The 57,671-nt window shown below is 69.7% G+C and carries 46 protein-coding genes (1 of these 46 running past the window's edge); 27 read left to right on the forward strand and 19 right to left on the reverse strand.

Annotated features, from left to right (window positions below; translation table 11 throughout):
- Positions 1-86 precede the first annotated feature (86 nt).
- Complete coding sequence (locus AUC47_RS05495; RefSeq protein WP_096714253.1) at positions 87-860, reverse strand: IclR family transcriptional regulator; 774 nt, start codon at positions 858-860, stop codon at positions 87-89.
- 70 nt (positions 861-930) lie between these two features.
- Between AUC47_RS05495 and hutH the strand changes: the two genes are divergently transcribed.
- The 3 genes from hutH to hutI are packed head-to-tail and all read left to right on the forward strand — an operon-like array spanning position 931 to position 5,322.
- Positions 931-2,472, forward strand: a complete 1,542-nt coding sequence (gene hutH, locus AUC47_RS05500) for a histidine ammonia-lyase (protein WP_096714214.1) — start codon at positions 931-933, stop codon at positions 2,470-2,472.
- Entirely contained in the window at positions 2,465-4,156 is a 1,692-nt protein-coding gene (gene hutU, locus AUC47_RS05505; RefSeq protein ID WP_096714215.1) for a urocanate hydratase, read from the forward strand. Before hutH ends, hutU begins: the two co-directional genes overlap by 8 nt.
- Entirely contained in the window at positions 4,153-5,322 is a 1,170-nt protein-coding gene (hutI, locus tag AUC47_RS05510) for an imidazolonepropionase (RefSeq protein WP_096714216.1), read from the forward strand. Before hutU ends, hutI begins: the two co-directional genes overlap by 4 nt.
- Positions 5,323-5,356: 34 nt before the next feature.
- On the opposite strand, the gene AUC47_RS05515 is transcribed toward hutI, so the two are convergent.
- The 4 genes from AUC47_RS05515 to AUC47_RS05530 are packed head-to-tail and all read right to left on the reverse strand — an operon-like array spanning position 5,357 to position 10,408.
- On the reverse strand, positions 5,357-7,225 hold the full coding sequence (locus AUC47_RS05515; protein WP_096714217.1) for a glycogen debranching N-terminal domain-containing protein: 1,869 nt from the start codon (positions 7,223-7,225) through the stop codon (positions 5,357-5,359).
- Positions 7,222-8,061 (reverse strand): carbohydrate ABC transporter permease, encoded by an 840-nt coding sequence (locus AUC47_RS05520; RefSeq protein WP_096714218.1) that lies wholly within the window; start codon positions 8,059-8,061, stop codon positions 7,222-7,224. The genes AUC47_RS05515 and AUC47_RS05520 overlap by 4 nt, the downstream gene beginning before the upstream one ends.
- Positions 8,058-9,155: a carbohydrate ABC transporter permease gene (locus tag AUC47_RS05525; protein WP_096714219.1), complete on the reverse strand. Its 1,098-nt coding sequence runs from the start codon at positions 9,153-9,155 to the stop codon at positions 8,058-8,060. Before AUC47_RS05525 ends, AUC47_RS05520 begins: the two co-directional genes overlap by 4 nt.
- A gap of 2 nt (positions 9,156-9,157) precedes the next feature.
- The gene (locus AUC47_RS05530) at positions 9,158-10,408 is read right to left on the reverse strand and encodes a sugar ABC transporter substrate-binding protein (RefSeq protein ID WP_096714220.1); all 1,251 of its coding nucleotides are present in this window, start codon (positions 10,406-10,408) and stop codon (positions 9,158-9,160) included.
- 116 nt (positions 10,409-10,524) lie between these two features.
- On the opposite strand from AUC47_RS05530, the gene AUC47_RS05535 reads away from it, so the two are divergent.
- Positions 10,525-11,529 (forward strand): LacI family DNA-binding transcriptional regulator, encoded by a 1,005-nt coding sequence (locus AUC47_RS05535; protein WP_096714221.1) that lies wholly within the window; start codon positions 10,525-10,527, stop codon positions 11,527-11,529.
- A gap of 59 nt (positions 11,530-11,588) precedes the next feature.
- Entirely contained in the window at positions 11,589-12,998 is a 1,410-nt protein-coding gene (locus AUC47_RS05540) for a flavin monoamine oxidase family protein (protein WP_256999456.1), read from the forward strand.
- Between the two features lie 17 nt (positions 12,999-13,015).
- On the opposite strand, the gene AUC47_RS05545 is transcribed toward AUC47_RS05540, so the two are convergent.
- Entirely contained in the window at positions 13,016-13,660 is a 645-nt protein-coding gene (locus AUC47_RS05545; RefSeq protein ID WP_256999457.1) for a Pr6Pr family membrane protein, read from the reverse strand.
- 164 nt (positions 13,661-13,824) lie between these two features.
- On the opposite strand from AUC47_RS05545, the gene AUC47_RS05550 reads away from it, so the two are divergent.
- From AUC47_RS05550 to AUC47_RS05560, 3 genes are all read left to right on the forward strand, one after another.
- A complete protein-coding gene (locus AUC47_RS05550; RefSeq protein WP_096714223.1) occupies positions 13,825-14,799 on the forward strand; it encodes a carbohydrate ABC transporter permease in 975 nt (324 codons plus the stop codon).
- The gene (locus tag AUC47_RS05555; RefSeq protein ID WP_096714224.1) at positions 14,799-15,752 is read left to right on the forward strand and encodes a carbohydrate ABC transporter permease; all 954 of its coding nucleotides are present in this window, start codon (positions 14,799-14,801) and stop codon (positions 15,750-15,752) included. The genes AUC47_RS05550 and AUC47_RS05555 overlap by 1 nt, the downstream gene beginning before the upstream one ends.
- Positions 15,753-15,815: 63 nt before the next feature.
- A complete protein-coding gene (locus AUC47_RS05560) occupies positions 15,816-17,180 on the forward strand; it encodes an extracellular solute-binding protein (protein WP_096714225.1) in 1,365 nt (454 codons plus the stop codon).
- Between the two features lie 164 nt (positions 17,181-17,344).
- On the opposite strand, the gene AUC47_RS05565 is transcribed toward AUC47_RS05560, so the two are convergent.
- Positions 17,345-18,268, reverse strand: a complete 924-nt coding sequence (locus tag AUC47_RS05565; protein ID WP_256999458.1) for a hypothetical protein — start codon at positions 18,266-18,268, stop codon at positions 17,345-17,347.
- Positions 18,269-18,352: 84 nt separating this feature from the next.
- On the opposite strand from AUC47_RS05565, the gene AUC47_RS05570 reads away from it, so the two are divergent.
- The 5 genes from AUC47_RS05570 (at position 18,353) to AUC47_RS05590 (ending at position 24,078) form a co-directional block, all read left to right on the forward strand.
- On the forward strand, positions 18,353-19,498 hold the full coding sequence (locus AUC47_RS05570; RefSeq protein WP_096714226.1) for a DUF4185 domain-containing protein: 1,146 nt from the start codon (positions 18,353-18,355) through the stop codon (positions 19,496-19,498).
- 147 nt (positions 19,499-19,645) lie between these two features.
- Complete coding sequence (locus AUC47_RS05575; RefSeq protein WP_096714227.1) at positions 19,646-21,010, forward strand: ABC transporter substrate-binding protein; 1,365 nt, start codon at positions 19,646-19,648, stop codon at positions 21,008-21,010.
- Between the two features lie 79 nt (positions 21,011-21,089).
- Positions 21,090-22,019 (forward strand): carbohydrate ABC transporter permease, encoded by a 930-nt coding sequence (locus AUC47_RS05580; RefSeq protein WP_256999459.1) that lies wholly within the window; start codon positions 21,090-21,092, stop codon positions 22,017-22,019.
- Positions 22,019-22,924, forward strand: coding sequence for a carbohydrate ABC transporter permease (locus tag AUC47_RS05585; protein ID WP_096714228.1), 906 nt, complete (start codon positions 22,019-22,021; stop codon positions 22,922-22,924). Before AUC47_RS05580 ends, AUC47_RS05585 begins: the two co-directional genes overlap by 1 nt.
- 41 nt (positions 22,925-22,965) lie before the next feature.
- Positions 22,966-24,078 (forward strand): DUF4185 domain-containing protein, encoded by a 1,113-nt coding sequence (locus tag AUC47_RS05590; protein WP_096714229.1) that lies wholly within the window; start codon positions 22,966-22,968, stop codon positions 24,076-24,078.
- Positions 24,079-24,146: 68 nt separating this feature from the next.
- Here AUC47_RS05590 and AUC47_RS05595 read toward each other — a convergent pair whose 3' ends face one another.
- On the reverse strand, positions 24,147-25,274 hold the full coding sequence (locus tag AUC47_RS05595) for a glycoside hydrolase family 172 protein (protein WP_096714230.1): 1,128 nt from the start codon (positions 25,272-25,274) through the stop codon (positions 24,147-24,149).
- 103 nt (positions 25,275-25,377) lie between these two features.
- Here AUC47_RS05595 and AUC47_RS05600 point away from each other — a divergent pair, with 103 nt between their 5' ends.
- Positions 25,378-26,364, forward strand: a complete 987-nt coding sequence (locus tag AUC47_RS05600; protein WP_096714231.1) for a LacI family DNA-binding transcriptional regulator — start codon at positions 25,378-25,380, stop codon at positions 26,362-26,364.
- Between the two features lie 42 nt (positions 26,365-26,406).
- Here the strand turns inward: AUC47_RS05600 and AUC47_RS05605 are convergent, their stop codons facing one another.
- Entirely contained in the window at positions 26,407-26,706 is a 300-nt protein-coding gene (locus tag AUC47_RS05605) for a hypothetical protein (RefSeq protein ID WP_096714232.1), read from the reverse strand.
- 253 nt (positions 26,707-26,959) lie between these two features.
- On the opposite strand from AUC47_RS05605, the gene AUC47_RS05610 reads away from it, so the two are divergent.
- The 4 genes from AUC47_RS05610 to AUC47_RS05625 all read left to right on the forward strand — a co-directional run bounded on the left by AUC47_RS05610 (position 26,960) and on the right by AUC47_RS05625 (position 33,759).
- A complete protein-coding gene (locus tag AUC47_RS05610; protein WP_096714233.1) occupies positions 26,960-28,450 on the forward strand; it encodes an FGGY-family carbohydrate kinase in 1,491 nt (496 codons plus the stop codon).
- Positions 28,447-31,053 carry a GH116 family glycosyl-hydrolase gene (locus AUC47_RS05615; RefSeq protein ID WP_096714234.1) on the forward strand — a complete coding sequence of 869 codons (2,607 nt, stop codon included), beginning with the start codon at positions 28,447-28,449 and terminating at the stop codon, positions 31,051-31,053. Before AUC47_RS05610 ends, AUC47_RS05615 begins: the two co-directional genes overlap by 4 nt.
- On the forward strand, positions 31,050-32,684 hold the full coding sequence (locus tag AUC47_RS05620) for a fucose isomerase (RefSeq protein ID WP_096714235.1): 1,635 nt from the start codon (positions 31,050-31,052) through the stop codon (positions 32,682-32,684). The genes AUC47_RS05615 and AUC47_RS05620 overlap by 4 nt, the downstream gene beginning before the upstream one ends.
- 148 nt (positions 32,685-32,832) lie before the next feature.
- Positions 32,833-33,759: an endo-beta-N-acetylglucosaminidase H gene (locus AUC47_RS05625; RefSeq protein WP_096714236.1), complete on the forward strand. Its 927-nt coding sequence runs from the start codon at positions 32,833-32,835 to the stop codon at positions 33,757-33,759.
- 16 nt (positions 33,760-33,775) lie between these two features.
- On the opposite strand, the gene AUC47_RS05630 is transcribed toward AUC47_RS05625, so the two are convergent.
- The 4 genes from AUC47_RS05630 to AUC47_RS05645 are packed head-to-tail and all read right to left on the reverse strand — an operon-like array spanning position 33,776 to position 40,162.
- A complete protein-coding gene (locus AUC47_RS05630; protein WP_256999460.1) occupies positions 33,776-37,006 on the reverse strand; it encodes a GH92 family glycosyl hydrolase in 3,231 nt (1,076 codons plus the stop codon).
- Positions 37,003-37,935, reverse strand: a complete 933-nt coding sequence (locus tag AUC47_RS05635; RefSeq protein ID WP_096714237.1) for a carbohydrate ABC transporter permease — start codon at positions 37,933-37,935, stop codon at positions 37,003-37,005. Before AUC47_RS05635 ends, AUC47_RS05630 begins: the two co-directional genes overlap by 4 nt.
- Positions 37,932-38,858, reverse strand: coding sequence for a carbohydrate ABC transporter permease (locus AUC47_RS05640; RefSeq protein WP_096714238.1), 927 nt, complete (start codon positions 38,856-38,858; stop codon positions 37,932-37,934). The genes AUC47_RS05635 and AUC47_RS05640 overlap by 4 nt, the downstream gene beginning before the upstream one ends.
- A 2-nt stretch (positions 38,859-38,860) precedes the next feature.
- Entirely contained in the window at positions 38,861-40,162 is a 1,302-nt protein-coding gene (locus tag AUC47_RS05645; RefSeq protein ID WP_179297531.1) for an ABC transporter substrate-binding protein, read from the reverse strand.
- Between the two features lie 213 nt (positions 40,163-40,375).
- On the opposite strand from AUC47_RS05645, the gene AUC47_RS05650 reads away from it, so the two are divergent.
- Entirely contained in the window at positions 40,376-41,686 is a 1,311-nt protein-coding gene (locus tag AUC47_RS05650) for a glycoside hydrolase 5 family protein (protein ID WP_096714240.1), read from the forward strand.
- A gap of 22 nt (positions 41,687-41,708) precedes the next feature.
- Here AUC47_RS05650 and AUC47_RS05655 read toward each other — a convergent pair whose 3' ends face one another.
- Positions 41,709-42,740, reverse strand: a complete 1,032-nt coding sequence (locus tag AUC47_RS05655) for a LacI family DNA-binding transcriptional regulator (RefSeq protein WP_096714241.1) — start codon at positions 42,738-42,740, stop codon at positions 41,709-41,711.
- A 165-nt stretch (positions 42,741-42,905) separates the two neighbouring features.
- Between AUC47_RS05655 and AUC47_RS05660 the strand changes: the two genes are divergently transcribed.
- From AUC47_RS05660 to AUC47_RS05670, 3 genes are all read left to right on the forward strand, one after another.
- Positions 42,906-45,905 (forward strand): alpha-mannosidase, encoded by a 3,000-nt coding sequence (locus tag AUC47_RS05660; protein WP_096714242.1) that lies wholly within the window; start codon positions 42,906-42,908, stop codon positions 45,903-45,905.
- Positions 45,906-45,993: 88 nt separating this feature from the next.
- Positions 45,994-46,404 (forward strand): MmcQ/YjbR family DNA-binding protein, encoded by a 411-nt coding sequence (locus tag AUC47_RS05665; RefSeq protein ID WP_096714243.1) that lies wholly within the window; start codon positions 45,994-45,996, stop codon positions 46,402-46,404.
- Between the two features lie 463 nt (positions 46,405-46,867).
- The gene (locus AUC47_RS05670; protein WP_143740705.1) at positions 46,868-48,172 is read left to right on the forward strand and encodes an HNH endonuclease signature motif containing protein; all 1,305 of its coding nucleotides are present in this window, start codon (positions 46,868-46,870) and stop codon (positions 48,170-48,172) included.
- A 17-nt stretch (positions 48,173-48,189) separates the two neighbouring features.
- Here AUC47_RS05670 and AUC47_RS05675 read toward each other — a convergent pair whose 3' ends face one another.
- On the reverse strand, positions 48,190-48,780 hold the full coding sequence (locus tag AUC47_RS05675) for a hypothetical protein (protein ID WP_096714257.1): 591 nt from the start codon (positions 48,778-48,780) through the stop codon (positions 48,190-48,192).
- A gap of 153 nt (positions 48,781-48,933) precedes the next feature.
- Between AUC47_RS05675 and AUC47_RS05680 the strand changes: the two genes are divergently transcribed.
- Both AUC47_RS05680 and AUC47_RS05685 read left to right on the forward strand, forming a co-directional pair.
- Entirely contained in the window at positions 48,934-50,190 is a 1,257-nt protein-coding gene (locus AUC47_RS05680; RefSeq protein WP_096714245.1) for a glycosyltransferase, read from the forward strand.
- A gap of 9 nt (positions 50,191-50,199) precedes the next feature.
- On the forward strand, positions 50,200-51,405 hold the full coding sequence (locus tag AUC47_RS05685; RefSeq protein ID WP_096714246.1) for a glycosyltransferase: 1,206 nt from the start codon (positions 50,200-50,202) through the stop codon (positions 51,403-51,405).
- Here AUC47_RS05685 and AUC47_RS05690 read toward each other — a convergent pair.
- From AUC47_RS05690 to AUC47_RS16690, 3 genes are all read right to left on the reverse strand, one after another.
- Positions 51,399-51,914 (reverse strand): hypothetical protein, encoded by a 516-nt coding sequence (locus tag AUC47_RS05690; RefSeq protein ID WP_096714247.1) that lies wholly within the window; start codon positions 51,912-51,914, stop codon positions 51,399-51,401. The genes AUC47_RS05685 and AUC47_RS05690 overlap by 7 nt on opposite strands.
- A gap of 13 nt (positions 51,915-51,927) precedes the next feature.
- The gene (locus AUC47_RS16525; RefSeq protein ID WP_143740706.1) at positions 51,928-52,572 is read right to left on the reverse strand and encodes a hypothetical protein; all 645 of its coding nucleotides are present in this window, start codon (positions 52,570-52,572) and stop codon (positions 51,928-51,930) included.
- 98 nt (positions 52,573-52,670) lie between these two features.
- Positions 52,671-52,832: a hypothetical protein gene (locus AUC47_RS16690; protein WP_179297532.1), complete on the reverse strand. Its 162-nt coding sequence runs from the start codon at positions 52,830-52,832 to the stop codon at positions 52,671-52,673.
- Between the two features lie 87 nt (positions 52,833-52,919).
- On the opposite strand from AUC47_RS16690, the gene AUC47_RS05705 reads away from it, so the two are divergent.
- The gene (locus AUC47_RS05705; RefSeq protein ID WP_096714250.1) at positions 52,920-53,891 is read left to right on the forward strand and encodes a helix-turn-helix domain-containing protein; all 972 of its coding nucleotides are present in this window, start codon (positions 52,920-52,922) and stop codon (positions 53,889-53,891) included.
- Between the two features lie 10 nt (positions 53,892-53,901).
- On the opposite strand, the gene AUC47_RS05710 is transcribed toward AUC47_RS05705, so the two are convergent.
- Positions 53,902-54,600, reverse strand: coding sequence for an NRDE family protein (locus AUC47_RS05710; protein WP_179297533.1), 699 nt, complete (start codon positions 54,598-54,600; stop codon positions 53,902-53,904).
- A gap of 68 nt (positions 54,601-54,668) precedes the next feature.
- Between AUC47_RS05710 and coaBC the strand changes: the two genes are divergently transcribed.
- Both coaBC and AUC47_RS05720 read left to right on the forward strand, forming a co-directional pair.
- Positions 54,669-55,883: a bifunctional phosphopantothenoylcysteine decarboxylase/phosphopantothenate--cysteine ligase CoaBC gene (coaBC, locus tag AUC47_RS05715; protein WP_096714258.1), complete on the forward strand. Its 1,215-nt coding sequence runs from the start codon at positions 54,669-54,671 to the stop codon at positions 55,881-55,883.
- A 71-nt stretch (positions 55,884-55,954) separates the two neighbouring features.
- A protein-coding gene (locus AUC47_RS05720) for an ATP-dependent Clp protease ATP-binding subunit (protein WP_096714252.1) crosses the window boundary here: on the forward strand, positions 55,955-57,671 show its 5' portion. 503 nt of this gene lie beyond the right edge of the window; the window shows 1,717 of its 2,220 coding nt (coding positions 1-1,717); the start codon lies at positions 55,955-55,957; its stop codon lies off the right edge, out of view.

Consider the following 57,671-nt stretch of genomic DNA (forward strand, 5'->3'; position numbering starts at 1 on the left):
ACCGCCGGACTCCTTTTAGACAGAGAAGCCACCCAGAGCTGGGTGGCTTCTCTGCGTTAACGCGCGTCGCGCACGGCGGCGGTACCTCATCGGTGCAGGCGCGACTCGAGCACGGATGCAGTCTCCCGCACGGCATCCGCCAGCACGCTCTCATCGCGCTCGGTGGCAGCCCACGTGACGGCGACGGCGGCGACCGGCCACGCGGCGTGGTCGCGGACGACCGCGCCGACGCTGCGGAGCCCATCGGCGATCTCGCTGTCCTCGGTCGCGTAGCCGCGCTCGCGCACGGTGCGCAGGACTTCGCGGAGCTCGCGTGGTGTGCGGGGGCCGAGTCCCGTGCGATCGGGGAATGCCGAGGCGCTCGGGTACAGCGCGCGCACCTGCTCTCGGGGGAGTGCCGCGAGCATCGCGCGGCCCGACGCGGTGAGGTGCGCGGGAAGCCGTACCCCGACGTCGGTGACGAGCGCGGGGCGCCGCGGTGCTCGCTCCTCCACGATGTAGAGCACGTCGCCCCCGCTCATGACAGCGAGGTGCGCGCTCTCGCCCAGGCGGTCGGACAGCGCGGCGACGAGTGGGCGGCCGAGACGGGCGAGGGGCTGCTGCCTCGCGTAGCCGCCCGCGAGCTCGAACGCCGAGGTGCCGAGACCCCACCGGCGCTCCTCGGCGAGGTGCAGGACGAAGCCGTGCTCGGCGAGCGTGTTGAGCAGGTGATAGACGGTGGAGCGAGGGAGTGCGAGGTCCCGCGCGATCGCCGAGGCGGCGACCGGTGCGGGGCGACCGGCGAGATAGCGCAGCATCCGGAGGGTGTTGTCGGCTGCCGGCACCTGTCCGCTCGCCGGGCGCGAGTCGCTTGCGGACATGTCTGTGATCACAGACACAGGATCCCATGGCGACCTGTGCCACACCATTGCGCGGGTGTGGAATCGAACCATGAGCTTCTCCTCCTCCGTCCTCGTGGGTGCCACCCCGCTGTCGATCGGCGACGTCGTCGCCGTCGCGCGTCACGATGCCGCAGTCGTCCTCGCGCCCGAAGCCCTCGACCGCGTGCGGCAGACCCGAATGGTCGTCGATGGACTCGCGGCCGACCCGAATCCGCACTACGGGGTCTCCACGGGCTTCGGCGCTCTCGCCACCACCTTCATCGCCGCTGACCGTCGTCGTCAGCTGCAGGCCAGCCTGATCCGCTCGCATGCCGCGGGAACGGGCGCAGAGGTCGAACGCGAGGTCGTGCGCGGCCTCCAGCTCCTCCGTCTGCAGACGCTGGCGTCCGGGCGCACGGGGGTGCGCCCCGTCGTGGTGGAGACGTACGCCGCACTGCTGAACGCAGGTATCGCCCCGGTCGTCCGCGAGTACGGCTCACTCGGCTGCTCCGGCGACCTCGCGCCACTCGCGCACATCGCGCTCGCGGCGATGGGCGAGGGGGAGGTGCGCGTCGGCGACGGCGACATCGTCCCCGCCGCCGACGCACTCGCCGCTGCAGGCATCGAGCCTCTCGAGCTCGTGGAGAAGGAGGGACTCGCCCTCATCAACGGCACCGACGGGATGCTGGCCATGCTCGCGCTCGCGCTGCACGACCTCGATGCGCTGATGCTGACGGCCGACATCGCCGCTGCGATGTCGGTCGAGTCGCAACTCGGGACGGATGCCGTCTTCGCCGCCGACCTCATGATGCTGCGGCCGCAGTTCGGGCAGGCCGAGTCCGCCCGCAACCTGCGCTCTTTCCTCGGCGGCTCGCCCCTCGTGCACAGTCACAAGGGGCCGGAGGACGGCCGGGTGCAGGACGCATACTCGCTGCGCTGCTCGCCGCAGGTGCACGGCGCCGCCCGCGACACCATGGCGCACGCGACGCTCATCGCCGACCGCGAGCTGATGAGCGTGATCGACAACCCCGTCATCACCCTCGACGGGCGGATCGAGTCGAACGGCAACTTCCACGGGGCGCCGGTCGCCGCCGTACTCGACTTCCTCGCCATCTCGGTGGCCGACGTCGCCTCGGTCTCCGAGCGACGGACCGACCGAGCGCTCGATCCCGCTCGCAGTCATGGACTCCCGCCGTTCCTGGCCCACGAGGTCGGGGTGGACTCCGGACTCATGATCCCCCAGTACGCCGCCGCCGGCATCGTCTCCGAACTGAAGCGGCTCGCGGTGCCGGCATCCGTCGACTCCATCCCGTCGTCGGCGATGCAGGAGGATCACGTGTCGATGGGATGGGCGGCCGCGCGCAAGCTGCGTCGCGCGATCGACGGGCTCGGCCGCGTGCTCGCCATCGAGATCCTCACCGGGGCGCGGGCCCTCGACCTGCGTGCGCCGCTTCAGGCCGGACCGGCGACCGGGGCGGTGCGCGACCTCGTACGCACCGTGGCCGCCGGGCCGGGACCCGACCACTACCTCTCACCCGACATGGAGGCCGTGACCGCCCTGGTGCAGTCCGGCGCCGTGGCCCGCATCGCGAAGGAGCATGCCCATGACTGACACGACCACGACCACCACCGCGACCTCAAGCACGAGGGCCGCCGCGCGCAGCGTTCGCGCTCCCCGAGGCAACCAGCGCACCGCCAAGAGCTGGGGCGCCGAGGCCGCGAAGCGGATGCTGATGAACAACCTCGATCCCGAGGTGGCCGAGCACCCCGAAGACCTCGTCGTCTACGGCGGGACGGGCCGTGCCGCTCGCAGTTGGGAGGCGTACGACGCGATCGTGCGGACCCTCGACGAGCTCGAGCCCGATGAGACACTGCTCGTGCAGTCGGGGAAGCCGGTCGGGGTGTTCCGCACGCACGAGTGGGCGCCACGGGTCCTGATCGCGAACTCGAACCTCGTCGGCGACTGGGCGACCTGGCCGGAGTTCCGGCGACTCGAACAGCTCGGACTCACCATGTACGGACAGATGACCGCCGGGTCGTGGATCTACATCGGCACGCAGGGCATCCTGCAGGGGACGTACGAGACGTTCGCCGCCGTCGCCCGTTCGCTCGGTCGCGATTCGCTGAAGGGCACACTGACCCTCACGGGCGGAGCCGGGGGCATGGGCGGAGCGCAGCCGCTCGCCGTGACCATGAACGAGGGGGTGGTGCTGATCGTCGACGTCGACGAGACCCGCCTCGCGCGACGCGTCGATCACGGTTACCTCGACGAGTACACCACCGACCTCGACGCCGCGGTGGCCCGCGTCACCGCGGCGAAGGACGCGGGAGAGGCCCTGTCCGTCGGCATCGTGGGCAATGCGGCCGAGGTGTTCCCCGAGCTGCTGCGCCGCGGCGTGGCGATCGACATCGTCACAGACCAGACGAGTGCGCACGACCCGCTCGCGTACCTTCCCGTCGGCATCCCGCTCGAGCGCTGGAAGGCGAAGGCCGCGCGCGATCCCGAGGAGTTCACGCGTCGCTCCCGCGAGTCCATGGCCGCGCACGTCGCGGCGATGGTCGGTTTCCGGGATGCCGGGGCCGCGGTCTTCGACTACGGAAACTCGATCCGTGCGGAGGCGCAGCTGGGCGGCTTCGAGCGGGCCTTCGACTTCCCGGGCTTCGTGCCCGCGTACATCCGCCCGCAGTTCGAGGAGGGGCGGGGCCCGTTCCGCTGGGCCGCCCTCTCCGGCGATCCGGAGGACATCCGCAGGACCGACCGCGCGATCGCCGACCTGTTCCCGGAGGACGCCGCGCTGCACCGCTGGCTGGAGAGGGCGGGCGAGAAGGTCCACTTCGAGGGGCTCCCGGCGAGGATCTGCTGGCTCGGCTACAAGGAGCGCCACCTCGCAGGCCTGAAGTTCAACGAGATGGTGGCTTCGGGTGAGCTCTCGGCCCCGATCGTGATCGGTCGCGACCACCTCGACGCCGGCTCCGTGGCCTCGCCGTACCGCGAGACCGAGGGGATGAAGGACGGCTCCGACGCGATCGCGGATTGGCCGCTGCTCAACGCTCTCCTCAACACGGCATCCGGCGCGTCGTGGGTCTCGCTGCACCACGGCGGCGGTGTCGGCATCGGCCGGTCGATCCACGCCGGTCAGGTCACGGTCGCCGACGGCTCCGCTCTCGCGGCGGAGAAGCTCGAGCGTGTGCTGACCAACGACCCCGGCACCGGCGTCATGCGCCACGTCGACGCCGGTTACGAGCATGCGCGGGACATCGCCCGCGAGCGCGGCCTGACGGTGCCGATCCTGTGAGTACGACGCTCATCACCGGCATCGGGGAGCTGACGACCAACGTCGGCTCGGACCCGACGGACCCCTGCGGCACCATGCACGACGCGGCCGTGCTGATCGACGGAGAACGGATCGCCTGGGTCGGCTCGGCGCACGACGCGCCGGCCGCCGATGAGATCGTGGATGCCGCGGGCCGGGCCGTGATCCCCGGTTTCGTCGACAGCCACAGCCACCTCGTCTTCGGCGGCGACCGCGCCGCCGAGTTCGAGGCGCGCATGGCCGGGCAGAAGTACGCCGCGGGCGGCATCCGCTCCACCGTCGCCGCCACGCGCGCCGCGACCGATGACGAGCTCCGCGCGCGGCTGCGCGGGTTCCTCGACGAGATGCTCGGGCAGGGCACCACCACGGTCGAGATCAAGAGCGGCTACGGTCTCTCGGTCGCCGACGAGGAGCGGCTCGTGCGCCTCGCCGCAGAGGTGACGCCCGAGGTCACGTTCCTCGGCGCGCACGTCATCCCGGTCGAGTACGCCGACGACCCCGATGGGTACGTCGACCTCGTGTGCGGCCCGATGCTCGACGCCTGTGCGCCGCAGGCCCGGTGGATCGACGTGTTCTGCGAGACCGGCGCGTTCACGGTGGGGCAGTCTCGCCGCATCCTCGAGGCGGGCATCGCGCGCGGGCTGCGAGCCCGCCTGCATGCGAGCCAGCTCGGTCCGGGCGACGGCGTGCGACTCGCGGTCGAGCTCGGGGCCGCCTCGGTCGACCACGGCACCTACCTGACGGATGCCGATGTCGTCGCGCTCGCCGGGTCGGACACCGTCCTCACGCTGCTGCCGGGGGTCGAGTTCTCGACGAGGCAGCCCTACCCCGACGCGCGGCGGCTCATCGATGCCGGCGTCACTGTCGCGCTCGCGTGCGACACGAACCCGGGGTCGAGCTTCACCTCGTCCATGCCGTTCTGCATCGTCGTCGCCGTCCGCGACATGGGGATGACCCCAGCCGAAGCGGTGTGGGCGGCGACGGCGGGCGGTGCGAGGGCGTTGCGGCGCGACGACGTCGGAATCATCGCCCCGGGAGCTCGGGCCGACCTCGTGCTGCTGAACGCGCCGACGCGGATCCACCTGGCCTACCGTCCGGGCGTGCCCCTGGTGGCGCGCGTCTGGAAGGACGGGGCCGCCGTCCGCTGACGCCGACCCCGGCCGGTCAGCGCAACGCCTCCCGTCAGCGCAGCGCCTCGGCGCAGACCACGGCCGCGGCGGCCGACCAGGCCTGCGGGCGGCATGCGGCCGGGTACGGCACGGGGCGACCGCCCGGCACGCGGGGCTCGCCGGAGTGCAGCTCCGGCACCCGGTAGTCGAAGCCCTCCGCCAGATCGAGCAATTGGGCGGCGACGTGCCGGGCCTCGTCCGCGAGACCGGCGCGCAGCATCCCGTGCACGGCGACCGCCGTGTCGTGCGTCCAGACGCTGCCGCCGTGATAGCTGAGCGGCCAGTAGCCCGCGGCATCCGTCGACATCGTGCGGATGCCGTAGCCGCTCGACATCGTCTCGCCGAGGAGCAAGTCCGCGCACGCGCGCTCCTCGTCGGCGTCGAGCAGTCCGGTCCCGATGAGGTGGCCGATGTTGCTGGTGAGGGTGTCGACCGCGGCGCCGTGGGCGTCGAGCGCGATGGCGGGGTACCGCCCCTCGGGCGTCGTGACCCAGTAGGCCGCGCGGAACCGCGTGCGCAGATCCTCCGCCCACGAGCGCAGGGCGTCGCCGCCCGGCTCGCCGAGCTCATCGAGCAGCGCCGCGCCGCGCACGGCGGCCTCGTAGGCGTAGCCCTGCACCTCGCTCAGCGCGATCGGCCCCTCGGCGAGCCGTCCGTCGCGCCATTGGATCGAGTCGCCGGAGTCTTTCCACCCCTGGTTCGCCAGGCCGTGCCCTGTGTCGTCCGCGTAGTCGATGAATCCGCTCCCGGAGGCGTCGCCGTGCACGACCATCCAGTCCAGGGCGGCGCGCAGGGCAGGGAGGAGCTCGCGCAGGTCGGGCTCCGGCATCCCCGCGTCGTGCGCGTCGGCCAGCAGACACACCCACAGCGGGGTGGCGTCGACCGTGCCGTAGTACAGCGGCGGCAGGAGCACGCCCTCGCCCGGCAGTGACAGCTCGGCGCTGCGCAGCTCGTGCGCGATCTTGCCGGGCGCCTCGGCGGTCTCGGGATCGACCGTCGTCCCCTGCAGCCGCGCGAGCACCCGCAGAGTCGAACCGGCGATCGCAGGGTCGGATGCCAGGGCGAGGCGCGCCGCCCAGATCGAGTCGCGCCCGAACAGCGTGAAGAACCAGGGGGCGCCCGCCGCGTAGAAGGCGTCATCCGGGTGGTCGGGAAGCGCGAGGCGCAGCGCGTTGAGATCGGCGGTCGCGCGGTCGAGCCAGCGGGCGGCGCGGGGATCAGCGCCCGTGCCGACGTGCCGGGTGCCGGCGGCCCGGCCCGGCGTGGTCACCACCAGGGTCGGGTCGTCGAGGTCGGCCGCCCACGACAGCTCGACGGCACCGCGCGCGGGGACCGTCGCACTCCAGGCGACGACCAGCTCGCTCCCGTCGGTCGACACGACGGCGCCCCGCGCCGAGAGAGCGAACCAAGCATCGCCGGCTCGGCAGCGCTCGCCGTCCCACGTCCAGTCCTGATCTCCGTCCTCGCCCGCCTTGACGAGCTGCATGGGCGCGAAGTCCGGTCGCACGCGCACCTCGACACCGACCTCGACGGCATCCTCGAGGTGCGAGGAGAACCGCAGCGTCTCCGCGAACCGACCGGCCGCCACCGTGCGATCCCGGTCGAGCCGCACCTTGGGATCGGCCCCCACGTCATCCAGTCCGCGCAGCAGGTCGGTGAAGCGCACGTGCTGCGGCGTCGGCGACGAGCATCCGATCGACTCGAGAGCTGTTCCGCGCACCGCGATGTCGATCCCGGCGATGTGCCGGACGTCGCCGTGGAACACCCCGTGGATCGGTGCTGTCCCGATGCGCCCTGCGCGATCGGACCAGACCTGGGTGGGGGCGTCGAGCACGATCACTGCGTCGTCGAGCAGGGGCTGGAGGTGGGGGCGGTCGGTCATTCCTTGACGGCTCCTTCGGTGGAATTCATGATTCGGCGCTGGAAGATGAAGAACATCACGGCGACGGGGATCGTCATGATGAGCGCCGCCGCCAGCTTGAGCGGGTACTGGGTGCCCTGGCTGAGCTGGCCGCTCGCGAGGGACGCGACGCCCTTCGTCAGGGTCGTCAGGCCGGGGTCGTTGGTCGACACGATGAAGTGGCTGAGCTCGTTCCACGAGCCCTGGAACGACAGGATCACGATGGTGATGAGGGCGGGCGTCGCCATCGGCAGCACGACGGACCAGAACATGCGGAACGTGCCGGCGCCGTCGATGCGCGCCTGCTCCTCGACCGACACCGGGATCGACTCGAAGAAGTTCTTCATGATGAAGACACCGGCCGCGTCCACGAGCAGCGGCAGGATCATGCCCGCGTACGAGTTGAAGATGCCCAGCTGATTGATCACGAGGAACTTCGGGATCAGCAGCACGACGGTCGGCACCGACATGACCGCCACGAGTGCGGCGAACACGACTCCGCGCCCGCGGAATCGCAGACGGGCGAGCGCGTACCCGGCGAGCGAGTTGAAGAACACGCGACCGGCGGTCACGAAGATGGTCACGATCGCGCTGTTGACGAACCAGGACGGGAAGTCGGAGTTCGCGAACAGGCGCTCGTAGGCAGCGAAGGTCCACGACTCCGGGAGGAGGTTCACGCCCGAGGCCGCGGCATCCTCATCGGTCTTGAAGCTCGTGAACACCTGGATGAGGAACGGGTAGATGTAGATCAGCGCGAGCACGATCAGCACCGCGTACAGCACGATCTGCCAGGTGAGCTGCTTTGACGAGAGTCTCATGACGCGCCTCCCTTCGTGGTGATCTCGTAGGCGCGGATCCGGCGGCGCGACACCGGCCGGTCGCGGAGCACCCAGCGCTGCAGCAGCGTGAACACGACGATGATGACGAACAGGATGAAGGCGATCGCCGCGCCCTGGCCCCACTCCTGGTCCGTGAAGGCGGTCTTGTACGAGAGGTACGCCGGGGTCAGCGTCGTCTTGCTCGGGGCGCCGCGGGTTCCGGTGTAGATCTGGTCGAACACCTGCCAGCATCCGATCAGGCCGAGAGTGAGCACCGTGAAGAGCGTCGGCCGCAGCTGGGGGAGCGTGACGCGCCAGAAGCGCTGCCAGCCGTTCGCGCCGTCCATCATCGCGGCCTCGTCGACATCGGCGCCGAGGTTCTGCAGGCCGGCGAGGAACAGCAGCATGAACGTGCCCGAGGTCGTGAAGATCGCCATGAGGATGTAGGCGCTCATCGCGATCGACGGCCCGGCGAGCCACTCCCACCAGGAGATGCCGAGCATCCCGCCACCGGTCAGCGCGGCGGGGCCGGCGTCGACGCCGACTCCGCTGAGGGCGAGATGCAGGATGCCGCGGGGGTCGTTGAACCAGTTCGGACCGTTGACGCCGAACCAGGCAAGCACGCTGTTCACCGCGCCGCTCGCCGAGAACAGGAAGAGCCAGAGCACGGTGATCGCCACGGAGCTGGTGACGGAGGGGAAGTAGTAGGCGGTGCGGAAGAACCCGCGACCGCGCAGGACGGCGCGGTTCACCAGCACCGCGAGGAAGAGCGCGATGGCGGTCTGCAGGGGGACGACGAGCAGCACGTACCAGGCGTTGTTGCGCAGGGCGGTGCCGAAGTCCTTCGTCGCGAGACCGCCGTCGGCGAGCACGGCGGAGTAGTTCTCGACGCCCACGAACGACACCGACGGTGAGAGGGGGCTGCCGCGCCCCGCCCAGTCCGACATGCTCACCCAGAGCGCCATGAGCACGGGTACGAGCAGGAAGACGCCGAGGATGACGATCACCGGCGCCGTGAACAGCCATCCGGCTGCGGCCTCGCCGCGGCGGAGCCCGGAGGCCCCTCCGCGGCGAGGCGTGGCCTGCACCGCCATGACTACTCGACGATCGCTTCGAGGTTCGACTGCACGGTGCCGAGGATCTGCGCGGGGTCACCCGTCTTCAGCGACTCGAGCTGGGCGTTGAAGTCGGCGATCACGTCGGCCGCGCCGTCCTGGTTCGGCGGGAACTGCGCGTCCTCCGCGCCGGCGAGGAACGGTGCGAGGTCGGGGTTGTCCGTCGTCCACTGGTCGGCGGCCGAGGCGATCGACGGCATCGGGCCGAAGGCCTTCGAGAACGCGAGCTGGCTGTCGGCGCTGGTCAGGTACTCGACCAGGTCGAGCGCGGCCTGCTGGTTGGGGCTGTCTGCCGCCATGCCCCAGCAGTTCGTGAACTGCAGGGTGCCCTGGCCGCCGGGGCCCTCCGGGAGCTCAGCCACGGTGTAGCCGATCGAGCTGAAGTCGTTCGCCATCGCGCCGGTGATCCAGTTGCCCTCGATCACCATCGCCGCGAGGCCCTTGCCCAGCGCCTCGCCGCCCCAGCCCGCACCGATGTCCTTCGCGAAGGCGAAGGTGCCGTCGGCGAGGTGGGTCTTGACGTAGTCCAGCGCGTCGACGTTCGCCTGGTCGTCGGCGATCGCGGTGCCGTCGTCGACGAGCCCGCCGCCGGCCTGCGCCATGAACGTGCCCACCCGCTGGTACTCGGCGCCGAACGCGAGCCCCACGTGCTCGGGGGTGGTGAGCTTCTGAGCGACCGACGCGAGGTCGTCCCAGGTCTTCGGAAGGTCGGCGTCGGTGAGTCCGGCGTCCGCCCACATCTGCGTGTTGATCACGAGCGCGAGCGTGGAGAAGTCCTTCGGTGCGCAGTAGAACGTGCCGTCGAGGGTGAAGTTCTCGACCAGCGACGGGTAGAAGTCGTCCTTGTTGGCGAGCTCGTCGCCGTAGGCCTGGAGCGACCCGTTCGACGCGTATCCCGCCATCTGCTCGGGTGCGAGGTAGAACAGGTCGGCGGGTTCACCGGCCGCGAAGCCCTGCGACAGCTCCTGGGCGAGGTCGCTCGCCACCTGGAGCTCGACGTCCGTGCCCGATTCCTCCGACCAGGCGTCGAGCGCCGACTGCACGGCCTCGGTCTCGGCGTCACCCGACGATCCGATCAGCACCGTGAGCGCGTCGTCGGACGAGCTGAGCCCCTCGGAGTCTCCCGCCGGCTCGTCGCCGGAGAAGCCGGAGCCGCATCCCGTGAGCACGAGCGTGCTGGTGAGCAGCACCGCCCCGGTGCCGAGGAGGGCGCGTGTGGTGTGCCGTGTCATGTCTCTCTCTCCTTTGATGAGGGCCTCTCGCGCAGAAATTTGAACGATCAAACTACGCATGCCATACGCTAGGTCGCGCGGACTGGACGTGTCAAGCTGCGGGATCGAGGTGTGGGATGGCGAAGGCTCCGACGGTCGAGGATGTCGCCGCGCACGCCGGCGTCTCCCGGCAGACCGTGTCGAACGTGTTGAACACTCCCGACATCGTGAAGCCCGCGACCCGGGAGCGCGTGCTCGCCTCGATCGACGAGCTCGGATATCGCCGGCACGCGGCGGCACGCAGGCTGCGCCTGCGGCGGAGCTCGACCATCGGCATCCGCCTCGATCCCTACCTCGGCGGGGTTTCGGGCGTCGTGCTCGACCGCTTCGTGCACGCGATCACCGACCGGTCCAGCGAGCGCGGGATGCGCATGCTGGTCTACGCGGCCCGCACCCCCGAGGAGGAGCTCGCGCGGCTCGCAGAGCTCTGGGAGGGGTCGGAGATCGACGCCGCGATCCTCACCGGCACCGTGCGCGACGACCAGCGGGTGGGAAGGCTGGATGCCGTCGGCCTGCCCTTCATCTCCTTCGGCCGCCCCTGGGGCGACGACGATATCGCCGACCCCACGCATCTGTGGGTCGACGTCGATGGCGCGGCGGGCACTCGCGCCGCGACAGAGCACGCGCTGCAACGGGGAGGATTCGTGAGCTTCCTCGGCTGGCCGTCGGGTTCCGGGACGGGCGACGACCGGGAACGCGGATGGCGGGAGGCGATCGACGCGTCCGGGGCGCAGGGCGCACGCATCGTCTCGGAGGATTCCGTGCAGGGTGCGCGGCACGCCATCGCCGCCGCCCTGACCGATGACACTCGCGCCGACGCCATCGTCTGTGCGAGCGATTCGCTCGCCGTCGGCGCTCTGCTCGCGCTCGCCGACGCCGGGGTGAGGATGCCCGTGATCGGATTCGACAACACGCCAACCGCCGAGGCGCTCGGATTCTCCAGCGTCGAGCAGCGACCCGAGGATGTCGCGGAGGCCGTGCTGCAGCTCTTGATGGGGCCGACCGGCGACGTGGTCTCTCCTCGACGGGTCGAGTCGGGCGAGGCGCACGCGCTCATCACACCGGAACTCGTGATCCGCTGACCTCCTCGGGTCGGCAGGCGGCGACGCAGCGGGCGCGGTATCGTTGCGACACGATGAGGATGACGCGTCGCACTCTGCTGATCGGCGCCGGCGCCGGCGTCCTGGGAGTGATTCTCTCCTCCTGCACGCCCGAGCCGGCGCCCACTCCCACGCCCAGCAGGACGCCGACGCCGAAGCCCACCGCAGGCGCGATCACGCCCGCCGCGTTCGTCCGCAGCGCGTGGACGAGCGACCCGTTCTCGCGGGGAGCAGCGAGCTACACGCCCGTCGGCACGCAGCAGAGCGCTCGCGAGGCGCTGGCGGCCCCGGTCGACGACCGTCTGTTCTTCGCCGGTGAGGCGACCGACACCGAGGCGCCGGGCACGGTCGACGCCGCGCTGCGCTCGGGCGACCGAGCCGCCGACGACGTGCAGCGGGTGGCGGGCGACGGCGAGCGGATCGCGGTGATCGGCGCGGGACTGGCCGGCGCAGCAGCGGTGTCGCGGCTCGTCGCCGCCGGGCACGAGGTCACGGTCTTCGAGGCACGCGACCGGGTCGGCGGTCGGGTGCAGTCGGTGGTCGACGAGGAGCAGTGGCCTGTTCCCGCACAGCTGGGCGGGTGGCTCTTCGCTTCCGCCGACAGCGAGATGGCCGCGCAGCTCACCCGCCTCGACATCCGTTCGACGACGCTCGGCACTCCGCTCTGGCGCTCGGCCGAGGGCGACGTCGAGCCGGTGTCGACCGAACCCGTGCAGGCGGCGATCACCGCCGGACAGCAGCAGCCCACCGACGTCGCTCTCGCCGACGCCCTGTCCGAGTCGGGCGTCGATCTCGAGGATCCCGGCATCGTCGCGCTGCTCGCGGCCGTGGCGGCATCCTCGGGTTCCGATGCCGACGAGGCGTCGACCTGGTTCCCGCCCGCTCTGCCGCCGACGGAGCTCATCGCTCCTCTCGGCGATCTCGGCGCGATCGTCGACGACCTGCTCGAGGGCGCGAAGGTCAGCCTCGCGTCTCCGGTCTCTCGCGTCGCCTACGACGACGCCGGCCTCAGCCTGAGGATCGCCACGGGGGAGTCGCTCTCCTTCGACAGGGTCGTCATCACGGTGCCGCTCGGAGTGCTGCAGGGGAAGGGGCTGGAGTTCGCCCCCGCGCTGCCGTTCGCACAGCGCGGCGCCATCGCCGAACTCGGCATGGGTCGCATCGAGACGGTCTGGATGCGGTTCGACGAGTCCCCCTTCGCCGCCACCGCTCCCGAGGAGCCCGCCGCCACCGCTCCCGAGGAGCTCGACGCCGCCGTGCCGACGGTGTGGCATGTCGTGGGCGGTGACGCGCTGATCCGCACGTGGTTCGACCTCTCGGCCGAGACGGGGGAGAGCGTCGTGGTCGGCATCGTCGGCGGCGACGCCGCCGGCGAGTTCGCAGAGCTCGATGACCAGAAGGCGCTCGAGGCGGCCATCGCGTCGCTCGCGCCGTTCCTCGCCACGCCCTGACGCGGGAGGTCGCCGGGTCACACCGGAGGTCGGTCGTGTCCCCGTCTGCGCATCCGGCTCACGAGCACGATGACCGACGCCACGGCCGCGAAGATCGCCAGCGCGATGCCGCTCGTGATGAGGAACTCCGGCGGCCCCGACACCTGTCGCGGATCGAGGAAGTAGTACGGGTACCAGCCGACGATGGGGCCTCTCCACAGGGTCACGCCGCCCCACGCGAGCGGGAAGGCGAGCGCGGTCGGCACCACCCACCACGGCACGCCGCGATGGCCCGGCGTGAGCACCCAGGCGAGGGCGGTGCAGGCCGGCAGGTAGAAGTGGAGCACCTGGTCCGACCACGGTACGTCGACGCGGATGCCGCGGAGTCCCGCCTGCCAGACGATGAGCGCGAACGCGAGCCCGGCTGTGATCGTCCAGGTGAGCACGAGGGCGAGGGAGACCGTGAACCACCGCGGGTCCGTCCTCCGCCGGAGCGCGAGCACGGCGCCGATGAGCAGCACGACGACCAGCGCGCAGTTCGACTGCACCGTGAGATAGGCGAAGAAGTTCTCCCCGGCGATCGTGGCGGAGCTGAGCCCCCAGAACATGCGATGCACGAGGGCGACGATGCACACGCTCGCCGCGGCGAGGCGCAGCACGCCGAAGACCGCTCGTGCCCTCACTGTGGCCGTCGTCCCTCCCTCGACGCGCGTCGGGTCGCGCGTCGCCCATCCGGCGAGTCTACGGAGTGCGACGGGGAGGCACCCGCAGGAGGGGTGGAATCACACTGTGCGAGAAGAAGCAAGCCCCGCGCGGAAAAGGGAGAACCGCTTCTAGATTCACGCCCATGTCAGTATCCTCCCCGTCGCGCGCCCGCAGTCGGGAGCGCGGCACCCGACGCAGCAGCCGCGGTCCTGCACTGAAGCAGCACTACAACAAGCGCGAAGCGCTGGCCGGCTACCTCTTCATCTCGCCGTGGATCATCGGCTTCCTCGTCTTCACGGCAGGGGCGATGGCGTACAGCCTGTACATCTCGTTCAGCAACTACAACCTGGCCACCAACACCGCCCGACCCGTCGGCGCCACGAACTACGCGCAGCTCTTCGAAGACCCCCGGGTCGGCGTCTCGCTCGCCAACACGCTGTTCTACGTCGTCATGGCGGTGCCGCTCGAGATCATCTTCGCGCTCATCCTCGCGCTGCTGCTCAATCGCGTCGGCCGAGGAGCGGGCATCTTCCGCACGCTCTACTACCTGCCCAAGATGACCCCGGCCGTCGCGACCGCCGCGGTGTTCTTCCTGCTGCTGAACGGCAACTCCGGCGCGATCAATCAGTTCCTGCGTCTCTTCGGCATCCAGGGTCCGCAGTGGCTCGTCGACCCGGCGTGGGTGAAGCCGAGCATCGTCATCATGACGCTGTGGACGGTCGCCGGCACGATGGTCATCTTCCTCGCCGCGCTCAAGAACGTGCCGACCGAGCTGTATGAGGTCGCATCGATCGACGGCGCGGGGGCGATCCGTCGCTTCTTCTCGATCACGCTGCCGATGATCTCCGGCGCGATGTTCTTCAACGTCATCGTGCTGTCGATCGCCGCCTTCCAGATCTTCGATCAGGCGTATCTGCTGTTCTGGCGAGATCAGAGCAACTCGTCACCCGAGGCGTCGCTCTTCTACGCGATCTACCTCTTCCAGCAGGCCTTCCGCCAGTTCAACTTCGGCTTCGCGGCGGCCATGGCCTGGCTGCTGTTCGTCATCATCATGATCATCACGCTCATCCAGGTGAAGGTCGGCAACCGATTCGTCTACTACGAGGGAGACCGTTGATGTCGTCTTCACTGCGGCAGCTGCCTCCCGCCGCCGAGTCCATCCTCGAGAACGAGACGCACGCCGTCACGGTGCCGAGCAGGTCGCGCTGGCGCCGCGCCGTGTCGCAGCCGAAGAGCCTCGCGGTGCGGATCGTCCTCGCCGTCATCCTGATCGGTTTCGGCCTCCTCTTCCTCTACCCGTTCGTGTGGCTGCTGGCGGCGAGTTTCAAGCCACGGGGCGAGGTCTTCGACAACTCGCTCATCCCGAAGACGTTCATCCCCGAGAACTACATCGAGGTGTGGAACCAGCTCCCCCTGCTCAGCTGGATGTGGAACAGCATCGCGATCGCCCTGCTCGCGGCGGGCACCGTCGCGATCTCGAGCTCGATCGTCGCCTTCGGCTTCGCGTACTTCAAGTTCCCCGGCCGTGGACTGCTCTTCGGCCTGGTCCTGGCCACCATGATGCTGCCCGGCGCCGTCACGATGATCCCGATCTACCTGATCTGGAAGGAGACGGGGATGCTGGGCACGTGGGTGCCGCTGTGGGGCATGAACCTCTTCGGATCCGCGTTCTACATCTTCCTGCAACGACAGTTCTTCCTCGGGCTGCCCCGCGAGCTCTTCGAAGCCGCGCGTCTCGACGGGGCCAGCTACTGGGGGCTGTTCTGGCGCATCGCGATGCCGCTGTCGATCCCGTCGTTCATCATCGTGTTCCTGTTCGAGTTCCAGGCGAGCTGGAACAACCTGCAGGCCGCGCTCATCTACCTCAACGCGGGGTCCGTCGACGAGTTCACGGCACCGCTCGGCATCGCCTACGCCATGACGAAGTACAGCCCGACGGCCGGCGGTCACGGCGACTATCAGTACGTCATGGTGGCGTCCCTGATCGTGACCCTGCCGATGCTCATCCTCTTCGCCTTCGGGCAGCGCTACTTCATCGAGGGCGTCGCCACACAGGGGCGGAAGGGCTGACGCGACAACACACGTCCATCGACCGATACGACGACACGCACAGCAACCGAAAGAAGGAATGACATGCGCAAGCGCATCCTGGGATTCGCCGCCATGGCCGCGGCATCCGCCATCGTGCTCGCGGGCTGCAGCGGGGGAGGAGCGGGCGAAGGCGGCGCGGATGCCGACTTCGACGCCGAACCCACAGGCACCCTCAACGCGTGGGGCTTCGAGAACGCCGACGACGTGGGGCAGTCCCGTGTCGACTACGCAGCCGAGCAGCTCGGCGAGGTCGAAGTGGACCTCGACGCGACCGCGTTCGACGCGCAGAAGTTCACCACCCGCATCGCGAGCGGCGATGTGCCGGACGTCGTGCAGATGGACCGCCGCTACGTCACGACGTACGCCGCGCAGGGACTGATCATGCCGCTCGACGAGTGCTTCGCGGCGCAGGACGTCGAGCCCCGTGACCACTGGTATCCGTTCGTGGTCGACGACGTCACATACGACGACGAGGTCTGGGCCGTGCCGCAGTTCTACCAGCCGCCGGCCATCATCGTGAACAAGACGGTGCTCGCCGAGGCGGGCGTCACACCCGACCAGTTCGACACGTCGAACCCCGAGGGCCTGATCGATGCGATCGGCAAGATCTACCAGGAGTCGGGCGGCGTGCCGTCGCGCCTGGGCTTCGATCCCGTCGCGACCGGCCAGGGCGGGCTCTGGATCCTCGCGATGGGCGGGCAGCTCAACGACGAGGACGGGGCGCCGACGCTCGACGACCCGAGCAACCTCGCGGGCATCGAGCTGCTGAAGCAGATCACCGACGCCCAGGGCGGTTTCGCCGCGGTGAAGAGCTTCACCGACTCGTTCGACACGTTCGGCGACAACAACCAGTACGTGGCGGGGCAGGTCGGCGCACAGGTCAACGCGCAGTGGTACCCGAACGTGCTCGGGCCGTACGCGGATCAGATCGACATCGAGGCCGTCCCCTTCCGCGACAAGGACGGCGAGCCGTTCTCGGTCGCATCCGGCACGGCGTTCGTGGTGCCGGTCGGCGCGAAGAACCCGGCGGCGGCGTGCGCGTGGATGGTGAACCTCACCTCGGACGACGCGTGGATGGCGGCGGGCGAGGCTCGTGCGCAGACGCTGAAGGACGACGGCGGACTCAACACCGGCCTGTTCACGGGATCGCCGGCGTCCGACCAGGCGATCCGCGACCAGTTCGTGACCGAGACCGGCAATGCCGGGTTCGATCAGGTCATCTCGACGTTCTACGACGTCGTCGGGTACGGTCAGTCGTTCGGATCCTCGCCCGCCGGGCAGGAGATCCAGAACGAGCTGAACAACGCGATCACCGCCGCGCTGCTCGGCGACAAGGAGCCAGAGGAGGCTCTCGCCGACGCGCAGCAGGCCGCGATGCGCGCGTACGAGAACGCCACGGCCGGCTGACCGGATGCTGCCGAAGGGGCGGGTCGACGTGGTCGATCCGCCCCTTCGTCGCGACCGGACGGCGGACGCGCGCACGGATGCATGCCGAGAACACGGATGCAGGTCGGATCGCCGGGGTCCGACCTGCACGTGTGTTCCCGACCTGCATCCTGCTCTCCAGACCGTCAGACGGGTTCGACCGAGAAGCGGAACGCCGCCCCCTGGCGGAACGGCTCGACGATCTCGACGTTCTCGAACGCCGGTCCGCCGGGGATCGACGAGCTGCTCGCCCAATATGCCCAGCGCGCGTTCACCCGCGCCTCGAGGTCGGGGTGCGGATCGTCGACGCGCCAGCTCTGCACCGAACGCCCGCCGAGGAACCGCCAATGGTCGGCGGTTCCGTGCGCGTACTCGACCGACCACGGATCTTCTTCGTCCCCGACGGCCTCGACGATCGCTGCCCCGCCGTCGCGAACCAGCTCGGCGAGACCGAACCGCGCGTGCTCCGTGAAGGCCGTGCCGGTGAATCCCGGCCACAGGTCCGCCGGGCTGACGGTGCGGTCCGCGAGCCGCAGCACGCGCAGTCGCGCCCAGTTGCCCATGGTGGCCGTGAGTACGAGGTGGGCGAGCGGCACGGACCCCTCGTTCGCGAACCCCGCGACCTCGACCTCATGCGGGCGGTCGGCGCGGAACCTCACCCGTACGCGTACATCGGCCCCGTTGTCGAAGCGCTCGACGCCGATCCACACCGTCAGGGTCTCGACCCCGTCGATTTCCGCGACGACGCCGCGGGCGAGCTCCCCCGACCCGTCGGGCTGAGCCGCGGCATCCGCGTCGTCGGCCGACCAGAGCCGCTTGCCGCGCTCGCCCGGGTCGAGCGAGCTCGGCTCCAGCTCCGAGAATCCGCGCTCCGTCCGCCCCTGTGGGATCGGTTCGACGGCGATGAAGTTCACGAGGCGTTCCGGCGGGTGGTCGAGGTAGGGCGCATAGACGCGCAGGAGTCCACGCGGGCCGGGGAGGGGAGGGATGCCGATCTGGATGCCGCCGCGGTGGCCCCACCGCGGCTCACCGTCGGCGCGCAGCCACGGTCCTTCGGTCGATGCGGACATGCCTCAGACCCTAGTGCGATGAAATCGATTTCGCTAGGTTCGATGCCAAGCGCGGTGTTCCCGCACCGCCGATCGAGGAGGATCATGCGCCGTGCATCCGCATCCCACCGCCGCCTCGCCGCGGCATCCGTCATCCTGACCCTGGGGCTCTCCGGCTGCGCCGCAGGCACCGGCGTGAGCGTGGATCCGGACCCCGATAAGCCGTTCGTGCTGGAGGGTGTCTCGAACCTCGCCGAGATCGCACAGCTCACCGGACCCGGCGCCATGAATGACACGGCGTCGGTGTCGGTGGCCGGCACCGATCTCGGGTCGATGACGAACGTCGGCGATCGCACGTTCTTCTTCTTCGGCGACACGTTCGGGGAGCGCGACCCGGAGTCCATCGGCGGGCAAGGCGGGTTCTGGCGGTCGAACGTCGCCGCCTGGACGGAGGACGACGATCCGACCGACGGCATCGACTTCGACGGGTGGGTGACCGACGACATCGGGCTCGCTGAGGCGCTGATCGAGGGCGATCACGACGCCAACGGCGCCGAGGGCGAGGTCACGAAGATCCCGACCTACGGCTTCACGATCGACGACGCGATCTACGTCTCGTACATGTCCGTGCGCTTCTGGGGCGAGCCCGGCGCCTGGGATGCGAACCGGTCGGCGCTCATCGTCTCGCGCGACGGCGGGGAATCATGGAATCCGGTCGAAGGCGTGGAATGGGCCGGCGACTCGAACTTCGTGCAGGTCGCGACCGCCGAGGTGAACGAGGGCGGGGAGGGCTGGATCTACTTCTGGTCCATCCCGTCGGGGCGCTTCGGCAGCGTGCAGCTCATGCGCGTCCGGGCTACCGAGGACGCGGTCGAGAACCAGTCCGCCTACTCCTACTTCGCCGGACTGGACGGAGGGGTGCCCACCTGGAGCGACGACATGGCGGATGCCGAGACGGTGGTCGACGGCACGATCGGCGAGCTCTCGGTCATGTGGTCGACGTACCTGGAGCGGTGGATCATGACCTACTCCGATGCGGGCAACGCGTACATCCGGGAGGGCATCACCCCGTGGGGTCCGTGGGGCGATCCGCTCGAGCTCGTGCCGGGCGGCGAGTACGAGGGGCTTTACTCGCCGTACCTCAATCCGCGGTACGTGACGGAGGAGGGAAGGCGCATCCACTTCACCCTGTCGCTCTGGGGGCCGTACAACGTGTTCTGGTTCTCCGCCGACCTTGATCGGGTGAAGTGACGCGTGGATCCCTTGCTTATGAAATCGATTTCGCCTACTCTGGCGCTTACCCGGTCACCGAGGACCGTCGGCTGGGCCGGTGGGTTTCGGCGACAGCCGAGCACACAGCAGCGACTCGACGAGGAGTCCGTTCCTGAGGAGGAACTCATGAGAATCACCCCACGCACCCGCAGGGCGACGGTCGCCGCTCTCGGGGCACTGACCGTAGGCGTCATGATCGCCGGCTGCGGGTCGAGCACCCCCGGCGAGTCGGCCGACTCCGGCGGCGAGGACGGCGTCACCACGATTCAGTTCTGGCACCGCAACTTCACGCCTGTCGAGAACGAGTGGTACGAGAACATCATCAAGGAGTTCAACGACTCGCAGGACGAGATCAAGGTCGTCGGCACGCAGGTGCCGGGTGATGCCTGGGATCAGAAGATGAAGGCCGCGCAGGCGGCCGGCAAGGCCCCCGACATCTACACGCACCCCGGCAGCATCCAGGACGCGGTGAACGCGGGGCAGCTGCATGAGCTGAACGGCATCGTGCCCGACGACGCGCTCGCCGAGATCTCGGACGCCGCCAAGCCCGTCTCCGAGATCGACGGCACCTACTACGCCTACCCGCTGCTGCTCGAGCCGCAGGCCGTGCTGTTCTGGAACAAGGACCTGCTCGACGCAGCGGGCGTCGACTCCGAACAGGGCCCGACGACGTGGGACGAGCTCATGGACGCGTGCGCGAAGATCCAGCCCACGCTCGCCGACGGGCAGTACTGCATCTCGCCGGCGCAGGACGCCGCGACGTTCGCGTGGTCGACCGTCGGACAGCAGTACAACTTCGCCGGGCACACCGCGCTGAACGCCGACTGGACCGCCGCCGACATCGATGACGCCGGATACCGCGACATGATGACCCAGTACAAGACGCTGTGGGACGAGGGGTACATGCCCAAGCAGCCGCTCGCCGACTACGGCGGTGGCAAGGACTTCGGGGAGGAGAAGGTCGCGTTCAAGGTCTCCGGATCGTGGATGCTGTCGGAGATCGGCTCCGACTACGCCGACGTGCTCGGTAAGACCGGCATCGGTCCGATGGTGAACTCGGCGGAGGCCGACGGCCGCACGGCCACCACCCTCGGCAACTTCAAGTGGGTCGTCGACGCGAAGACCAAGAACGCTGAAGCCGCCGGTGAGTTTCTCTCCTGGGCCATCGCGGGAGACCCCGAGAACCTCGTGCCGTTCTTCGTCGACACGCAGTTCACCAAGGCGCCGGTGCGGCAGTCGGTGCAGGATGCCGTCGCCGCCGACCCGAAGGCCGCCGACGCCCCGTGGTCGTCGGTCATCACCGAGGAGATCGCCCCGAACGCGATCCCCGAGCCCACCTATCCGTGGGACGTCTCGCTCGCGGTCGGCACCGCCTTCGAGTCGGTCATGAAGGGGTCGGCCTCGCCGGATGCCGCGATCGACACGGCGAACAAGGCGATCCAGACGGTCATCGATCGCGAGGGTCTCGCCGACAAGGCGCCGAGCGAGTAGGACCCGGATGACGGGGGTCGGCGCCCGAGCGCCGGCCCCGCGTACGGGATCACGACACCACGAGGGAACGGGTGAGCCGATGATGGTCAGTGCAGTCTCGACGGAGCGACGGGCGGTGAAACGCCAGGCGGACGTGCGCAGGTATCGCGACACGAAAGTGGCGTACCTCTTCCTCCTCCCGGTGGCCGGCCTCCTGGGGATATTCGTGATCTGGCCGGCGATCTACGCCGGGTTCCTGTCGTTCCAGAACTGGAGCTTCTACAAGGACCCCGAGTTCGTCGGCTTCCGCAACTTCACGGCCGTCCTCAGCGATCCGCTGTTCTGGGCGTCGGTCGGCCGCGGCTTCGCCTTCGTCGCGATGACGGTGCCGCCCATGCTCGTGCTCGCGTTCTTCTTCGCGAGCCTCGTCGTGAGCGTGTCGCGTCGCTTCGCCAGCATCCTCAAGGTCAGCATCTACATCCCGACGATCATCTCGTCGGTCATCACGTCGATCATCTTCGTGCTGATGTACGACTACTCGGGCGGGCTGCTCAACTGGTTCCTCGGCATCTTCGGCGTCGACCCGATCGCGTGGATCGGCGACCCGGCCTGGGCGCTGCTCGCGATCGCCATCCCCGCGATCTGGCTGGGCATGGGACTGACATCGCTCATCATGGTCGCGGCGATGGTCGACATCCCCACCGAGTTCTACGAGGCGGCCGCCATGGAGGGCGCGAACTGGTGGCAGAAGACCGCGTTCATCACGTTGCCGCAGATGAAGAACATCATCCTGTACCTGCTCATCACCGGCTTCGTCGCCGCGATCCAGCAGTTCGAGCTGCCGCTCGTGATGACGGGCGGCGGGCCGCTGGACTCGACCACCCTGCCGAACCTGTTCATCTTCAACCACTTCCGCAACGACATCAACGTCGGCTACTCGATCGCGGCGGCGCTGGTCATGTTCGTCGTGCTCGGCACGGTGTCGGCGATCGTCTTCAAGTTCGTCAACTCGGAGAGGCTGGTGGACTGATGGTCACCATCGCGCCGCAGGACACCACGCGCGGGATCGTTCTGGCGGGGACCGAGCCGCCTCGGCGGGCTCGGCTGCCCAGGACCCCCGGATCGTGGGCGACGGTCATCGCCAAGCTCCTCGCCGGGGCGGTGTTCCTCGTGGCGGCGCTGTTCCCGCTCGCGTGGATGGTGATCGCGGGATTCAAGTCGAAGACGGAGGTCATCCAGACCCCGTTCCAGTTCTTCCCCGAGGTGTGGCGCTGGGAGAACTATGCGCAGATCCTCGCCGACCCCACATTCACCCGAACGATGCTGTGGACGTTCGGCGGAGCGGTGCTCTTCACGCTGCTGAGCCTGACCGTCAACTCGCTCGCGGCCTACGCGTTCGCTCGTCTCGACTTCCGGTTCCAGCGCACCCTGTGGGTCATCGTCATCACGACCATGTTCATCCCCGGCATGACGATCCTGCTCACGAGCTTCATCGTCGTGACCCGGCTGTCGATGCTCGACACGCTCGCCGTGCTGGTGCTGCCTGGAGCTGCGAGCGCCGGCACGGTGTTCTTCATCCGCCAGTTCTATCTGAACATCCCCGCGAGTCTCGAGGAGGCAGCGATGCTCGACGGGTGCGGACGATTCGCGATCTTCGTGCGCATCTTCCTGCCCCTGTCGAAGCCGCCGTTCGTCGTCATGGGCATCACCTCGTTCCTCGCCTACTGGAACTCGTACGTGTGGCCCATCCTCACGATCACCACGCCGGAACGCTTCGTGGTGCAGCAGTTCCTCGCGACGTTCCGCTCCGAGCGCACGAGCGAGCTCGGACTCCTCATGGCCGGCTCCGTGCTGGCCGCGGCGCCCGTCATGATCCTGTTCCTCATCTTCCAGCGCCAGATCATCGGAAACATCAAGATGGCCGGTCTGAAGTAGGCCGACTCACAGAGAGCGACACACAAGGAAAGAGGTCGACGATGACCGAACAGCACACACCCCCGCTCATCTCCCGCCGCGGCATCCTGCAGGGCGCACTCGCGCTCGGCGCCGGGATGCTGGCAGCACCCGCCGTCGGAATCGGCGCCGCCGCCCCGGCATCCGCCGCCGGTCCGCTCACCGTCACCAGGCTGAAGGTGCTCGCCGGCACGCAGAGTCCCGTGCAATACGGGATCGGGGCGACCGATCTCGGCATCCCGGCCAGGACGCCCGACGGGCGGCTGCTGTTCGTCTTCGGTGACACGTGGGCCGATCACGTCGGGGGTGCGAACTGGCGGTCGCCGGTCGGCCTCTACTCGTCGACCACGAACCTCGCCGCCGGGGTCGTGTTCAACGGCTCTGCAGGCGCCGGTGCGAACACGCAGGGTGTGGCGCCGCAGTTCTGGTACTACCCGCACGACGCGTATTTCACGACGGTCATCCCCTCGGATGTCATCACCATCGGCTCGCGCATGTATCTGCACGCGATCGTGAACGGGCCCCAGTTCGGCGCGGTCCGCTGGACCGAGCTGTGGAAGTCCGACGACAACGGCGCGACCTGGCAGCACACCGGGCTGCAGTTCGCCGCCGACATGGCCGGCGGCAAGTTCCAGTGCATCACGTGGGGCCTCGGCAACGACGGATACGTGTACATCTACGGCACCGGGTTCCAGCGCGACAAGGGCATCGTGCTCTACCGCGTGCCGTCGAACAACATGACCACCCTGTCGGCCTACCAGCCGTGGGGCTTCGCGAACGGCTCGTGGGGGTGGGGCAAGCCGGTGACGGAGATCCTGCCCGGAGGCTTCGGCGAGATGTGTCTGCGGCCGCTCGGAGGCAAGTGGATCCTCACCTGGTTCAACGCGGCCGCGTACCGGATCGACGCCATGGTGCTGAACACGCCGACAGACAACCTCTACACCGCCGCGAAGACGACGCTGCTCACGGGCGCCGAATGGGGGCAGGAGGACGCGTCACACGTCGCCCAGCTCTACGGCGGGTACATCATCCCCGGGTCGACACTGTCGGACCTGCACCTCAGCGTCAGCCAGTGGAACACCGGCAACAACAGCGTCTACCACTCGGAGCAGTTCCGCGTGCAGGGACTCGTGTAGGCGGAGCGCGTCCGAGACGGGAAGGGGATGCTGCGGCGGAGCTGCCGCAGCATCCCGCCCTCTCAGTCCTACGGGGCGCGCGGGGGAGTGGCGCCGATGTCAGGCACCGGCGCAGTTCCTAGATGCACCTCCAGGTCGTCGGCCGAAGGAGTCCGCGGCCTCCGGGCGGCGGGGCGGTCGAGGTAGAACATCGCGGTCGAGGCGATGTCGTCGCGGAGGGGCAGGTAGCGCCATCCGCTCCGCCAGCCGAGCGCCTGGATGTCGACCTTCGGGATGCCGGTGGCGAAGTGGATCGGGTCGAGCAGGTGCCACCGGTACATGCCGAAGCGCTGCTGGCTGACGTAGAGGCCGTCGGGTCGGATGATCTGCGGCATCCCGAGGTACGGTGTCGAGAACGCGGTGTATCCCTGGCCGGGGATGTCGAAGTTCCAGGCGCCGCCGAAGTAGTCCTCTGTGCCGGTGCCCGCGATCGTCGGATAGTCGGTGTCGTCGTCGAGGTAGAACTTGATCTCGCCCTCGCCCCACCAGCCGTTGGAGTTCACGCCCCACGCGATGTAGGTGCCGACGTACTGCCCCTGCCCCTCGATGCCCTCGAGGATCACGTGCGGGGTGAGCTCCTCCAGCGGGTTCGACCGGCGCCACTGCGCGTGGAAGTACGCGTCGTTCGAGTAGTCGCCGCCGATCTCGTACGTGATCTGGAAGTAGATGCGCACATCGACGACGGAGGTGTTCTCGATCGTGAGCCGCGCGCCGTCGCGGAACGGCATCGGCCAGTAGGAGTTGAAACCGCCGTGCGGGTTCGCGGCGATGGTCTGCGAGTTCACCTGCGCGAACACGCCCCAGCCGTTGCAGAAGAAGTCGCCGTACGGCACCTCGACCGCGGGCTCCTCCGAGCCGTCCCAGTAGGCACGCAGCAGCAGGGTGCGCCAGTTGTCGGTGTGGGTCGTGATCCAGATGTGCGTGATCTTGCCCGCACCCTCGATGTTCGCGAGATCGAAGGTCTCGCCGGCCTTGACGTCGACGCTCGGCGAGATCTTCCAGCCGGGGCCGAGGTCACGGGCGCACGACGCCCCCGTGCCCTCGGTCGCCCGGCCTCCGCCTCCAGCGGATCCGTCGAAGTTCTCGGGGGAGATCGATCGTGTCTGCACGGATCGCAGCGCTGCGATCGTCGCGAGGTCAGAGGATGCGTAAGTCATGGGCGTCAATGTAATCGATTTCAGTGCTGAGCACCAGGGAGCGGTGCTCGCACGCTACTGTTGCTGGAGATCCGGCGCGGCCGGACGCAGCTAAGAGGTTCGAATGGCCACCATCTACGACGTCGCGGAACTCGCCGGAGTGTCTCCCGCCACCGTTTCGCGCGTCTTCAACGGCACGAGCGTGTCGGAGGACAAGGTGGCCGCGGTGCGCGACGCGGCGGCGAAACTGAGTTTCACGCCCAATCGGACGGCCCGCTCTCTGCGCCGGCAGAGCTCCGAGGTCATCGCACTGGTGATTCCCGACATCGAGAACCCGTACTTCACCGAGATGGCCCGCGGCGTCGAGGATGTCGCGTCCGAGGCGGGCTACTCGGTCGTGCTCTGCAACTCCGACTCCCAGGTCGAGAAGGAGGCCACGTACCTGCGCATCGCGATCGCCGAGCACATGTCGGGGGTCATCATCGCGACCGCTGACGAGAGCACGAATCTCGACGCGATCCTCGCCACCGGACGCCCCGTGGTGGCGGTTGATCGCAGCACGGCCTACGACATCGACGGGGTCGTGATGGCGAACCGCGCCGCCGGGACGTCGGCCGCGAAAGATCTGCTGGATGCCGGATACCGCCGAATCGCGTACATCGGCGGCCCAGAGCACATCGACACCGCTGCCGACCGCGCGGCCGGGTGGCGGGCGGCGCTGACCAGGGCGCAGCCGGACCTCGACGTCGACGAACTCGCTCGCTTCGCTTCCTTCCGGGTCGAGGGAGGCCGCGAGGCGATGGAGGAATTGCTCGCCCTGCCCGAGCCGCCGGATGCCGTCGTCGCCGGCAACAACCTCATCGGCGTCGGCGCGATCCAGGTGCTGACGGAGCGTGGCCTCACGCCGCCGCGCGTGGGGGTCGCGGTGATCGGCTCACTGCCGTTCACGACTCTGTCGCCGAGCGCGGTGACCGTCGTGCGGCTGCCTGCTCGGCACATGGGCGTGACCGCGGCGCGGATGCTGCTCGAGCGCATCGGCGGCGACACGCAGCCCTCCCGCACCGTGGTGCTTCGCAACGAGATCCAGCCCGCCAGGGCAGCACGGGTCTGACCTCGCCGGCTACCTGCTGCCGTCCGACCGCTGCGACTTCGGCTACTGCGACTTCCAGAACCGCGTCGCCAGATTGGTGAGCTCGGTGTCGAGGTCGTCGACCTTCGACTCGACCCGCGTGAGACGGCTCTCGATGACGTCCAACCGTCCGTTCACCTCGCCTCGAAACCCGTTGAGCTCCCCGCGGAATCCGCCCAGCTCCCCCAGCATCTCGCTGCGGAGGCCGCCGACCTCGGCGCGGATCACCCGGCTGAACTGCGTGGTCATGAGGGTCATGCCGCCGAGCATCATCGCGGCGAACACGCCGATGACGGTCCAGGTCTGGGGTTCGGTCATGTCCATGGCTCCATTCTGCGAGTGAAAGCCCAGGTTGTCACGGTATTCCGGTCGCTCGTCGCGCCGACCACCCCCTTCGCCGTGACGTGTGGACGACGCGATGACGACCCTTCGTCGTGCAGCAAGGCTCGATCCGCGCCGCGCCCGGCGTGCCAGAGTTCCGGTAAACATCCGATCTTCGTCTTGCGTGTTGAAATCGATTTCGCGTACAGTTGCGAGAGATTTCAGAATCGACGGCTCGGGTTTCAAGGAGGACGCCATGCGCTGCACCCTCGGGGTGGACATCGGCACATCCAGCAGCAAGGGCGTGCTGGTGGATGCCGAGGGCGCGATCGTCGCCACCGCGACCCGGTCGCACGAGGTCTCCCGCCCCCGCGCCGGGTGGGTCGAGATGGACGGCGACGTGTGGTGGGACGAGTTCGTCGCGATCACTCGGGAGCTCCTCTCCGCGACTCAGGATGCCGAGATCGTCGGCGTCGGCGCCAGCGGCATGGGGCCCTGCATCCTCCTCGCTGACGACGACGATCGCCCGGTCCGCCCGGCGATCCTCTACGGTGTCGATACCCGCGCGACGGCGCAGATCGAGCGGATGACGGCCGAGCTGGGCGAGTCCGAGATCACGCGTATCGGCGGATCGACGCTGACCTCGCAGGCCGGGGGGCCGAAGCTCGCCTGGGTCGCGGAAGAGGAACCGGATTCCTGGCAGCGCGCCCGCCGCGTGTACATGCCGGCCTCGTGGCTCGCCCGACGCCTCACCGGCGCCTACGTTCTCGACCACCAGTCCGCGAGTCAGATGTCGCCGTTGTACGAGATCGACCGCGAGGTGTGGCACGACGACTGGTGGCAGCGGTACGCGTCGTCGATCGAGCAGCCGCCGCTGCTGTGGGCGGGCGACGTCGCAGGCACCGTCACGCGAGCTGCCGCGGTGGCCACCGGCATCCCCGAGGGCACCCCCGTGATCGCCGGGACCGTCGACGCATGGACCGAGGCCGTCAGCGTCGGCGCGCACGAGCGCGGCGATCTCATGCTCATGTACGGGACGACGATGTTCCTCATCGCCACGGGCGAGGAGACGCTGCGCACGCCCTCGATGTGGACCACGGCCGGGGCGTTCGACGGCACGAAGAACCTCGCCGGCGGGCTCTCGACATCCGGTGCGCTCACGGCCTGGCTGAAGGGCCTGACCGGCGCGGACTACCCGCTGCTGCTCGCCGAGGCGACCGAATCCGGTGCCGGGGCCCGAGGACTGTTGATGCTCCCCTACTTCGCGGGGGAGCGCACGCCCATCCAGGATCCGGACGCCCGGGGGGTCATCGCCGGGCTCACGCTCGCCCACACCCGCGGCGACCTCTACCGCGCGGCCCTCGAGGCGACCGCCCTCGGCGTACGGCACAACGTCGAGACGATGCGCGCCGCCGGGGCCGACATCCGCCGCATCGTCGCGGTCGGGGGCGGCACGCAGGGCCGGCTCTGGCTGCAGATCGTCTCCGACGTCACGGGTCTCGTGCAGGAGGTGCCGGCGACGACGATCGGCGCGAGCTACGGCGCGGCCTTCCTCGCCGCTGTCTCCACCGCCGACGGCCCGATGCCGGAGATCGCGGCGTGGAACCCCGTGACCGAGACCATCCGCCCCGACGACTCGCTGCGCGAGGTGTACGACAGGCTGTTCGACCGCTACACCCGCCTGTATCGCGATACGGCGAACGTCGTCCACGAGCTCGCCGCCGGGCAGAGGGGAGCAGTCGCATGACCCGCCGTGCCCGCGGCATCCCGCACACCTCGCAGGCCACCGCCTTCCCGCTCGGCGGCATCGGCACGGGCAACGTCTCGATCGGTGCGCGCGGGGAACTCCGCGACTGGGAGCTCGAGAACCTTCCCGACAAGGGGCGCCGCAACCCGCATTCGTTCTTCGCCATCCACGCAGCACCCGAGGGCGGCGCCGCCGTCACGCGGGTGCTCGAGGCGCGCCTCACCGGTCGCCACGACGCCGATGCCGGGTACGCGTTCGACCAGCTCGCCGGTCTCCCCCGCCTCGATGGAGCGACGCTGCACGGGGAGTATCCGGTCGTCGATGTGGACTTCACCGACGACACGTTGCCCGTCGATGTGTCGTTGCACGCCTTCACCCCGCTCGTGCCGCTCGATGCCGACGAGTCGGGCATCCCCGCCGCCGTGCTGCGCTACCGGGTGACGAACCCGGGGCCGGTGCCGGTCGTCGTGACCGTCGTCGGCAGCGTCTCGCACACCGCCGGACGCGGGGCGCCGGGGCCCGACGCCCCGTGGGGCATGCGCGGCACACAGCGGGTGCGCTGGCGCGACGAGGCGGGGGTGCGCGGGCTCGACTTCGACATCGATCTCCCGGGCGACGACCCCGGGTACGGCACGCTGAGCCTCACCACCACCGACGAGTCCACGACCGTCAAGCCGCAGTGGGTCACGAGCTACTGGCCCGACGGCGCGCGCCTGTTCTGGGACGACCTCGCCGCCGACGGCCTGTTGCAGCCGGAGCCGCGGCTGACGCTCGAGGATCGACCCCGCGGGCTGTTCGCCGAGATGGATGCCGACCCCGACGTCACTCCGCTCACCGAGGAGCAGATGCTCGCGAAGCTGCCCCGTCTGCGCACCGGATCGCTGGGGATCGTGCACACGCTGGAACCCGGCGAGACCCGCGACTTCGAGTTCGTGCTCGCGTGGAGCTTCCCGAACCGCCGCAGCGGCTGGCACGGGCACATCGTGTTCGCCGACCCTGCAGACGGCATCATCCGCAACCACTACGCGACGCTCTGGCCCGACGCGTGGAGCGCCGCCGCGCACCTGCACGCCGAGCTCCCCGCCCTGGAGCGGGCGACGGTTGCCTTCGTCGAGGCGCTCTACGGCGGCAGCCTCGATCCTGTTCTGGCCGACGCGGTCGGCGCGAACATCGCCGCCGCTCGGTCGACGACGTGCTTCGTCGTCGAGTCCCCGCATCCGGATCTCGACGAGGGCCCGGTGTTCGCGGCCTGGGAGGGCTCGTTCGACCACGCGGGCTCCTGCGAGGGCACCTGCACACACGTCTGGTCGTACGCGCAGACCCTGGCGTGGCTGTTCCCTTCGCTCGAGCGCAGCGCCCGCCGGGTCGAGTATCTGCTCGAGACCGATGACGCCGGGGCGCAGAAGTTCCGCGGCAATCGCGTGCTGGGCGGGCCGTCGTGGTTCATGAGCCCCGCGGTCGACGGCCAGCTCGGGACCTTCCTGCGTCTGCACCGGGAGTGGCGGTTCAGCGGCGACGACGAGTTCCTGAACGAGCTCTGGCCCGCCGCCGCCCGCACGCTCGACTATGCCGCGAGGGAGTGGGATCGAGACGGCGACGACCTGCTCGACGGCGAGATGCACAACACGTACGACATCGAGTTCCACGGCGCGGAACCGCTGGCCAACGGCGTCCATCTGGCGGCGCTGCGAGCGGGTGCGCGTATGGCCGAGCACCTCGGCGACGCGGAGCGCGCTGCGCAGTGGTCCGAGCGCGCCGACCGCGTGGCGATCGCGATGGACGACGTCCTGTGGAACGGCGAGTACTACCGGCAGGTGATCGACGACGTCGATGCGCACCGCTATCAGTACGGCGAGGGCGTGCTGTCGGACCAGCTGCTCGGCCAGTTCCACGCCTTCGTCAACGGGCTCGGACACATCCTTCCCGCCGCGCGCGTCGACTCCGCGCTGGGCGCGATCGTCGCCCACAATCTCTGCGACGACCTCTCGACGCAGGAGAGCACGCAGCGCGTGTACGCGCTGAACGACGAGGGCGGACTGCTGCTCGCGACCTGGCCGCGCGGCGGTCGGCCGACGATCCCGTTCGTCTACTCCGACGAGGTGTGGACGGGGATCGAGCACCAGGTCGCCGCCTCGCTGCTGTTCGCCGGGCGCCCAGACGACGCTCTCCGGATCGAGCGCACCCTGCGCGCGCGCTACGACGGCACTCACCGCAACCCGTGGAACGAGATCGAATGCGGCAACCACTACGCGCGCTCGCTCGCGTCGTGGGCGCTTCTGCTCGGAGCGAGCGGCGCCCAGTGGGACGCTCCGACGAAGACGCTGTCGTTCGCACCGGCGGGCGGACGCTCCTTCAGCGGACTCTTCACCACCGGCACGGGATGGGGGCGCGTCCAGATCGACGACGCCTCCCTCACGCTCCACGTCGAGGGCGGACGGCTCGACGTCGCCGCCCTCGGGCTGCGCGACCGCGTCGTCGCCGGCCCGATCCGACTCAAAGCGGGGGAGTCGCATCGCGCCGAACTCACGCCCCCGTCCGCCCGCACCACCACCAGCACCACCACCAGCACGAGCAGCACCCGCACCACCGGAGAGGCATCATGACCACCTACACCCTGCCGGCACCGGCATCCCGCCCGGCATCCGCCCCGAAGACCGCGTACCTCATCGCCTCCGGCGATCTGCGCGAGTCGGCGAACACCGCCGGCTGGCCGACCCAGGTCGAGCTCGAAGCCGGCGTCACCGGCGTGCTGGAAGAACTGGGTTGGACGGTGATCCGGGCGAACGAGGTCGACCCTGAGACGGGCCACGGCTTCATTTCGAGCCAGCGCATGGGCCTCGAGGTGTTCAAGAACATCCCCGTGGACGCGCCTCTCATCGTCGCCGAGGCCGTCTGGCAGTACTCGCACCACGTGCTGGCGGGGCTCCGCACGCATCAGGGGCCGATCCTCACGGTCGCGAATTTCGCCGGGGACTGGCCCGGTCTCGTCGGTCTGCTCGGCCTGAACGCGGGCCTGACCAAGATGGACAAGCCGTACTCGACGACCTGGTCGGTTGACTTCACCGATGACTGGTTCCGCGACGGCATCCGCGAGTGGACCGAGACCGGCACCATCACCCACGACGCCTCGCACGTGCGCGCGCTCCCCGAGCTGCCCGACAGCCCCGAGAAGCAGCTGGGTGAGGCGCTCGCCGCCGAACTGCTCGCGGAGAAGGCCATCATCGGCGTCTTCGACGAGGGCTGCATGGGCATGTACAACGCCATCTTCGACGACGAGCTGCTCAACAAGACCGGCATCTACAAGGAGCGCCTGTCGCAGTCGGCGCTGTACGCCGAGATGCTGCGGGTGACGGATGCCGAGGCCGACGCCGCGTACGACTGGCTCATCGACCACGGCATGACCTTCCGGTACGGCGACGACGCGGCGACCGAGCTCACCCGCGGGCAGGTGCAGTGGCAGCTGAAGATGTACATCGCCGCTCTCCGCATCGCCGACGACTTCGGCCTCGACGCGGTCGGCATCCAGTACCAGCAGGGCCTCAAGGACCTCGTGCCCGCCTCCGACCTCGCCGAGGGCATCCTGAACTCCACCGAGCGCCCGCCGGTCACGTCCCGCGACGGTTCGCGCGTGCTGCACGAGGGCCGCGCGTTCCCGCACTTCAACGAGGCCGACGAGGGGGTCGCGGTGGACGCGCTCGTGACCGACCGGGTGTGGCGCGCCATGGGGCTCGTGCCCGACAACACCCTGCACGACGTGCGCTGGGGCGAGGAGTACGACGGGCAGTTCGTGTGGGTCTACGAGATCTCGGGATCGGTGCCGGCCTCGCACCTCGGCGGATGGCAGAGCGCCGAGGGATGGCGGCAGGGCCACGTGTTCTTCCCGGCGGGCGGCGCCACCATCAACGGCGTCTCGAAGCCCGGCGAGGTCGTGCTGTCGCGGGTGTTCATCGCCGACGGCATCCTGCAGGCCGACATCTTCCGCGGCTCGGTGGTCGAGCTGCCCGAGGAGGAGACGCAGCGCCGCAAGAACGACACGAACCCGGAGTGGCCGATCGCGCATGTCGTGCTGCACGGCATCTCCCGCGACCAGTTCATGGCCCGTCACAAGGCCAATCACGCGCAGACCGTCTACGCCCCCGACGCCGAGACCGCCGACAAGGCGCTCGTCGCGAAGGCCGCGATGCTCGCGGGCATGGGCATCAAGGTGAACCTCGTCGGAGACGTGAACATCTGAGCCGACCGCGACGGATCGGAACGGCGGGAGGGGCGGATGCTGCGGCATCCGCCCCTCTTTCGACGCTGCCACTTAAGCGATATAGTCATCGGCACGCCGCACTGACGCGGCGTGAGATCGACAAAGACGCCGAAGGAGAAGCTCCACCATGAGTCAGCCGAACCCCCGTCATTCCCTGATCCGCAGATGCCTCGCCGCGTCCGCCGCGCTCGCGATCGCCGCCGTCGGCGGCGTCGCCGCCTCGTCGGCCGCAGCGGACGAGGCTGCCGACACCGACGCGAAACTCGCGGTCTACGTCGAAGTGAACTCGAACGATTTAGCGAACGTCGCCGACTACCAGCTCGCCGATTCGGGCGCCCCGGCGGTCGACCTCGCGATGATCTTCGCCGCCAACATCAACTACGACGGCCAGAAGGCCTACCTGCACTTCAACGAGCGCGTCACCGAGACGCTGCAGGATGCCGGGAACCAGATCCGCCCGCTGCAGGAGCAGGGCACGAAGGTGCTGCTGTCGGTGCTCGGCAACCACCAGGGCGCGGGCTTCGCCAACTTCTCGACCTACGCCGAGGCCGACGCGTTCGCGGCGCAGCTCGCCGACGCCGTCACGACCTACGGCCTCGACGGCATCGACTTCGACGACGAGTGGAGCCAGTACGGCGCGAACGGCACGCCGCAGCCCAACGCCCAGTCGTTCGGGTGGGTGGCCTCGGCCCTGCGTGACCGTCTCGGACCCGACAAGCTCATCACGCTGTACGCGATCGGTCCGTCGTACACGACGACCGACTTCAGCGCCTTCGACGTCAGCGCGACGCTCGACTACGCGTGGAACCCGTACTACCCGACCTACGACGCCCCCACGGTGCCCGGCCTCGACGACCGCTCGCGCATCGGCGCCGCAGCCGTCGACCTCTCGACCGTGAGCGCGGCGACCGCGACGGACTTCGCTCAGCGCACCGCCGCCGACGGGTACGGCGTCTACGTCGCGTACAACCTCACCGCGACCAACCAGGCGTCTCTGCTCTCGGGCATCACCGAGGCGATCAAGGGCGAGGCGACGGTGTACGCCCCGCAGTGAGCGGGAGTCGGGGCCGTCAGCCCAGATCGAAGAGCTCGAGCTGACGCACCGTGACCTCGGCCTCCGCCCGCACGCGGAGCGCCGAGGTCACGGTGCGTCCGGCGAGGGTGAAGGGCGTCGTGCGGTCGGCGGGCATCTCGACCGGGGCGGTGACGTCGATCCGCTCCCAGCCGCTCGTCGTCTCGGCCTCCCACATGAGCGCGGTCGAGGATGCCGCGGCGACCGTCGTGACCGAGACGTCGCTGACCGCCCGGGCCTCGCCGAACCGCCATCCGATCCACTCGCCCGGCTCCAAACGGATCCCGTCGGCGCCGGCGGAGTCGCCGTCATCGAATGCGCGCTCCGGGCAGCGAACGCCGTCCGACGCGATCGGTGCTCCGCCGCTCGCCGTCAGGTCGGGGCGCCACGGCGCAGCATCCGTCTCCGTGATCTCTCCGAGCCAGCGCTCCGGATCCTCGCCGAACACGAGATCGAGCACGACGTCGGCGGACCCGGATCCCACCAGGGCGTCGACGGGCAGCTCGGCCGTCGTGAGCGCCGTGTCGTTCAGGCGCGCCTCGTACAGAACGCGTGCCGTGGGCGAGCTCCGACGTGAGCGGATGCTCAACGTCGAGCCGTTCCCGCGGTCGATGCGGACGTCGTCGAGCAGTGGCGACCCGATCCGCAGGACCCCCGACGCGAGTTCGAGCGGGTAGAGCCCGAGCGCGGCCCACAGCCACCAGGCGCTCATCTCGCCGTTGTCCTCGTCGCCGGGGAAGCCCTGACCGATGTGCGCGCCGGCGAACAGGCGCCCGGCGAGCTCGTGCGCGATCCCGCCCGCGCGCCACGGCTGATCCGTGAACGCGTACATGTACGGGATGTGATGCGCGGGCTGATTCGAGATCCCGCACATGCCCGCGCGCAGGGCCCTGGCCTCTCGCTGCTCATGGATGACCGTGCCGTACGCGCCGCCGAAGCGCTCGTCCGCGGTCTCGGGCTCGGCGAACAGCGCATCGAGGTGCTGCCGCAGCCCGGCCCGGCCGCCGTAGAGGTCGGCGAGCCCGTCGCCGTCGTGCACGGCGCCGACCGACATGCCCCACGCGTTGGTCTCGACGTTATCGCCGCCCCAGGTGCGCGGGTCGAAGGGCTCGGGCGAGAACGATCCGCGGTCGTCGCGGCCGCGGAAGAACCGCGTCTCCGGGTCGAACAGCGAGCGGTGCGACCGCGCGCGGTTCGCGAAGTACCTGGCGAAGGCGCGATAGCGCGCGGCATCCGTCGTCGAGGTCTGCGGGTCGGACGCGAGCTGCGCGGCGAACCGCCCGAGGGCGGCGTCGCTGACGGCGTTCTCGATGCTCCAGCTCATGCCCTCCGGCACGGCGGAGGAGATGTGCCCGGCGAAGCGTCCGCGCGCGATGCCCTTCCGTCCGCGACGCGCGTCGGGACCCGGCTCGCAGGCGTTGCGCCAGCCGCTCTCGAACGCCTCCCGCCGATCGAAGGCCACGCCCCAGCGCGCGGCATCCGCGAAGATCTGATCGCTCGACGTGCCCACCATGCTGTCGACGTACCCGGGCGCGCTCCACCGCGCCATCCAACCTCCGCGGCGGTACTGCGCGAGCTGGCCGTCGAGCAACCGCCCCGCGAGCGCCGGGTCGAACAGGGCGAGGGCCGGCCACTCCGTGCGATACGTGTCCCAGTAGCCGTTGTTGACGACGAGCTCGCCCTCGACGAAAGGCGCGCTCGTGCGCGTGTCGCCGAACGGCTGCCGCTGCCCGAAGACGTCGGCGAAGACGGAAGCCGGAGAGCCGGGCGACCCGGTGTCCTCGGCCGCGGTGTTCGGGTACAGGTGCATGCGGTACAGGGCGGCGGCCAGCCGGGCTCTGTTCTCCGCATCGGCGAGTGCGCGATACGGCGCCTCGGCCTCGGGCAGCGGCGGGATCGTCACGCGCCCGAGCAGACGGTTCCAGGATGCCGCGGCGTCGGCGCACAGCTCGTCGAATACGGTCGAGCTGTCGAGTTCGAGGGCGAGACTGCGCTCGGCCTGCTCGATCGACAGGAACGACACGGCCACCCGCACCTCGAGCGATCCGCGGCCGGCGACGAAGCCCGCGACCCGTCCGCGACCGGCGTCGTCGAGGCCCCCGCGCTCGGCCGCGCCCTCGATCACCCGTCCGGCGAAGTAGCAGCGCGGGGCGTTTCCCCAGTCCTCGGAGCCCTCGGGGATCCAGCCCGTGAAGCCGTCGGCATCCGTCCAGTCGAGGCGACCTTCGTCGGTGAGCTGGTCGATCACGAAGCCCACGCGCTCGTCGGCGTCGTCGCTGCGCACGCGGAACGCCGCGCCGTGCACGGTCGCCGTGAGCTCGGCGCGGATGCGCCCGCCGTGCCCGTCGTCGAGCTCGACGGCATACTCGTGCGGCCGCGCGCGCTCCGATCCGGCCACGATCCAGCGGCGCCGCGCGGCGTGCTCTGACGCCGGGGCGCCGGAGAACGGCATGAGCTGCAGCACCGAGCGGTCGCCGATCCACGGGCTGGGCTGGTGCGAGAACTGCAGCGCCTCCAGGCGGCGGCCCGGCGGGTCGTCGTGCACGAACGGGCGGTACGGCCAGCGCGCGTCGGCGGCGTCAGTCGCCGGCGTCACGAACGTGAACCCGTGCGGGCGCGCCACGGCCGGGATCGTGTTGCCGCGCGAGAACCGCGCACCCGAGTGCGTGCCGCGACGCGTGTCGACCCGTTCGACCGGAGGGAGATCGGATGCCGCGGCGACACGCTCCTCGATCAGGACCTGCACGTATCCGGCCACCCGAACGGGCCGCCCGTCGACGCCGACCAGCGATTCCGCGCCGAGCACGACCTCGACCACGCCGCGCCCTCCGGCGAGCGGGCCGAGTGAGACGGTATCGGCGTTCCACTGCTCCGGCATGCTCCACCGAGCGGCGAACTGCGCCTCCGCCGTGACCGCGAAGCCGTAGCGGTCGCGCACCGCGGGGTCGTCGGCGAGGCGGCTGCCGTCGTCGAGCCGCACGTCGACCGACACGGCGAGCGCGGCGTGCGGTGCGAGCGCGGCATCCGGGCCATCGGCGTAGAAGGCCCAGTGCAGCACCGTGTCGTCGGTGATCTCGACCTGATCGACCCCGGGGACGACGAGGCGCTGCGCGCCCGCGGCCGGGTCGAAGGAGAACGCGAAGACCGGTCCGGCGAGCACCCCCGACAGCGGGCGCGACGACGGCGGATCCATCGGGCCGCGGGCCGGGACGAGCTGCGCGGAGCTCACCCCTTGACCGCCCCCTCCTGCACGCCCTTGAAGAAGAAGCGCTGCGTGAACGAGAACATGATGACGATGGGAACGAGCGCGATCATGGTGCCGGCGGCGATGAGCCGCGGGTCGACGGAGAAGCTGCTGTTCAGGTAGGCCATGCCGACCGTGAGCGTGTACTTCGCCGGATCGGAGAGCACGATGAGGGGCCAGAGGTAGTCGTCCCACGCGCCGATGAACGCGAAGATCGCGACCACCGAGACCATGCCGCGGATGTTCGGCCACACGATGTGGCGGATGCGCTGCCAGGTCGTGGCCCCGTCGACCGTCGCAGCGTCGAGCACGTCCTTCGGGATCATGCGGCACGCGGTCGCCACGAGCAGCACGTTCATGGCGCTGATGGCCCCGGGGAGGAACACACCCCACAGGGTGTCGGCGAGGCCGAGGGCGCGGATCGTGAGGAAGTTGCTCGTCACCGTGACCTCACCGGGGAAGAGCAGGGTCGACAGCAGGATGGCCATGACGATCCACTTGCCGCGGAACCGCATGCACCCGAGCGCGTAGCCGGCGAAGGTCGCCAGCACGACGTTGCTGAGGACCGTGCCCACCGACACCAGCAGCGAGTGCCAGGCGTAGAGGTACACCGGCACGATGTCCGCGACCGTCGCGTAGTTGCCGAGCGTCGGCTCGCGGGGGATCAGGTTCGGCGGGAAGGAGTAGATGTTCTCCTGCGGACCCTTGAACGAGGTCGACAGCTGCCAGATGAACGGGCCGATCACGAGGAACAGCACGAGCACGAGCAGCGCGTACCGGCCGATGAGTCCGCCGAGGGTCGGCTTGCTGAAGTCGCCCGAGCCGCGGCGGCGGAAGATGCGCTCGCGCGACGGGGGAGCGGCGTCGTCCGCCGGGCGCTCGTCTTCGGTGCGGGGGCGGGTCAGGATGCTCATGCGGAGACCTTCGCCTTCTTCTCGCGATTCATGAAGGCGATCGCGGCGAGCGGGATGAGGGTGAGGAGGAACAGGGCGACGCTGATCGCGGAGGCGTAGCCGATGTTGCCGTTGAGACCCGATCCGACCTGGCGGATCAGCATCACGAGCGAGATGTCGTAGCCGCCCGGGCCGCCGGTGCTCTTCGACAGCACGTCGAGCTCGGCGAAGACCCGCATGGCCGAGACGGCGATCAGCACCGAGATGAGCAGCATCGCGCCGCGCACCGAGGGGATCGTGACCGACAGGAACCGGCGGAAGGATCCGGCGCCGTCGAGCATCGCCGCCTCGTGCAGCTCCTTGCCGACGTTGCCGAGGGCGGCGAGGTAGACGACCATGTAGTACCCGAGGCCCTTCCACACCGTGAGCAGGATGGCGCAGCCGAGCAGCAGCCAGCGGTCGACGAGGAACGCCACCGGCTTGTCGACGACGCCCAGGAACTCGAGCGTCTGGTTGATGATGCCGCGGCTGTCGAACAGCCAGGTCCAGATCAGGGCGACGACCACGACGGATGCGATCACCGGGAAGTAGAAGGTGGTGCGGAAGAACGAGATGCCCGGCAGCTTCTTCTGCACGAGCAGAGCCAGCAGCAACGGCAGGATCGTGAGCAGCGGCACGCACACCACCACGTAGATGAGGCACGTGGTGAGGGCGTTCCAGAACATCTCGTCGCCGAACATGCGCTCGTAGTTCGCGCCGCCGACGAACTCGGGCGTGCGCAGCGGTTTGGCGTCGGTGAAGCTCAGGACGACGGTGTTGAGGAACGGCCAGAGCGCGAACACCAGCACCCAGATCACAGCGGGGGCGAGCAGGAGCCACGGCGTGAACCACCGGTGCGAGGTGATTCCGCCTACCCGTTTCCGGATGCCGGTGTCCGCGGCCATGCTTACTGGTCCACCCGGTTCGCGTTGGCGTACTCGACGATCTTGTCGAGCTGCGTCTTCGGGTCGGCTTCGCCGTTGATGGCGAGCGCGATCTGCTGCGTCATGTACGTGGCCATGTCGGACGTCCACTGGAACGGGATCGCCTTGGCATCCTGCATCGCGGTGAACACCGTGTCGATCGCGGCGAGCTGCTTCGGGTCGGTGACCGACGACGAGATGTTCTCGACCACGGTGTCACCGCCCGAGGCGGTGCCGGGCGCGGTGCCGACGGCGAGCGACGAGAACGCGATCTGGTTCTCCTCGTTCGTGACGAACTCGGCGAACGCGAGGGCCGCCGACTTGTTGTCGGAATCGGCCGAGACGTTCAGCCCCTGCACGTACAGGGGAGGGATGCCGAGGCGCGGCGTCGCGACCGTGTTCTCGAGGAGCGCCGGGGCGTCCTTCTGCAGGTCGGTGGTGAAGCCGGTGCCGCCGGTGGTGAAGGCGACCTTCTCCTGGATGTAGGCCTCGGCGTTCCCGCCGTAGTCGCCGGTCAGGGCCTCCGCGGGCATCGCTCCCGCGGCGTACGCGTCGGCGTAGGCCTGGATGATCTCGGCGGCCTCGTCGGTGTTGAAGACGAACTCGCCCTCGTCGTCGATGACCTCCATGCCCGCCGAGGTGAACGTGTCGAGCGCGGGGATCGACGACAGCAGCTGCACCTTGCCGCCCGACTCCGATGCGACGTCCTTCGCGAGGGTGAGGAGTTCGTCGACCGTGGTGGGCAGGGTGTCCTCCGTGACGCCGTAGGGGGCGAGCTGCGCGAGGTTCCACCAGGAGGCGTCGCTGGAGAGGTACCAGGGGAGGCCGTAGGTGCCGTCGACGCCCGGATACTGGCTGTACGACTCCCACGCGCCGGTGTTGTAGGCGTCCTTCAGGTCGGCATCCGCCTCGTCGACATCGAGGAGCTTGCCGGCGGCGACGAGGGGATACGCGATGTCCGGCGGCAGGTTCAGCACGTCGGGCAGGGTGTCGGCGTTGGCCTGGCTGAGGATCTTCTCCTGGTAGCCGTCTCCCGGCTGGTCGAGCCACTCGACGGTGACATCGGGGTGCTCCTCCTCGAACGCGTCGATGACGTCCTCGAAGTACGGGGTGAACTTCTCGTTCTTGAGCGACCAGGTCTGGAACTGGATGGTTCCGCTCAGTTCGCCGGACGTGTCGATGGGGCCGGAATCGCTCGCGCCGCCCCCGCCTCCCGTGCAACTCGTCAGCGCCAGGACGCCGATGCTGAAGGCTGCCACCGTGGCAATGCGTGTCGGAACTCTCATCGTGCTTCTTCCTCGAGGCGGGCGATAGGGCGCGCGTCCGGTCATCGGACTACAGCGCTTTAGCAGATGAAACCATCCGAAACCGCGCGTGTCAAGGCTCGCTCTGGCGGTCGCAGGCGGTTGATCAGGCGATGGTATGCGCGATGTTGCTCAAGCGTTATAGTGGTCCGATCCCGTCCTCGCCGGAGGACACCGTCGGAAAGGTCCGGATACATGACGCAGCGCGGCGCACTCGATGCTCCCCTGAGATTCGGGGCGAACTACACGCCGTCGAAGGACTGGATGCACTCCTGGCTGGACTTCACCCCTGACGACGTGCGCCGCGACTTCGCCGCACTCGCCGAGCTCGGGCTCGACCACGTCCGCGTGTTCCCGCTGTGGACGGTGCTGCAGCCGAACCGCACGTTCATCCGCAGCAAGGCCGTCGACGACGTGCGGGCGATGGTCGACATCGCCGCGGAGTTCGGGATGGACGCCAGCGTCGACGTCATCCAGGGCCACCTGTCGAGCTTCGACTTCGTGCCGTCGTGGCTGTTCACATGGCATGACAAGAACATGTTCACCGATGCCAGGGCGCTCGACGGCCAGGTCGCGCTCGTCGACCGCCTGGGTCGTGCGCTCGGCGACGCCCCGAACTTCCTCGGTCTGACGCTCGGCAACGAGGTCAACCAGTTCTCCGCGCACACGCATCCGTCCCCGTGGCCGGTGACGCAGGACGAGGCGGGCGGATGGATCTCGGCGCTGCTGTCGGCCGCCGAGGAGGCGGCCCCCGGCCTGCCGCACGTGCACAGCGAGTACGACGCCGTCTGGTACATGGACGGGCACGGCTTCACGCCCGCGCATGCGTCGCGTCTCGGCGCGATGACCACCATCCACTCCTGGATCTTCAACGGCACCGCGCAGCGGTATGGTGGGCGCTCCGTCGCCTCCGACCGGCACGCGGAGTACCTCATCGAGCTCTCCCGTGCGTTCGCGACCGACCGCGATCGACCGATCTGGCTGCAGGAGGTCGGGGCGCCCTCGAACTGCCTGTCCGACGACGAGATGCCCGGGTTCCTCGAGGCGACAGTGCGCTCGGCGGCGCGCACCGAGAACCTGTGGGGCATCACCTGGTGGTGCTCGCACGACGTGAGCCGCGAGCTCGGCGACTTCCCCGAGCTGGAGTACTCGCTCGGACTCGTCGACCAGGCGGGCGCGGCAAAGCCGATCGGCCGCCGCCTCGCCGAGCTCATTCCCGAGCTGCGCCGGCGCACCGCGACTCCGGTGCGCGACACCGCGATCGTCGTCGAGGTCGACGAGCAGGAGGTGCCGGTGAGCCGGGCCGCCCTCAGCCCCGGTGGCGCGGTGTTCCAGGCGTGGGTGGATGCCTGCACGAGCGGACTCGACCCCGCTCTGGTCACGTCGATCGACGCACTCGATGCGGCGGCGCTCGATGCCCGCGGCATCCGGCATCTCATCCGTCCCGATCTCGCCGCGAGCGAGGTGGAGCGCTACGGATCGGTGAACACCGTCGTGCAGGCCTGAGCCGGGACCGCGCGGCTCTGGCTCAGCCGGCGGCAGAGGGCGGCGCGGTGCTCTCGCGCACCGTGAGCGTCGGCGTCGGTCCCTCGACGCTCGGCAGGTTCGCGCCCGCCTCGATCTGCTGCAGCAGCAGGGTGGCGGCTCGTTCGCCGAGCTCGAAGGTGTCACGCGTCATCGCGGTGATCGAGGGGTTGATGAGGCCGGCGATGACGGAGTCGTCGAACGACGCGAGCGAAACGTCGCGCGGCACGTGGCGGCCCATCTCCTGGGCCACCCTGAGTCCGGCCACGGCCATGACGTCGTTGTCGTACACGATCGCGGTCGGACGCTGTCGACCGGCGAGCAGCGTGCGGGTCACGGCCGAGGACCGGGCGGGCGAGAAATCGGTCGTGATGACATCGCCCGTGACCCCGTCGCCGGTCATGCGCTCGAGCACCTCTGCACGCAGCCGCGTGTGCTCGAGCTCGGCGGGCCCCGCCACGTAGGCGATGCGCTCGTGACCCAGCGCGGCGAGATAGGAGAACAGGGCGTCGGCCACGGCGTCGTCGCCGATCCACACGCTGGGCACGGCGCCTTGGGGCGAGGGCTTCGAGCCGATCATGACGGCGCGGGCGTCGAGAGCGGTGATGCGCTCGCCGCGGGGATCATCGTCGCGCGGGTCGATGAGGATGATGCCGTCGACCTGATTGGACGAGCGCCACTGCCGGTGCACCTCCATCTCCTCCGCGATGCCGCTGACGAGCCGCAGCTGCAGACTGACCTTGCTCTCGGAGAGCCGCGATTCGATGCCCGCGATGAGGTCGGTGAAGAACGCCTCCGAGCCGAGGGAGCGGGCGGGGCGCGCGAGGGCGAAGCCGACCGTGTTGGCGCGGGCGCCGACGAGGGCGCGCGCGGCGGAGCTGGGCTGCCAGCCGTTCTCCTCGACGATCGTCAGGATGCGCTGCCGCGTCTCCTCGCTCACGCCAGGACGGCCGTTGAGGGCGAACGAGACGGCACCGGGCGAGACGCCGGCCATGCGCGCGATATCGGCGATGGTGACGCGTTTCGCCGGGCTCATAGTCCCTCACCCTACTTGATCGGTTTAGCCCGCAGAAAGACGCGACGACACCGGCAGAGCGTGGATGCTAGATCGCTTTAGTAAATCCGATAGCATCGTCGAACGGCACCGTATTCCCCCTCGCCGTCCCCCGCCCCTCTCACCGTCGAGCTCGGAGACTGACCCATGCATGACGACACCTCGCTCACCGTCGGCCGCGTCAAGCGCGTCCTGGAAGAGCGGATCCGCCCCGCCGTCCACTCGGCATCCGTGCCGCTGGAGGTCGCGCTGCACGAGCTGCCGGGCGAGCCGATCGCCCCGACCGAGGGACTCGCCCTCGACTTCGAACCGGCCGCGGTCGGCGAGATGTGGGGCCCGGCCTGGGGCACCACCTGGTTCCGCCTCACGGGCAGCGTGCCTGCCGAGTGGGCCGGCCGCCGCGTCGAGGCAGCGATCGACCTCGGCTTCGACATCAACATGCCCGGCTTCCAGTGCGAGGCGCTCGTCTACCGCCCCGACGGCTCGCCCGTGAAGAGCATCAACCCGCGCAACCAGTGGGTCCCGATCGCGCAGACCGCCCGGGGCGACGAGCCCGTGGAGCTGTACCTCGAGGCGGCCGCGAACCCCGTGCTCCTCGACTACCACCCCTTCCTACCCACGCAGGAGGGCGATGTCCGCACCTCCTCGAAGGAGCGGCTGTACCGCTCCCGGCGGATGGACCTCGCCGTCTTCGAGCAGGAGGTCTTCGACGTGTCCCTCGACCTCGAGGTCCTGTACGAGCTGCAGGCCGAGCTCGCGCCGACGTCGCCGCGCCGCATGCGCATCCTGCAGGCGATGGATGACGCGCTCGACGTGCTCGACCTGCAGCGCATCGCCGAGACGGCATCCGACGCCCGTGCCCGTCTCGCCGACGTCCTCGCCGCGCCGGCCGAGGCGAGTGCGCACCAGATCTCGGCGATCGGCCACGCGCACATCGACTCCGCCTGGCTGTGGCCGGTGCGCGAGACGATCCGCAAGGTCGCCCGCACGACCTCATCGATGACCTCGCTGATCGAGGAGCAGCCCGACTTCCAATACGGCATGTCGAGCGCGCAGCAGTACGCGTGGCTCAAGCAGCACCGCCCCGAGGTGTGGGAGCGCGTCAAGGCCGCCGTCGCCGACGGACGCTTCCTGCCGCTCGGCGGTATGTGGGTCGAGTCCGACACCGTGATGCCCACGGGCGAGTCGCTCGTGCGTCAGTTCTCGTACGGCCAGCGGTTCTTCGAGCGCGAGTTCGGCATCCGCTCGAAGGGCGTCTGGCTGCCCGACAGCTTCGGATACTCGCCCGCACTGCCGCAGCTCATGCGCCGCGCCGGGTTCGAGTGGTTCTTCACGCAGAAGATCTCGTGGAACCAGCAGAACGTCTTCCCGCACCACTCCTTCCTGTGGGAGGGCATCGACGGCTCGCGGATGTTCACGCACTTCCCGTCGATGGACACCTACAACTCGCAGCTGAGCGGCATGGAGGTCGCGAAGGCCGCGCGCCAGTTCAAGGAGAACCGCGTCTCGTCGCGGTCGATCGCCCCGGTGGGCTGGGGCGACGGCGGTGGCGGCACCACGCGCGAGATGACCGGCAAGGCCGAGCGCCTGCGCGACCTCGAGGGCAGCGCGCGCGTCGAGTGGGAGCATCCTGACTCCTTCTTCGAGAAGGCGCGCGCCGAGATCGCGAACCCCGCGGTCTGGGTCGGCGAGCTCTACCTCGAGCTGCACCGCGGAACGCTCACGAGCCAGCACGCGACGAAGGCGCTGCACCGCTGGGCGGAGCACGCGCTCGTCGAGGCGGAGCTGTGGGCGGCGACGGATGCCGTGCGCACCGGCGCCGCGTACCCGAAGGCTGAGATCGACCGGCTGTGGGAGACGGTGCTGCTGCACGAGTTCCACGACATCCTTCCCGGCACCTCGATCGCCTGGGTGCACCGTGAGGCCGTCGAGGTGCTGACCGGCGTGCTGTCGGATGCGCAGGACATCGCGGATGCCGCCCGGCGGTCGCTCGCGGGCGACGGCGACCGCGAGCTGCGGTTCACGCCGTCATCGGTCGGCGCAGGCGCGGGTCGCGCGCTCGGCGCGGCCTGGGTCTCCGAAGCGGTGGACCCCACCGTATCGCTCAGCGAGGAGGCCGGCGGGTGGCGCCTGGAGAACGATCTCGTGTCGGTGCTCGTGTCGGGTGAGGGCCTGATCGTGTCGGCCGTCGACAAGGCCACCGGTCGGGAGGCCGTCGCCGAGGGGCGCGCCGCGAACCTGTTCCAGCTGCACCAGGACTTCCCGAACATGTGGGACGCCTGGGACATCGACCGCTACTACCGCAACAGCGTCACCGACCTGACCGGGGCGGCCTCGATCTCGGCATCCGTCGTCGACGGCGCAGCCGTGGTGCGGGTGGTGCGCGAGTTCTCGCAGTCGCGCATCGAGCAGACGATCGTGCTGCCGCAGGGCTCGCGCACCGTGCACCTGCGCAACGACGTCGACTGGCACGAGACCGAGAAGCTGCTGAAGCTCGCGTTCCCGCTCGATGTGCAGGCCTCGCACACCGAGGCCGAGACGCAGTTCGGCTACCAGGCGCGCGTCACCCACACGAACACCAGCTGGGAGGCCGCGAAGTTCGAGGCCTCCATGCACCGCTTCCTGCTCGTGCGCGAGCAGGACTTCGGCGTCGCGCTCGTCAACGACTCGATCTACGGCTACGACACGTCGCGCGACGTCGAGGGTGACGCCGTCACGACGACCGTGCGTCTGTCGCTGCTGCGCGCACCGCGGTTCCCCGACCCCGACACCGACCACGGGCATCACGAGATCGAGATCGGTTTCGTGATCGGAGCGGATGCCGCGATCGCTACCGCCGAGGGCATCGCGCTGAACGCGCCCGCGACGGTCGTGCGCGGTGCGCGTGAGGTCGAGCCGCTCGTGTCGGTGCACGGCGAGGGCATCGTCGTCTCCGGCGTCAAGCTCGCCGACGACGGATCGGGCGATGTGATCGTGCGGCTGTACGAGGCGCTCGGGCGCCGTGCGGTCGGCTCGCTGGCCGTCGGGTTCGAGCACTCGGAGATCCGCGAGGTCTCGCTCATCGAGGATCCGCTGGACGACGCCCGCGTGGGTGGCGAGCTGTCACTGCGGCCGTTCGAGGTGCGGACGCTGCGCATCACGCGCTGAGGTTCTATCCCGTACGCGCGCGGGACCTTCCCGCGCGCGTGCGCGACGGGCTGTTGTGGCGACCGCCTCACGGGAGGACGATGGCGGCATGGCGACCATCGACGACGTGCGAGCGATCGCGCTCGCGCTGCCCGGAGTGACCGAGCGGGTAGGCGGCCACACCGGGGAGCCGGCGTGGCGACTGTCAAGCGGGCAGATCGCGTGGATCCGCGGTCCCCGCGCGACCGACCTGCGGCAGCTCGCCGCGCTCGGTGCCGCGTGGCCGGAGGGTCCGGTGCTCGCCGTGCGGGTCGGCAGCCAGGAGGAGAAGGAGGCGCTGCTCGCGGCCGAACCAGGCATCCTCTTCTCGATCCCGCATTTCGACGGGTATTCGGGACTGCTCGTGAAGCTGGACGTGATCGGTCGCGACCGTCTCGCGGAGCTCATCGCCGACGCCTGGCTCGTGCGAGCCCCCGTGCTCGTCGCGAAGCGGTGGCTCGACGAGCGCGGACTCGCCTAGCGCGGGATGCTCCTGCGCCAGGGTTTCATCGCGGGTCGTTGAGCGAGCGGAGCGAGACGAAACGTTGTCCTCGGTCGTTGAGCGAGCGGAGCGAGTCGAAACGCGGTGAGGTTCCTGGTGCGCCGCCGTCGTCTTTCTTCCCTATTCCGTGGTGTTCCGGTGTTCTGGAATGTCTTTCTGATCTGGCCTGTTTATGGTGGTTTCCGGCCGGTGAATGTCGGTGGTCGTGGGTTGGATAGGGGTATGTCCCATCCCGCCGAGATGCTTGCTCGGGTCGTGTCCGACCTGGATGCGGTGCTGTCCGACTCCGCCCTTGCGGGGTTGTCGGATGTGGACCGGGTGCGGGTGTTGCAGGTGGCGGGTGCGGTCGCGCGGCGGGTGGATGCGGTGGTGGTGGAGACTCTCGGGTCGACGAATCCGACGGATCTCGCCCACGGGGCGGTGTCGGAGTGCGCAGGAGCTGGTGCAGCGCACGCTGCTCGTCGACGGGCCGGGTGCGGGGCGGGTGGTGAAGGCGGTAGGGGTGGTGCGGCGGGAGTCGAGCCTGGTGTCGGGGGAGTGGTTGCCGGCCCGGTGGCCGGGGGTGCGAGACGCGCTGTTGGACGGGGTGATCGGGGTCGCGGGGGTGCTCGCGGCGACGGGCCCGGTGGAGCGGATCCATGACCGGATCGGGGCGGAGGAGAGACTGGCAGCGGACGCGTTCCTCGCCGACACCGCCCGCGGGATTCTTGATCACGACGCGGGTGATGATGCCAGCGACGATCCGGCGGATGACGTTGTTGGTTCGGACGTGGCAGGTAGGGGTAGGTCCGGTCCGGGGGTGATGCCGGAGGATCTGGGGCGGATCGCGCAGCAGATCGCGGTGGTGTTGGACCCGGACGGGCCCGAGCTGGATGATCAGTACGCCCTGCAGCGTCGCGGGGTGACGATCGGGCGCCTGCACCAGGGCCTTCACCGGATCACCGGGCATCTCCTCCCCGACGCCGCAGCGCAACTGCAGACGGTCCTGGATGCCATGCTGAACCCGAAAGTCGACGGCCCACCCCACCCGACCGGCGTGCGATTCGCGCCCTCCGCGGACGACGACCGAAACGGTTCGTGCGGTGTCGGAGGTGACCCCGTCACGATCGACCTAGCCGTAACCGAACCGGATTCGTGGAGTGCGGATCCGCGGGCGGTGATCGATCCCCGCACCCACGCACAGAAACGTCATGATGCGTTCGCGGCGGCGTTAGGGATCGCGGCCCGACACCAGGACATGCCCTCCCTGGGCGGGGCAGCGCCGACCCTCGTTGTGACGGTCGATGCGAAAGACTTGGCCGCGAACACGGGCAGGGCGCGTCTGCCCGGTTCGGATGCGACGATCCCGACCGCCGCGGCGGTGCACACGGCGTGTTCGGGGGTGATCCAGCGGGTGGTGGTCGATGAGGGGCGGATCGTGGGGATCACGGTCACCGACCGGGTGTTCACGGTGCATCAGCGGCGGGCGATCATCGCCCGCGACACCGAGTGCCTCATTCCGGGCTGTCACGTGCCGGCGGCATGGTGTGAGATCCACCACGTCACCGAACACGCCCAGGGTGGGCCGACCTCGACCGACAACGGGGTGCCGTTGTGCTGGTGGCACCACCGCTCCCTCGACTCCTCCGGGTGGGAGATCCGCATGAACAACGGTGTCCCCCAAGTCCGCGGACCCGCCTGGTGGGACCCCACACACCACTGGCACACCCCCACCCACAGCGCCCCACCACTGGCCAGGTCGGCGTGATGATGTGCGAGGGGGTCTCAGGCCGGGCCGAGGCGAAGAACCTCCGGCGATTCGCCGCCGGTGAGCTCGTCCGCGACCCGCACGCTGCGCGCCAGGTCGTCGAGCACGCCGTCGAGTGTGCCGAACCGCTCTCGGTCACTGCAGACCGCGGTGACCGTGATGAGGTGAGTCCCCGTGTCCCACGTGTAGGTCGCGAACGGCGGGGTCGCGGGCGACGGCGGCATCGCGACGACGAGCTTCTCGCCTGCGCCCAGCCACCGGCTCGAGAACGACTGCGTGTCGTCGTAGTCCATCGGCATCGACGCACGGGCGATCCGAACGTCCGGGGTCAGCACCTGCACCGTCGCCATCGCGACGACGAGCTCAGGATCCGCCTTCCACGTCCACACGAGAACGCGGCCGTCCGCCCGGCGCATGAGCATCGGCGCCGCCTGACTCATCGCCCACGCCCCGAACCGGGATCCGGGTCGCTCCGTCGCCCCGAGGGCGGCGTTCGCCTGGCCGAGCAGCATCCTGATCGCGGCCTTGCGGTGGCGGCGCCCCTTCCACCCGAGAGAGTCGGTCACGGGGATCCACAGCTGCGGGTCGGCGTCGGCTGTCAGTCGCATGACACCACGGTACGGGGCGAACCTGTGCGGCACAGCGCAGCCGGGGCATCCGATCCGCCCCCGCTCGGCCCGCCTCGGCGGCGCGATCAGAGCCCTCGGGTAGAGTGGCCACCGCCCAGATCGGGCTCCCTGGCCGCCAGACCGATAGGCAGAATGTCTCCCTCTCCCTCCGATCCGACGAGCGCTCCCGACGCCGCATCCGCTCCCGACGCCGCCTCTGCCGCCGCCCCCACGACCGGGTCGCGTCCGCTGCGCATCCTCATCGGCTGCGACACCTTCTCGCCCGACATCAACGGGGCAGCCCGCTTCGCCGAGCGCCTCGCGGCCGGGCTCGTGCAGCGCGGCGACGACGTGCACATCGTCGCCCCCAACCAGGCCTACCGACGCACTCCCGCGCGCACCGAGGTGATCGAGGGCGAGCCGATGACCGTGCACCGTCTGCCGTCGGTGCGCTGGGCACCGCACGACTGGCTGCGCTTCGTGTGGCCGTGGCGCTCGAAGCACTACGCCCGCAAGGTGCTCGACGCGGTGCAGCCCGACGTCGTGCACATCCAGTCGCACATCGTGATCGGCCGCGGCCTCGCCCGCATCGCTCACCAGCGCGGCATCCCGGTGATCGCGACCAACCACGTGATGGCGGAGAACATCCTCGACCACACCACGATGCCGAAGTTCATCGACGACCTCGTGCTGCGCTTCGCCTGGGCCGACGCCAAGCGCACCTTCGGCCTCACCCGCGCCATCACGACGCCGACGCGACGCGCCGCCGACTTCCTCGAGCGCACCGTCGCGGTGCAGAACGTCATCCCGGTCAGCTGCGGCATCGACCGTACCCAGTACACCCCGATGATCGGTCCGCGCGAGAAGAACCGCATCGTCTTCGTCGGCAGGCTTACCGCCGAGAAGCAGGTCGAGGTGATCCTGCAGGCGATGACCAAGCTCGACCCGGCGCTCGACGTCACATTCGACATCGTCGGCGGCGGCGACCAGCGCAAACAGCTCGAGAACCTCACCGCACAGCTCGGCCTCGCCGACCGCGTCACGTTCCACGGCCGCACGACCGACGAGGAGCTGCGTGCGCTGCTGTCTCGCGCGTCGGTGTTCACGATCGCCTCGATCGCCGAGCTGCAGTCGATCGCGACCATGGAGGCCATGGCCTCGGCACTGCCCATCGTCGCCGCCGACGCGGTCGCCCTCCCGCACCTCGTCCACGACGGCGAGAACGGCTACCTGTTCGAGCCAGGCAACGCGGATGCTCTCGCGGCCCGCCTCACGGATGTGCTCACCGCTGACCAGGCCGAATACGAGCGGATGCAGCGGGCGTCTCTTGACGGCGTCGTCATCCACGACATCAACCGCACCCTCGACACCTTCGAGGCGCTGTACCGCGACGAGCCGCTGCCGCAGTAGCGGCCGATCATGCACGTCGTCTTCTTCGGAGATCAGCACCTCGACTCCCTCGGCGGCGCCCAGGTGTCGATGCGGTTGCAGCGCGAGTTCCTCGAGCGCGCAGGCCACACCGTCACGGTCGTCGCGCCGCGCATGCACGGGCCGCGTGCCGCCCGCACGCCGAATCCGGCGAACGTCGACCTCCCGTCGATCCCGATCACCGTCGACCGCGAGTACGCGATGTCGTGGCCGGGCCGCGCGACCGACCGCACCCTCGACCGCGCCCTCACGCGCCGCCCGCCGGTCGACCTCGTGCACGTGCAGGCCGACTTCTGGGGCGCCTTCATCGGACACCGTTACGCGGCTCGTCACGGCATCCCCGTCGTGCACACGATGCACAACCGGGTCGACGTGGGCATCGCCGCCGTGACCCCGCTGCATCGCCCCGTGCTCGCGGTGCTCAACGCGTGGCGGCGCGTCGCCCTGCGCGGAGTCGCCGCACCTGTCGCCGGGTCGGACGGCTGGGCGTTCCTGCGGGGACTCGCCAGCGGAGCGGATGCCGTGACCGCGCCGTCGACCCACTTCGCCCGCCGGCTGGAGGAGCACGGCGTCTTCTCGCCCGTCGACGTCGTGTGGAACGGCATCGACGACGACATCCGCGAGCAGACGCTCGCCGCCACCCCCGCGCAGCGAGAGGCCGGGCGGCCTCGGTTCGTGTGGCTCGGTCGCATGAGTCCCGAGAAGCGCCTGCTGCCGTTCCTCGAGGCGTTCGTCGCGTCCGGCGTCGACGCCGACCTGGAGATCATCGGCGGCGGGGCGCAGCGCGCGGCGGCCGAGAGGATCGTCGCAGGCCTTCCGCACGTCCGCTTCGCCGGTCGCCTCAGCTACCCGCAGACGCTCGCGCGGATCGCTGCGGCTGACGCGCTCGTGCAGACGTCGATCGGCTTCGAGACCCAGGGCATGACGCCCTTCGAGGCCGCGACCCTCGGCACGCCGTCGATCATCAGCGACCCCGACATCGCCGCAGAACTCGGAGGCGGGCTGTGGGCCGTCCCCGGCGCAGCCGGTACGGAGGCGCAGCGGCGCGCCGGACTCGTCGAGACGCTGCAGCGCGCGGCATCCGACATCGCCTCCGGGATCGCTCCCGTGCCGTCACGCGAGGTCGCCGAGGCCTTCCGCCAGTCCTCACGGACCGCCGCGATGATCGACGTGTACGAGCGGGTGCTCGCTCAGTAGGGCAGCCAGGAGAACACGCCGGAGAGGCCGGTGGCGAGGTATCCCACGAAGGATGCTCCCGCGAGGCCGACCGCGATCGCGGCCGGCAGATGCGGACCCGAGCGGCGCAGGGCGATGATCCCGACCGCCAGCGCTCCCGCGTTGCCGAGGAACACGATGAACCCGACCACGCTCGTGAACCCCATCATGACGCCGAAGTAGTCGCCGGTGTAGAGGAACGGGGTGAGCAGGGTCGACAGGAGTCGGATGCCGAGTGCCACCAGCGCGATGATGAACGCGATGCGTCCGAGTGCGCCGGCCGCGGCGCGGGGCGCCGAGGGGGCAGCGGGGTAGCCCTGCCCCTGATACTGCTGACCCTGATACTGCTGACCCTGATACTGCTGACCCTCGTACTGCTGGCTCTGGTGTGGCGAATACTGATGGTTCTGAGGCGGATAGCCGTGGGGCTGACCTGCCGGCTGCGCTCCGGGCTGCGGGGCCTGCGGATGCTGCTGATGCGGATCTGTCATGGGGGCTCCCGGGTCAGCTGTAAGTCAGGGTGAGGACGAGGTTCGCCATCCACGCCACGAGGATGCCGAGGACCTCCGACGTCGCGATGCCGATCGCGATCCCGGCGAGGATCTGCTGCCCGGGGCGGCGTACCGCGAGGATCCCGAGGATCAGCGCGACGACGGCCACGATCAGCACCAGTCCGTTGCCGACCGCGGAGAGCGCGCCGTACAGGGGCGCGCTGAAGTCGACCGTGCGGATCGCGATCGGGAGGCTCAGCGCGACGAGCAGCCCGATGGCAAGCGAGACGAGCGCGAGGATGAAGGCCACCCGCCCGAGCCCACGGCCTGCGGTTGCGCCGGGAGCGGTGAGCGACGAGGAGCCGGGGTGAGGGCCGGGCTGGCCGTACGGCTGACCCGGATGACCGTACTGCTGACCCGGCTGTCCGAGCGGCCGGCCCGGCTGACCGTACGGCTGGCCCGGCTGACCGTACTCGTGGGCGGGACCCGGCTGACCGTACTGGTGAGCGGGACCCGGCTGGCCCTGGGGTTGACCCGGCTGGCCCTGGGGTTGCCCCGGCTGGCCCTGGGGTTGCCCCGGCTGGGGGTGGCGCTGACCGTACTGCTGCGGGGGAGTCCCCTGCGGATGCGCGGGTGGCTGCTGCTGCGGCTCGCTCATGCTGATGAGCGTAGCCGCGCGGCGGGTCGAGCGGGAAGCCGCGCAGCGGATCGGGCGGGGAGTCGCGCCGGGTTGCCCGGGCGACCCGCGCCGACCGCTTAGCGATAGACGTGGCCGGAGTCTGCGGTATCCAGCGGGTCGCGACCCGGGACCTGCGTCCAATCGGTGGGCTGGCGGCGGTATCCGTCGCGGCGGAGTTCGATGGTCGTGGCGACGAGCGCCCAGATCACGAGGGCGAGGAGCGCGATGAGAAGGAACATGGCAGAAACGCTACGATCACCATTGATCCGCCACGAGTGGCAGAATAGACTCGTACCGTACGAATACTGCCAACACGAGGAGTCGCCATGAAGACCGTCGCCTGCGTGATCCACGACGGGTTCTCGCCGTTCGAGTTCGGGGTCGCCTGCGAGGCGTTCGGGCTCGACCGCACGGACTCGGGAGTGCCCAACTTCGACTTCCGCGTCGTCGCGCCGCAGCCGGGTGCCGTGGCATCGACCATGGGATTCTCGGTCAATGTCGAACACGACCTGTCGTTCGCGTACGAGGCCGACCTCGTCGTCTTCTGCCCGGTGCCCAAATCGTCGTGGGCATCCATCGACCCGCGGCTCATCGATCTCGCCCGCGACGCCGTGGCCCGCGACGCCTGGGTCCTGACCGTCTGCAGTGGCTCCTTCATCCTCGCGGCGGCCGGCGTGCTCGACGGTCGCCGGGCCACCACCCACTGGCGTTACTCAGACGTCATGGCAGACATGTATCCGCAGATCGACATCGACCCGGATGTGCTCTTCGTGCAGGACGGCCGCATCATCACGAGCGCCGGCACCGCCGCGGGTATCGATGCGTGCCTGCACCTTCTGCGTCTGGAGCTCGGCGCCGAGCTCACCAATCGCATCGCCCGCCGCATGGTCGTCCCTCCGCAGCGCGACGGCGGTCAGGCGCAGTTCATCGACCGCCCCATCCCCGTGGTGCCCAACGACTCGCTCGCGGCGGTCGCCGACTGGGCGGTCGAGCACCTCACCGAAGACCTCGGCGTCGACCAGCTCGCCGCTCGTGCATTGATGTCGCCGCGCACCTTCGCCCGTCGCTTCAAGGCCGAGTACGGCGCGACGCCCGCCGCGTGGCTCGCCCGTCAGCGGGTGCTGCATGCGCAGCGGATGCTGGAGCGCAGCGACCTGCCCCTCGACCGCATCGCCGAGGAGTGCGGGTTCGGCTCAGCGGCCGTGCTGCGGCAGAACTTCGCCCGCGTGCTCGGTACGACCCCGACCGCCTATCGCGCTCGGTTCTCGTGCGCCGATCCCGAGACGTCGGCGGCCTGACGGGCCCCGGCTACTCCCAGCGACCAGGACTCGGCAGCGCCCGGTAGTCGAGCTCGACCCCCTGAGGTGTCACGGCCGCCGTCGAGTACAGGAGCGACTGCGTCGGAAATCCGTAGGGCCGGTTGTCGCGGATGATCGCCCGATCGTCCTCCGGGTCGAGTCGCGCCGACACCCCGAGCAGGGCCGTCCAGTCCGCCGCCCAGTCGGCGCTGTCGGCCGCAGGACCCAGAGCGCGGAACTCGGGCAGCCACGTCGCGATGCGCGGTGTCTCCGGATCGTCGAGGTCGTCGTGGGCGACCATGTGGATGCCGGGATCGATCGCGGTCTCGCGCAGCTCGACGCCGTCCCAGCTCAGCACGCGCGCGCCGTCGGGGCCCACCTCGAGCAGGTTGAAGCCGTGCATCGGCAGCGGCGCCTCGGGAGAGCGGCCCATGACCGACTCCAGCGCGAGCGAGCCGCGCGACTGCGCGAGCTCGTCGGGAAGCGCGGCCACATCGGCGCGGTTGAGGAGCACGGCCAGCCGTCGCCCCGCGGGATTCACCGCCAGCCACGCACCGCCCGCGCGTCGATCGCGGATGCCGGAGACGCCGGGATACTGCTCGGGCCACCATTCGCCGGGGGCATCCCACGCCCGCTGCGGGTCTTCATCGCGCACCGCGAGGACCCGGGCGTTCGCGGCATCCGCCACATCGATCACCACCGTGCACACGCTGCCAGTCTAGGTCGGGGTTCGAGGATGCCGGCCGTCCGGCCGATCCCGTGCGGCAGAATCGAACCGTGAACATCGTCGTGGGAGTCACCGGAGGAATCGCCGCCTACAAGACAGTGCACCTCGTGCGACTGCTCACGAAGGCCGGCCACGACGTCACGGTCGTGCCGACGGAGGATGCGCTGCGCTTCGTCGGTCTGCCCACGTGGGAGGCCATCAGTCGGCATCCGGTCACGACGAGTGTGCACGAGGACGTCGCGCGAGTCCGCCACGTCGCGCTCGGCCAGGGCGCGGATCTCGTCGTGGTGGCCCCGGCGACCGCGAACTCGATCGCCAAGATCACCGCGGGCATCGCCGACGACCTCCTCGGCACCACGCTGCTCGCGACCGAGGCCCCGGTGCTGCTTGCACCCGCGATGCACACGGAGATGTGGCGCAACGCCGCGACGCAGGCGAACATCGCGACCCTGGTCGGCCGAGGCATCCACCTCGTCGGCCCGGCGGAGGGCGAACTCGCCGGCGGCGACAGCGGACCCGGACGCATGGCCGAGCCCGAGCAGATCCTCGCGGCGGCGCTCGACCTCCTCGCACCGCGCGACCTCGACGGCCTGAACGTCGTCGTCTCCGCGGGCGGTACGCGCGAGCCGATCGATCCGGTGCGGTTCCTCGGCAACCGCTCCAGCGGGCGGCAGGGGGCAGCGATCGCCGCGGAGGCCGCGGCCCGCGGCGCGACCGTGACGCTGATCGCCGCGAACGTCTCCGACGACGTGCTCGCCGCGGCGCGGCATCCGCACCTCGAGGTCGTGCACGTCGGCACGGCGGCTGAGATGGCGGAGGCGATGAAGGCGGCAGCGGTGAGCGCGGACGTGGTCGTCATGGCCGCCGCGGTGGCTGACTACCGACCGGCCGAGGCCTCCGATCAGAAGCTCACGAAGGAGCTCGGCGGGCTGGGCAGGATCGAGCTCGTCGAGACGGAGGACGTCGTCGCCGCGCTCGCCGAGGCGCGGGCGGCCGGGCGTGCTCCGACGGGACAGGTCATCGTCGCGTTCGCCGCGGAGACCTCGGAGGACCCCGATGAGCGGCTCGATCGGGCGCGACGGAAGCGGGAGCGCAAGGGCGTCGAACTGCTCGCCGTGAACCTCGCCGACGCCGGACACGGGTTCGAGGTCCCGCACAACGCCGTCGAGATCGTGGGCGAGGGCGGCGCCGTCGTCGCCTCTGCATCGGGGACGAAACGCCAGGTCGCGCGGGCGATCCTGGACGCCGCCGCCGCTGTGCGCTAAACTTGAGTCATCTCCACTCAACTTTAGGGGTGGAGCACGCGACGACAAGGAGTCTCCTCAGGAGGAAACAGATGCCAGGCCCACAGAGCACCCCGCAGAACGACGACCAGCAGTCCGCCCTCGAGCAGTTCGGGATCAACCTCACCGACCGTGCCCGCCAGGGCAAGCTCGACCCCGTGATCGGCCGCGACAGCGAGATCCGGCGCGTGAGCCAGGTGCTCACCCGTCGTACGAAGAACAACCCGGTGCTCATCGGCGAACCGGGCGTCGGCAAGACCGCCGTCGTCGAGGGTCTCGCACAGCGCATCGTCGCCGGCGACGTCGCCGAGTCGCTCAAGGACAAGGAACTGGTCTCGCTCGACATCTCGGCACTCGTGGCCGGTGCCATGTACCGCGGTCAGTTCGAGGAGCGCCTCAAGAGCGTGCTCAAGGAGATCACCGAGTCCGACGGCCGTGTCATCACCTTCATCGACGAGCTGCACGTGCTCATGGGCGCCGGCGGCGGCGAGGGATCGGTCGCGGCGTCGAACATGCTCAAGCCCATGCTCGCCCGCGGCGAGCTGCGCCTGATCGGCGCCACCACGCTCAACGAGTACCGCGAGTTCATCGAGAAGGATGCCGCGCTCGAGCGCCGCTTCCAGCAGGTGTACGTCGGGGAGCCCTCCGTCGAGGACACGATCGCGATCCTGCGCGGGCTCAAGGGGCGGTACGAGGCGCACCACGGGGTCACGATCTCCGACAGCGCGCTCGTGGCGGCGGCGGCGCTGTCGAACCGCTACCTCCCGGCGCGACAGCTGCCGGACAAGGCGATCGACCTCATCGACGAGTCCATGTCGCGGCTCAAGATGGAGATCGACTCCTCGCCCGTCGAGATCGACCAGCTCAAGCGGCAGGTCGACCGCATGAAGCTCGAGGAGCTCGCGCTCAAGCGTGAGAAGGACGCCGCGTCCAAGGAGCGCCTCGGCGCGCTCCGAGAGCAGCTCGTCGGCATGGAGTCCGAGCTCGCCGATCTCGAGGCCCGGTGGGCGCGCGAGCGCCAGGGTCTCAACCGTGTCGGTGAGCTCAAGAAGCAGCTCGACGACGCCGTCACCCAGCGCGACCTCGCGATGCGCGAGGCCGACTACACGCGCGCCTCGAAGCTCGAGTACGAGACCATCAAGCGCCTCGAGCGCGAGATCGCCGAGGCCGAGCAGGCCGAGCAGACCGTGTCGACCGAGGGGCGGATGGTCAACGAGCAGGTCACCGACGAGGACATCGCCGCCGTGATCGCGGCGTGGACCGGCATCCCCGTCGGCCGCCTGCTGCAGGGTGAGAGCGAGCGGCTGCTGCACCTCGAGGGGGAGCTCGGGCGTCGCCTCATCGGGCAGAAGGACGCCGTGAAGGCGGTGTCGGATGCCGTGCGCCGCTCGCGCGCGGGTATCAGCGACCCCGGTCGTCCGACCGGATCCTTCCTGTTCCTCGGCCCGACCGGTGTCGGCAAGACCGAGCTCGCGAAGGCGCTCGCCGACTTCCTCTTCGACGACGAGCGCGCCATGGTGCGCATCGACATGTCGGAGTACGGCGAGAAGCACTCGGTGTCGCGGCTCGTCGGCGCCCCTCCCGGGTACGTCGGCTACGAGCAGGGCGGTCAATTGACGGAGGCCGTGCGGCGTCGTCCATACAGCGTCGTGCTGCTCGACGAGGTCGAGAAGGCGCATCCCGAGGTCTTCGACGTGCTGCTTCAGGTGCTCGACGACGGCCGGCTGACCGACGGGCAGGGGCGCACGGTCGACTTCTCGAACGTCATCC

The sequence above is a fragment of the Microbacterium sp. SZ1 genome, from assembly GCF_002362255.1.
In the GTDB taxonomy this organism is placed as follows: domain Bacteria; phylum Actinomycetota; class Actinomycetes; order Actinomycetales; family Microbacteriaceae; genus Microbacterium.

What these genes read in the sequence shown, in the direction of transcription:
- AUC47_RS05495 (WP_096714253.1), bottom strand. Translation starts at nt 860, where the DNA reads ATGTCCGCAAGCGACTCGCGCCCGGCGAGCGGACAGGTGCCGGCAGCC.
- hutH (WP_096714214.1), top strand. Translation starts at nt 931, where the DNA reads ATGAGCTTCTCCTCCTCCGTCCTCGTGGGTGCCACCCCGCTGTCGATC.
- hutU (WP_096714215.1), top strand. Translation starts at nt 2,465, where the DNA reads ATGACTGACACGACCACGACCACCACCGCGACCTCAAGCACGAGGGCC.
- AUC47_RS05515 (WP_096714217.1), bottom strand. Translation starts at nt 7,225, where the DNA reads ATGACCGACCGCCCCCACCTCCAGCCCCTGCTCGACGACGCAGTGATC.
- AUC47_RS05520 (WP_096714218.1), bottom strand. Translation starts at nt 8,061, where the DNA reads ATGAGACTCTCGTCAAAGCAGCTCACCTGGCAGATCGTGCTGTACGCG.
- AUC47_RS05525 (WP_096714219.1), bottom strand. Translation starts at nt 9,155, where the DNA reads ATGGCGGTGCAGGCCACGCCTCGCCGCGGAGGGGCCTCCGGGCTCCGC.
- AUC47_RS05530 (WP_096714220.1), bottom strand. Translation starts at nt 10,408, where the DNA reads ATGACACGGCACACCACACGCGCCCTCCTCGGCACCGGGGCGGTGCTG.
- AUC47_RS05535 (WP_096714221.1), top strand. Translation starts at nt 10,525, where the DNA reads ATGGCGAAGGCTCCGACGGTCGAGGATGTCGCCGCGCACGCCGGCGTC.
- AUC47_RS05540 (WP_256999456.1), top strand. Translation starts at nt 11,589, where the DNA reads ATGACGCGTCGCACTCTGCTGATCGGCGCCGGCGCCGGCGTCCTGGGA.
- AUC47_RS05550 (WP_096714223.1), top strand. Translation starts at nt 13,825, where the DNA reads ATGTCAGTATCCTCCCCGTCGCGCGCCCGCAGTCGGGAGCGCGGCACC.
- AUC47_RS05555 (WP_096714224.1), top strand. Translation starts at nt 14,799, where the DNA reads ATGTCGTCTTCACTGCGGCAGCTGCCTCCCGCCGCCGAGTCCATCCTC.
- AUC47_RS05560 (WP_096714225.1), top strand. Translation starts at nt 15,816, where the DNA reads ATGCGCAAGCGCATCCTGGGATTCGCCGCCATGGCCGCGGCATCCGCC.
- AUC47_RS05565 (WP_256999458.1), bottom strand. Translation starts at nt 18,268, where the DNA reads ATGTCCGCATCGACCGAAGGACCGTGGCTGCGCGCCGACGGTGAGCCG.
- AUC47_RS05570 (WP_096714226.1), top strand. Translation starts at nt 18,353, where the DNA reads ATGCGCCGTGCATCCGCATCCCACCGCCGCCTCGCCGCGGCATCCGTC.
- AUC47_RS05575 (WP_096714227.1), top strand. Translation starts at nt 19,646, where the DNA reads ATGAGAATCACCCCACGCACCCGCAGGGCGACGGTCGCCGCTCTCGGG.
- AUC47_RS05580 (WP_256999459.1), top strand. Translation starts at nt 21,090, where the DNA reads ATGATGGTCAGTGCAGTCTCGACGGAGCGACGGGCGGTGAAACGCCAG.
- AUC47_RS05585 (WP_096714228.1), top strand. Translation starts at nt 22,019, where the DNA reads ATGGTCACCATCGCGCCGCAGGACACCACGCGCGGGATCGTTCTGGCG.
- AUC47_RS05590 (WP_096714229.1), top strand. Translation starts at nt 22,966, where the DNA reads ATGACCGAACAGCACACACCCCCGCTCATCTCCCGCCGCGGCATCCTG.
- AUC47_RS05595 (WP_096714230.1), bottom strand. Translation starts at nt 25,274, where the DNA reads ATGACTTACGCATCCTCTGACCTCGCGACGATCGCAGCGCTGCGATCC.
- AUC47_RS05600 (WP_096714231.1), top strand. Translation starts at nt 25,378, where the DNA reads ATGGCCACCATCTACGACGTCGCGGAACTCGCCGGAGTGTCTCCCGCC.
- AUC47_RS05605 (WP_096714232.1), bottom strand. Translation starts at nt 26,706, where the DNA reads ATGGACATGACCGAACCCCAGACCTGGACCGTCATCGGCGTGTTCGCC.
- AUC47_RS05610 (WP_096714233.1), top strand. Translation starts at nt 26,960, where the DNA reads ATGCGCTGCACCCTCGGGGTGGACATCGGCACATCCAGCAGCAAGGGC.
- AUC47_RS05615 (WP_096714234.1), top strand. Translation starts at nt 28,447, where the DNA reads ATGACCCGCCGTGCCCGCGGCATCCCGCACACCTCGCAGGCCACCGCC.
- AUC47_RS05620 (WP_096714235.1), top strand. Translation starts at nt 31,050, where the DNA reads ATGACCACCTACACCCTGCCGGCACCGGCATCCCGCCCGGCATCCGCC.
- AUC47_RS05625 (WP_096714236.1), top strand. Translation starts at nt 32,833, where the DNA reads ATGAGTCAGCCGAACCCCCGTCATTCCCTGATCCGCAGATGCCTCGCC.
- AUC47_RS05635 (WP_096714237.1), bottom strand. Translation starts at nt 37,935, where the DNA reads ATGAGCATCCTGACCCGCCCCCGCACCGAAGACGAGCGCCCGGCGGAC.
- AUC47_RS05640 (WP_096714238.1), bottom strand. Translation starts at nt 38,858, where the DNA reads ATGGCCGCGGACACCGGCATCCGGAAACGGGTAGGCGGAATCACCTCG.
- AUC47_RS05645 (WP_179297531.1), bottom strand. Translation starts at nt 40,162, where the DNA reads ATGAGAGTTCCGACACGCATTGCCACGGTGGCAGCCTTCAGCATCGGC.
- AUC47_RS05650 (WP_096714240.1), top strand. Translation starts at nt 40,376, where the DNA reads ATGACGCAGCGCGGCGCACTCGATGCTCCCCTGAGATTCGGGGCGAAC.
- AUC47_RS05655 (WP_096714241.1), bottom strand. Translation starts at nt 42,740, where the DNA reads ATGAGCCCGGCGAAACGCGTCACCATCGCCGATATCGCGCGCATGGCC.
- AUC47_RS05660 (WP_096714242.1), top strand. Translation starts at nt 42,906, where the DNA reads ATGCATGACGACACCTCGCTCACCGTCGGCCGCGTCAAGCGCGTCCTG.
- AUC47_RS05665 (WP_096714243.1), top strand. Translation starts at nt 45,994, where the DNA reads ATGGCGACCATCGACGACGTGCGAGCGATCGCGCTCGCGCTGCCCGGA.
- AUC47_RS05675 (WP_096714257.1), bottom strand. Translation starts at nt 48,780, where the DNA reads ATGCGACTGACAGCCGACGCCGACCCGCAGCTGTGGATCCCCGTGACC.
- AUC47_RS05680 (WP_096714245.1), top strand. Translation starts at nt 48,934, where the DNA reads ATGTCTCCCTCTCCCTCCGATCCGACGAGCGCTCCCGACGCCGCATCC.
- AUC47_RS05685 (WP_096714246.1), top strand. Translation starts at nt 50,200, where the DNA reads ATGCACGTCGTCTTCTTCGGAGATCAGCACCTCGACTCCCTCGGCGGC.
- AUC47_RS05690 (WP_096714247.1), bottom strand. Translation starts at nt 51,914, where the DNA reads ATGACAGATCCGCATCAGCAGCATCCGCAGGCCCCGCAGCCCGGAGCG.
- AUC47_RS16525 (WP_143740706.1), bottom strand. Translation starts at nt 52,572, where the DNA reads ATGAGCGAGCCGCAGCAGCAGCCACCCGCGCATCCGCAGGGGACTCCC.
- AUC47_RS16690 (WP_179297532.1), bottom strand. Translation starts at nt 52,832, where the DNA reads ATGTTCCTTCTCATCGCGCTCCTCGCCCTCGTGATCTGGGCGCTCGTC.
- AUC47_RS05705 (WP_096714250.1), top strand. Translation starts at nt 52,920, where the DNA reads ATGAAGACCGTCGCCTGCGTGATCCACGACGGGTTCTCGCCGTTCGAG.